We start from the raw sequence: 41,515 nt of genomic DNA on the forward strand, positions 1-41,515 counted from the left end.
GCGATCTTGAGCATCCGGCTCACCGTGGCCTGCCAGAGCGAGCCGTCGGGCGCGATGGTGCCGGTCAGTTCGAGTGGCTCGTCGACGGGTCCGTTGCCGACGTGCAGCGTGCGCACGCGGGCGCCCGTCGCGAAATCGGTGGCGATGTAGTCGATCGGCCCGACCTGCTGGATCGATCCCGGTCGATAGGGCCCGTAGCCGAGGCCGTGGATGAGTCCGTCGGCGCGGGAGAGTCGGGGCAGCGAAGCGAGGCGGTCGCCGTTCTCCCACACCCGGTGGCACTCCCCTGGGGACACGTCGATGCGTGTCGATCCGCCGACGAAGGGCGCGTCGGCAGGCACGCTCGGACCGCTGACCGCCATGGGCGGGTACTGGTAGCCGTAGGTGCTGGGGATGATGAGCGAGTTACCCCAGGCCATCGGCGAGTTCTCGGTGCCCTGTCCGGACCTGCCGAATGCGGGCATGCGGCACACCGTCGAGCCGGTGTTGCTGTCGTAGACGATCAACTGGGGTCGGGAGGCGTTGTCGACGATGGCAACCCATCCATCGCCACCGGGGCCGAAGTAGGTCGGCGTGGTGCCCGACCCCCAGGTCAACTGGCCGGGACGACGTGCGGCACCTCGGTCGTAGGCGCGACGCCACACCACCTCCGGTGTCCCGTCGACGCCTGCGCGCATCTCGTAGAGTGCGTGCGTCGAGATGACCGACACGCCCGACGCTCGCACGGAGAGGCCGTTTCCGAGATCTTCACCCGCGGGCAGATGCGTCGACCGCACACGCCGTGCGGCGTCGACCGTGCCGACGACGCCGTGCGTTGTCACGAACCACACGCGGCCCGCGAAGTCGGGAGCGAGTGCGGTGACAGCGTCGCCTGCGGGGATATGACCTTTCAGGTCAACGCGGTCATCGATGAAGAGTTGCCATCCCTGCGTCGAATGCCGATGTGCCACACGCAGAATCGCTCCGGACCCGTCGGCGACGACCACGCGGTCGCGGTCGTCGAGGTATCCGTACACACCACCGAGCAGTCCGCCCTTGGTCAACTGCTTGCGCGCGATAGGCGCGGCGGTCGTCGGGTCGAAGAGCGTCACCGTCGCCACCGCGACCTGCAGCGGCGCGATCCCGACGAACTGGGTGCACAGCGATACCGGCATGCCGTCGTGCCCCACAAACGTTGCGGCGCACGCGCCACCTGGAATCGACTACGCCGCGAGATGCGCCGTCCGACCCGGTCCTGCGAACGGAGTCGAGTCCGACGACCAGAGGTCGCCGTGCATCAGTGACGTTCCTACCGGGCCGAGTCCGGTCGCGGGAGCCGTCGAACCGTGTGTCGGTGGCGCTGCAGACGCAGATCCCCCGACGATTGCACCCGCGAGTATCGCGAAGACGACTGTCGATGCAGCGAGCAGGCGGATGAGGGCAGCACGAAACCCCGAGCGTAGCGATGGCACCGCGTCACTCTGACAGGTAGGCGACGATTGCGCCTGACATTCCCTCACGAGCGTCATCAAGGTTGCCGTAGGTACCCAATGTGTGCTCGGAGATGAGCCCACGCATCGCCCCCGGAATCAGCGCAGCCATCTGGCGGACCTTCCGCGGGTCGAGGTCGAGGTCGGCGAAGGCACGCAGGAACGCCGCGTCCCAGTTCGGCTTCCACGAAGCCAATTCGGCCGCGGTGAGGGGAAATTCGCGTTCCAATTCGACGTGTTCGCGCGGAAGCGCCGCGCGGAGCGTTTCGATGGCCCGCGCCTCCGGCGTCGTGAGTCCGTAGAACATCGCGTCGATCAGAGCGGACACCCTCTCTCGCAGCGTCCCGTCGGGTTTGACGTTGGCCGGAAGGTCGCCGCGTTGGTCCGCGGTGTGACGCAGGACCGCTGCCCACAGACCGTCGATGTCGCCGAACTGGTACTTGACCACACCCCACGTCGCACCGATCTCCCGCGCGATCCGATTACCCGAGACCGCTGTCGGATCACCCGTCGCCAACGCAGCGATTGCCGCACGGATCATGCTGTCCCGCGTGGCCTGACCACGCTTGTTCGCGCGCCGTGGGATGGTCGTCGCCTCGCTCATGACGATCGAGTCTAGCCACATATCGAGATTTTCACAGAATCCTCTTGCACTCTTTCACAGAGGGTTCTACGGTTCTTTGCATGGCACAGACCCCGCTGTCGATGGAACCGACCGGCTGGTTCCAGGTCGCCTGGTCGCACGAGATCGCGGTCGGCGACGTCCATCGCATGACCTACTTCTCCCGCGACATGGTCGCTTGGCGCTCGGCGTCGGGAAAGATCTCGGTGTTCGACGCCTACTGCGAGCACCTCGGCGCACATCTCGGGTATGGCGGTCGCGTCGAGGGCGAGAACCTGGTCTGCCCATTCCATGGGTGGCAGTGGAACGAGCAGGGTCGCAACGTCTGCATCCCGTACGAGAAGAGACCCAACAGGGGCAGGCGCATTCGCAGTTACCCTGCAGTCGAGCGCAACCATGCGGTGTGGATCTGGTTCGATACGGCCTCTCGCCCACCGTATTTCGAGGTACCCGACATGTTCACCGCATTCGGAGACGACCCATCCGACGCCGACAATTACTACGCACCCATTCCCGGCGGCACGCTGTTCCACGAGCGACTCGAGCTACATCCGCAGTACATCATGGAGAACGGCGTCGACTTCGCGCACTTCAAGTTCGTCCACGAGACGCCGTTCATGCCGGAGTTCACCCGGCACGATTTCGAAGGCCCGGTCTCCTACGTCGACTTCACCATCGCGTTCGAGGAGGGAGCCACCCTCGAATCAGCCTCGAGCGGGGTCTATTCCGTGAACGCGGGGCTCGGATGCTCCGTGACCAAGTCCTGGGGGATGGTCGAGAACCGCACGATGCCTGCGGTCACACCGGTCGACGAATCGACGTGCGACGTGCGGTTCACGGTCTGGATCGGAAAGAAGCCGGGTGAAGAGGACGCCACCGAGTTGACCAAGTACGGCAAGGTGATGAGCGACCTGGTCATCGAGCAGTTCGACCGGGACGTCGAGATCTGGTCACATCAACGCTATTCCGATCCGCCGGCACTGTCTCAGCGAGAGTTCAAGGGCTTCACCGCATTACGCAACTGGGCTATCCAGTTCTACCCCGAGGGCGACTCGACCTACGGACGAGATCCGACCCGCCCGGAAAGCGGCGCCATCGTGCCGCTACACCCGTCGGCCACCGCCGCAACAGCCTGAGCACACCAGCTTCGCGAGCAACGTCCACACGAAAGGTCAGTCCATGAACAGTTCCCGCACGATTCGCGTATTCCAGGTTGCCACAGGCAATCTCGGCACCGAGATGATCGGCCGAATCACCTCCCATCCCGACCTCGAACTCGTCGGTCTGCACTGCTATACGCCCGACAAAATCGGACGCGACGTCGGCGAGATCGTGGGCATCGACGCCATGGGGATCAAGGCCACCGGTTCGGTCGAGGAGATCATCGCAGCACGGCCGGACGTCGTGACATTCCACGGCGTATTCCCCGACGAAGACCTCTAGGAAAAGGTGCTCGAAGCAGGCATCAACGTCGTGACCACCGCCGACTGGATCACCGGATATCACCGAGACACCAACTGGCAGCACCCTTCCGGACGCAAGGTCAGCGAGATCATCGAGGCCGCCTGTCAGCGGGGAGGGGCGTCGTTCTATGGCACTGGCATGAACCCGGGGCTGTGTCAGATCCTCGGCATCGTCCACAGCGCCGACGTCGCCGAGATCGAGAACGTCACCGTCACCGAATCGGTCGACGTCTCATGCCATCACTCCGTCGACACCTGGAAGGCCGTCGGATACGGTCTGCCGGTTGATGATCCGTCGATTCCGGAGTCACTCCACAAGTACACCGCGGTCTTCGCCGACTCCGTCTACCTCATGGCCGACGCATTCGGACTCGAGCTCGACGAGGTCAAGTACTCCTACGAGCTCGGCGCATGCACCAAGGACGTCGACCTCGGCTGGTACTTCCTACCCAAGGGATCATTGGGCGCCAACTACATCAAGTATCAGGGCATGGTCGACGGCGCATCGCGGATCGAAACACATCTCGAGTGGCAGATGACACCACACACCGATCCCGCGTGGGATATCAAGGCCTGCTACATCACCCAGATCACAGGCGATCCGAGTATCTACAGCAAGCACATGATCTTCCCAAAGGCCGGAATGGAACTGTCGAAGCCCGAGAACTTCGCCTCGATCGGTATGACCGTGACCGGCCTGCCCGCACTCAACTCGATCCGCTCGGTCGTCGAGGCGAGGCCTGGCATCATCACGAGCAACGACCTACCGCTGAGGGCATTCGCCGGACGATTCGCCGTGTGACATCACATATCGGCTGCGCCCGCGATATCGAGCGCAGGCCCGAGCCAGCGTCGAAGATAGACACGCAACTGCTCCGGCGTACGCGGCGGGTCCGAGGGGTACTGCAGAAATGACATCAGGACACGCAGCATGAATTCGGCGAGACCCTCGAGCTTTTCGTCGTCGATTCCCGCCTCGGTCCAGTCGATCGGGAAGCGTCGCAAGACAGACGCGCCGAATTCCATTGCACGAGAGGATGTTACACCACGGCTGAAGAGCTCGTTCTCGCCCACCTGAACGAGAAGTCCGATGTACGGTTCGTCGGGCAGCCGCCCCAACGTGTAGACGATGGCCTCGGCAAGGGCATCGCGCGGTTCGGTGATATCGGCGACGTGATCGGTGAGGCGGTCGAGGAACTGCGTGGCACCTGCTTCACCAACCGCGGTCAGCAAATCGGCGGTCGTCGGGAAGACGCGATAGACGGTCTGCCTGGTGACCTGGAGTTCCGCCGCGACGTCGGCGAGAGTCGCCCTACCCGGACCCGAACGATCGATGCAGCGCATCGCGGCTGCCACGATGCGTTCGCGTGCTTCGTCTTCGGTGCGTGGCAGGTCGCCACCCCAACCTCGGGTTCTCATCGATCAATCGTCGCACGCGGGTATCTCGAATTCGGTCATACACAGAATGACTATTTGTATGATCGAGTACGTCGGCCACGCAATCCACCCAGCCTGAGGTGCACCAATGCAGACCTGTACCGCCGAGTACATCCGCCTGTCGGAGACGCTGACGGGCGTTCGATGCGACGGCAATGCGTTCGTCACGTTCACCAATCCGGCGAACCTTGCGAACTGGACCCTGCCCGTGATCGAGGCGACGCTCGTCATCGGACTCGTGGCGTGCCTGGTCCACGCCATCCGGTGGTATCGCACCACGCGCGACGCGTCGAATCTCGTGGTGTGGTGCAGCGGGATACTGGCATTGCTGCTGGTCGAACCGATCGCCTACTTTCCGCAGTGGTTCGGTATCGAGGATGAACTCGGACTGACCTTCGCGCACAACATGTTTACGGTGCAGTTCCTCTACGACCGCCTACCGCTCTACATCATCGCGATGTATCCGGTCTACCTGTACGTGGCGTACACGCTCGTCCAGCGGACGGGAGTCTTCAAGCGCTACAACCTCTTCGTGTCCGCAGCCTGCGTGGCGTTCGTCTTTCACTGTCTGTACCAGGTTGTCGACGGCCTTGGGCCACAGCTGAAGTGGTGGGTGTGGAACCAGGAAGTCTCCACGGCACACCCGTCATTCAGCGGTATCCCGCTGCTGAACATGAGTGCGTTCAGCGTCATGCTGCCGTTCGGTATCGCTTTGGTGACGCGCTGGTTGTGCACGGTCCCACACCGCGGCGGTTGGTACATCGTCCGCGATGTCGTCATGACGAGTGTGCTCGTCTGGCCCGTCCTCTTCGTCGGATCGATACCCCCCACCATCCTCGACCTGCTGGGCGGTTCGCTGCTGGTCGGGCGAGCCGTCTCGGCGTGGACCTACGTGGCACTCTTGGCGATCGTCACCGTCGTGGCGTTCTGGGGCGCCTATCGGGCACGCCGCACCGACCCATCCTCCCTCCCGGAACCGCTTGCGCGGGAATGGTTCCCGGTGATCTGCTCCGCGGTGTACCTGATCGTTGCGGCAGTGCTCTGGATCAGCGCGCTCCCCGACTACTTCGACGCTGTCGACGGCGTGGCGCCCAATGGCGGGCGAATCGGACCGCTTCCGTATGCGATCACCGCCTACGTGGCCTCGGTGTTGCTCACGATCGGTTCGTTCGTCGGCGTCCGACGGCTTCGGACACCGGCGAGCACGGAGCGTGCCCGTAGCGACTCGGAGCTGCCTGCACCCGCCGCCTCATGAATCGACCTGCCACATGAGTCAATCTGCGACACAGACAACTACGGCCCCCGCTTTCTGCGGAGGCCGTAGTCATGTGGAGGTTGATTCCGTTCGACTACTCAGCCGTCGAAGTGCGACAGCAAGAAGTTGGTCGCAGGAAGCAGCGTGAACACCATCGGGAGAGCGTGGTTGACCACGAGGCCCGGGAAGATCGGCGGGATTGTGTTGGTGATCATCCGGACGTCGGCTCCCTGTGCACGCCAGTCGCGGTCGAGAGTGGCCACCTGACCGTACGGAATGACGTCGTCGTTGATGCCACCCTCGAGCAGCACCGGCGCGTTGGGTTTGAGCCTGCCGATGCGCTGCTCGTCGACGATCTTCTTGACGTTCGGGTAGCGATTGATCACCGAGGACAACGACTTTCCGTCGCGTGTCCACGAATTCGTGCGTTGGAAGCCGAAACTCAGCCCGGTGTCGGCGATGCACTGCGTCGACAGTCGCTTGAGCACCTGACGTCCGCGGGGCGTCGTCTCCTTGTCGACGACGGTCTTCAGTTCGGGATAGCGGGCCTCGAGACCGTTGATGGCATAACCGATTCCGCCGACGATGAACGTGCCGTCGATCTGGTCGATCACCTTCGACAGATCAGCGGGCGGTGCACCCGCATACGACGCCTTCACGTTCAGCTCGGGGGCGTAGCTCGACGCCAGTTCGGCCGCCGACGCCGACGCCCCACCGCCCTGTGAGTAGCCGGAGAAGCCGACCGGCGCGTTGGCAGGCGCCTTTTCGACCTTCAGCGCCGCACGCGCGGCGTCGAGCATCGCCTGGCCGGACTCGACTCTGTTGACGTAGGTGTGAATGCCTGGGGTGCCCATGCCGATGTAGTCGGTGATCGCCACTCGCACACCATTGATCAGCAACAGGTTCAGTTCGAGCGCGGTGTAGTTCAGCGCGAGGCTCGGCTTGCTCGGATCGATCGCGACGGGCAGGCTCATCAGCTTCGAGCCCGCGCACTGATCACCCTGACCGATGGTTCCCGGGCCGAGGACGACTGTCGGTCGGGGGCCCTTGCCCCGCCACGGCGCGGTGGGTTCGACGACGGTCCCGGTGACCGCTGCGGGAGTTCCATCCTGGTAGCGAGACGTGTACATGATTCGGGTCGCTGTGCCCGGCCACTGGTTCTTGATGCCGGGAATCTGCAGCAACAGCGGACTGGGCTCACTGCGAATGATCGACCCGGGAGACGCCGAGAACTGCGCCGGCGGGGTGTAGAAATCGGCCGCGTGAGCCGGTCCGACCGCCGCCGTCGCGGCACCAAGCGCCAATGCACCCGTCGTGAGCGCAACCGTGGACCGTCGTGCCACACGACCGATCCGCCTACCTGAGATGAATCCCCGAATTCGTGTCATGGACGTAACCTACCGCACAGTAAGTCACTGGTGTGACCGAGGGCGCAACCGCGTCACCGCAAATCACGCAAAGCGCACATTCATCGTTGCGAGGCCGAAGATCTTGCGACCAGCCGACTTCGCCACGATGATCACGACGCCGCTGCGGGTCTCGGGATCGAGCGACTTGATCTTGCCGCTGAACTCGATGTCGCCGCCCTCCGCAGCAGACACGACCGCCACCTGCGACAGACGCACCGCGTACCGCGTCACGGCGCCCGGATCGCCCGACCACGCCGAGACGAAGCCGGCGCCGAGTCCCATCGTCAGCATTCCGTGAGCGATCACGTCGGGAAGGCCGGCGAGCTTGGCGATCGACTCGTCCCAGTGGATCGGATTGCCGTCTCCGGAGACACCTGCGTAGTTGACCAGATCTCCGCGCGAGAGGCGGGCGTGCCGCACCGGCAGCGCGTCGCCGACCGTCAGCGAGTCGAAGTCGAGGCTGCCCGGAGTTCGCTGGGCACCTGCACTCGAAATGACTTGCGCGCCTTCGGGTCGCACTGTCTTCACGTACGCGGCATCCGAATCGTCGGACGACATGACGTTTACGTCGTGCACCATGATGCTGCGGACCGCGTCGTTGATCCCCGGGTCGACGTCGTCAGACGTCACGCCGACGACCGTGGTGTGCATGGTGTGCACCACCTCGCCCGCGGCGTCGGTGAACGTGTTGGTGACGGTGATCAGGTCGCGACCGGCGATACGTCGAATCGACGACAGCTCGACGTCGGTCGTCAGCTCGTCACCGGCGACGATCGGTCGATGCTGCTCGAAGACCTGCTCGGTCTGCACGTAGGTCTCGTAACCGACCACGACCGACTCGAACAGAGCTCGGTTGGCGCCCATCGCCGGGATGGCCGTGAACGTCAGTGGCGCAACAAGTCCCGAGTAGCCGAGTGCATGCGCAGCCTCTTCGTCGCGGTGTGCGACGTGGTGGTCCTGGACCGCGCGCGCATACTCGCGCACCTTCTCGAGACCGACCAGATAGGGCTCATCGATCTTGTAGTAGTGGCCGAGTCTGTCGGCAACCGCCGGGGCATCTGTGGGAGTTGACATCGTGATTCACCAATCGGCGGTTGTCGGTTCGGATCAGGGGTGATGGTGCGGGACGTAGATGGCCGGGCGGTTACCCGACGAGCAGCTCCGCGATCTGAATCGTGTTGAGAGCCGCACCCTTTCGCAGGTTGTCACCCGACACGAACAGCGCCAGCCCTCGACCGTCCGGCACACCGGGATCTTGTCGGATACGACCGACGAGCGAGTTGTCCTTGCCCGCCGCGGCGAGCGGATTCGGAACGTCGGTCAACTCCACTCCCGCTGCGTCGGAGAGGATCTCGTTGGCCTGGGCGGGAGACAGCGGCTGTGCGAACTCGGCATTGATCGACAGCGAGTGTCCGGTGAAAACCGGCACGCGCACACAGGTTCCGCTGACGAGCAGATCCGGAAGTCCGAGAATCTTGCGAGACTCGTTGCGCAGCTTCTGATCTTCGTCGGTCTCACCCGACCCGTCGTCGACAAGCGATCCGGCAAGCGGAAGCACGTTGAACGCGATGGGTGCGACGTACTTGACCGGCGCAGGGAAGTCGATCGCCGAGCCGTCGTAGACAAGCTTCTCGAGGTCGTCGATCGCCGCCCGAGACTCGGTGGCGAGCTCGTCGACGCCTGCGAGCCCACTGCCCGACACCGCCTGATACGACGACACGATCAGTCGTTGCAGCCCAGCCGCGTCGTGTAGCGGCTTGAGGACCGGCATCGCGGCCATCGTGGTGCAGTTCGGATTGGCGACGATGCCCTTGGGCGGGTTCTGCGCCAGCTCGCCGTTGACCTCCGAAACCACCAGCGGCACATCGGGATCCTTGCGCCACGCCGACGAGTTGTCGATGACGGTCACGCCCGCGGCGGCAAACCGCGGTGCCTGCTCACGCGACATGGTGGCACCTGCCGAGAACAACGCGATGTCGAGGCCGCTCGGGTCTGCGGTCGCCGCATCTTCGACGACGATCTCGCCGTCGCCCCAGGGCAGCTTCTTGCCCGCCGACCGCGGCGAGGCGAAGAATCGCACCTCGTCTGCGGGAAAGTTGCGCTGCGCCAACAGGGTTCGCATGACGCCGCCGACCTGTCCGGTGGCTCCGACAACTCCGATACGTACGCCCATGTCAGCGCCCCGTTCCTGCGTAGACAACGGCTTCTTCTTCTCCGCCGAGGTCGAAGGCCTCGTGCAGTGCGCGCACGGCGTCGTCGAGTTCGGTGTCGCGGCACAGCACCGAGATACGGATCTCCGACGTCGAGATCAACTCGATGTTGATGCCGACGTTGCTCAGTGCCTCACAGAAGGTGGCCGTGACACCGGGATGGCTCTTCATACCGGCTCCCACCAGCGAGACCTTGCCGATGTGGTCGTCGTAGAGCACCTCGGTGAAACCGATCTCCTCCTGCAGCTTGGTGAGCTTCTCGACGCCCAGCGGGCCAAGCTCGCGCGGAAGGGTGAAGGTGATGTCGGTCTTGCCGGTCTCGACCTTGGAGATGTTCTGCAGCACCATGTCGATGTTGATCTCGGCGTCGGCGACAGCACGGAACACCTTGGCGGCGTAGCCGGGCTGATCGTCGAGGCCGACGACGGTGATTTTGGCCTCGCTGCGATCGTGTGCGACACCGGTGAGAATCGCTTCTTCCACGGGAATGTCCTCCATCGAGCCGGCGACCAGCGTGCCGGGTTTGGTCGAGTACGACGAGCGCACGTGTACGGGAACGTTGTATCGGCGGGCGTATTCCACACACCGCAGCATCAGGACCTTCGCGCCACACGCGGCCATCTCGAGCATCTCTTCGAAGGAGACGGTCTCGAGCCGACGGGCGTCGGGCACGATCCGCGGGTCGGCGGTGTAGACGCCATCGACGTCGGTGTAGATCTCGCAGACGTCGGCCTCCAGCGCTGCCGCGAGCGCGACTGCGGTGGTGTCGGAGCCGCCACGTCCGAGCGTGGTGATGTCCTTGGTGTCCTGGGAGACGCCCTGGAATCCGGCGACCAGCACGATCTTGCCGTCGTCGAGCGCGCTGCGAACGCGGCCCGGGGTGACGTCGATGATCTTGGCCTTGCCGTGGCTGCTGGTGGTGATCACACCCGCCTGCGAGCCGGTGAACGACTGCGCCTGCGCGCCGAGCGAGCTGATGGCCATCGCGACGAGAGCGTTGGAGATGCGCTCGCCGGAGGTGAGCAGCATGTCCATCTCACGGGCCGGCGGGGCCGGGTTGACCTGTTGTGCGAGGTCGAGGAGTTCGTCGGTGGTGTCGCCCATCGCGGACACGACCACCACGACGTCGTTCCCCTGCTTCTTGGTCTCCACGATGCGCTCGGCGACCCGGCGGATGCGCTCAGCTGTCGCAACCGATGATCCACCGTATTTCTGCACCACGAGTGCCACGTAGATAACCTCCCGGCAGGGCTCGACGTCGGGTTTTCTTCCTTGACTGCCGAGACAACCTTACCGACGATGCTCGCGGGCTCCACGTCGTGGTGGTGGCGGGACGGCTTCCACGTGCTGCAGACCACACGCGTCCCCTAACATCGCTGTGGTGACCAGCGAGACCGAGGTCGGGAAGGCGAGCCGACAACGCCGCTACCGGAAGACCAGCGCCACTCCCGGCGCGACGTCCGCTGATCGAGCCGACGAATCTGCCGCGGGTCCGGTCGGGGCATCCGAGGCCGGGCGGGCCGAGACATCTGGAGGGCGGCCCGGGGCATCGGCCGCGGGGCGGTCTGGACCGAAGCAGCGTCGAATCCGCCAGGTCGAGCGGCCGGGAGTCGGCGACCGGCGTGAGGAGGTCGTCGCCGCCCCTCGCGCGGCCGTCGAAGATGACTCGCTGCCCTACTGGGTGTCGGCGATCGGGGTGTTCATCGCGATCCGGATCGTCGGATTACTGGTGCTCGGTCGGTTCGCGCAGTTGCGCGACACCAGCGTCGGAAACTCACTGTCGGCGTGGGATGGCAAGTGGATGCTCGCCATTGCAGAGCACGGTTATGGCGACGTGCCGTACTCGCTCACCGATGCCCGCGGCCTGCACACCGCGGACACCGCGTACGCCTTCTTCCCCGGCTATCCGTACCTGGTCGGATGGATCGCCAAGCTCCCGTTCGTCACGCCGTTCGGTGCGGCGATCTCGCTCAACGTCGTCCTCGGTTGCCTTACCGCCGTCGGTGCCGCACGACTCGGCGCCGACTGCGTGCGTGCGATGGGCAACCGCTCGCCACTGACCCGTGGGGGGTCGGTCAACCCCGAACGCGTCGGGCTCTACCTGGTCGCGATCTTGGCCGCGACGCCGATGTCGGTCGTGCTCAACATGGCCTACACCGAGGCATTGTTCTGCGCGCTGACCGTGTGGGCGCTCGTCGGGGTGATCGAACGCAACTGGGTCCTCGCAGGAGTCGCTGCCTGCCTCGCGGGGACAGTGCGACCGACCGCCGTCGTCATCATCGGCGTCGTAATGCTGGCTGCGGCACTGACGCTGGTGCGTGATCAAGAGGCACGATCGTGGCGATCACGACGCGGCAATGGCGCCTACCTGTGGCTCGCGATCGTGCTGAGTCCACTCGGATACCTCGGCTACCTGGCAGTCGTGTGGGCGCACACCGGCTCGCCGACCGGCTGGTTCCGCGTCCAGACCGAGGGTTGGGACACCCGGATCGACGGCGGAGTCGTCACCTTCAACTTCGTCAACGACGCACTGGTGAACTCCGGCGAGGTCGCCTCCGTCGCCACCGCGTGGATCATCCTCGCGACGTTGCTCATGGTCGTCGTCGCGTTCTGGGCTCGCCTGCCGTGGCCGGTGGTCGTCTACGGGACACTCGTCGTGGCGTCGATCGTGCTGTCGAGCGGACTGATGATCAGCCGCCCCCGGCTGCTACTTCCGGCGTTTGTGCTGCTCTTGCCGCTCGCGATCGCGCTTGCCAAGCAGCGGACATCGGTCGGCGTGGCCGTCGTCGTCCCGATGGTCATCGGCAGCGCCTGGTTCGGCGCTCACATGCTGACTGTTTATCCGCACGCGATGTGAGGGCGGGGCTCGGGGTTGTACCTCGGGTTTCGGCCGGGCGCTTGCGGCTCTTCCTCTGGTTTTGCGCGTTTCCGCGCGACACTTCCGGCCGAAAGCGAAGGAAGTCGCGGAAAGGATCTTTCCCCTAGATCCAGCGGGCGAGCGCCACACCGGCCGCGCGATCCTTCCCCGACTTCCATCCCGGCCGCGCAACCCTTCCCCGGGTTCTGCACCCTTCCCCGCGACACTTCTCGCCGAAAGCGAAGGAAGTCGCGGAAAGGATCTTTCCCCTAGATCCAGCGGGCGAGCACCACACCGGCCGCGCAACCCTTCCCCGACTTCCAGCCCGGCCGCGCAACCCTTCCCCGGGTTCTGCACCCTTCCCCGCGACACTTCTCGCCGAAAGCGAAGAAAGTCGCGGAAAGAATCTTTCCCCCAGATCCCGCGGGCGGGGGCCGGCAGCGGCCAAGCCCCGGCAGACGCTCAGCCCCGCGGGCGCAGGCCGTCGAGCACGAGGCCGACCATGCGTCGGCGCGTCGCTGGTGTGTCCTCGGCGACGCACGTCATCGACAGTCCGCCGACCAGGCGTGAGATGTCCGACGGCTCGATGTCATCGCGGAACACGCCCTCACGCTGACCCTTCTCCAGCGTCGCGGCCATCAGTTCGCGCGACTGGTCGCGGGCCTCGCTGAAGACAGGAGCCTCGTCGCCGACGGCCGCGAGGATCGCCTCCTTCATGCCGCGCTTGGTGCTCGCGGTGGACATGTACGCCTCGAAGACCCCCGCCAGTGCGACGTCGGCAGGCCCGGACTCGAGCAGACGCCAACCGTCGGCGATGATCGAGTCCGAGTAACTCCGAAACGTCGCCTCGATGAGCGCCGCGCGATTGGGAAAGTGCCGGTACAGCGTCCCGATGCCCACCCCGGCCTCGGTGGCGACCTTGTCGAGCGCGACGTCGATGCCCTCGGCATGGAAGAGGTCGGCGGCCGCGGCAATCAGCTTGTCGTAGTTGCGGGCGGCATCGGCGCGGGCGGGTCGTCGTGACAGGGTTCGCCGCGGACCGTTCTCGCTCGCGGCCCCATCGACCCCGGCCACTGACTCTGCGGCCCCCGACTCCCCGGCCCCCGACTCCCTGGCCCCCGACTCCCTGGCCCCTGACTCCCCAGCCACGTCGACTCCTACCTTCCGACACGAACAACACCGACGACGCCGCGCACACAGATCGAGCACAGCGGCGCAGCGAACAAAACAGTTGCAAAACGGAGGAACCCTCCGTATATTAATCGGAGGAAGCTTCCGTTTCTCCAGCGAGTGTACTCCACACCGGCGTGGGTGAGCCCGATCAGACTCACGCCGAATCCAGTGCACTGTTCCGCCGATCCAATCTTTCGAAAAGAGCGGCCACATGTCCCTTTCCTCCATTGATCGCACGGCAGATTCGACACCTTCGGGCTCAGGCCTACGCTTGCGCATCAACACCGACGCCCTGGTGCTGGTCACAGTGCTCGGATGCCAGCTGATGGTGGTGGTCGACGCGACCATCGTCAACGTCGCACTACCCGATATTCAACGCTCCCTTGGCTTTTCGACGTCGAATCTCTCCTGGGTGCTCAACGCCTACACTCTCACCTTCGGTGGGCTCCTACTACTCGGCGCTCGCCTCGGCGACATTCTCGGTCGACGCCGCACCTTCCTCGACGGCCTCGGACTGTTCGTCGCGGCATCGGCATTCGGTGGCCTCGCAACCGATTCGACGATGCTCCTCGTCGCCCGCGCCCTGCAGGGCGTCGGTGCCGCAATCGCTGCACCGGCGGCACTGGCACTGCTGATGACCAGATTCTCCGACGGCCAGCAGCGCACTCGCGCACTGGCGCTCTTCACAGCCGTGTCCATCGGCGGATTCTCGCTTGGTCTCGTCTCCGGCGGAGCGCTCGTGCAGTGGCTCGACTGGCGCTGGGTCTTCTTCGTCAATGTGCCGATCGGACTCGTGGTGATCGTCGCGGGTGCGCTGTCGCTGCCTCGCACCACACGCGAGCGCGGCTCCTTTGATCTACCCGGTGCCGTATTGTCCACCGCCGGAATCGGTCTCATCGTGTACGGCCTCGTCAATGCTGCGGAGCACGGATGGAGCAGCACGATCACCGTCATCGCCCTCGTCGCAGGTGCCGCACTTCTCGGCGCGTTTGTCTTCGCCGAAGACCGTGCACACCAACCGATCACACCGCTGCGGCTCTTCGCCTCGACTCCGCGAAGCGCTGCATTCGCCGGTCGACTGGTGATGGTCGCGGGGTTCATGGGCATGATGTTCTTCCTCACCCAGTACATGCAGGAAGTGCTCCACTACGGCCCACTCGAGACCGGATTGGCGTACCTGCCTATGACGGCGGCGACGTTCGGCGCATCACAGTTGAGTGCGCGAGTTCTGGTGCCACGCTTGAGTACTCGCACGCTTCTGCTCATCGCCTTCGGCGCGGCGGCAGCCGGCCTGTACTGGCTGAGCACTCTCGACGCTCATACCCCGTACCTGTCACTGCTCGGGCCGTTCATCCTCGTCGGCGCGGGCGGCGGTATGGCCTTCCTGTCGCTGACCACGGCGTCGCTGCGCGGCGTCGACCCTCAGGATGCCGGCGCGGCGTCGGGCTTGGTCAACACCGCTCAACAGCTCGGCGGCACAGTCGGTTTGGCGATCATGGTCGCCGTCTTCGGTGCAGCAACACGCGGAATGCCCACGTCGACAATCACATTCGCCCACGGCATGACAGTCACCGTATTGTGTGCAGCCATCCTGCTGACAGCGGGCGGGGTGCTGATGGCACTCACCCAGGGCGAGGCACGCCCGCGCCCGGTCGAGACAGCACTCGATTGATCCGACGCGGCGTCGTCGATGTCACCTACGACGTCGACGACGCCGCTTTCGCCTCGAACCCAGCACACAGATAGTCGACGCCGGCGTCGAGCAACGCGCGCGGATCATTCAACCGTGCGGCCTCTGCGGCGTCGGACAGCGTGGACAGGTGCGGCAACCGCGAGGTGACCCGACCGGCGATGAGATCGGCGAGTCCGCTCGGACGTTCACCGGGCGATGCGTCGAGCAACTGTTCACTGACCTGTGCGAGCGCGACGCCGTTGACGTAGTTCCACACCGCGAGTGCCATCTCGGTAGCCGTGGTGATGTCGACGCCGAGGTCGGTGAAACCCGCCGCGAGCCAGTCGAGCCCCTCGAGTGCGTCGACACCGAAGCTGTAGCGCGGCGCCGAGTAGGCCAGCACCACCCATGGGTGCCTGCGATAGAGCTGCCAATCGACGTCGACGGCGATCGCCACGCGTTCACGCCACGACCACGGGCCGGGGTCGTCGACGGGATAGGGAAATCGACGACCGATCTCCTCGGCCATCGCCTCGAGCAGCGCGTCCTTGTCTGCGATGTGCCGGTAGAGCGACATCGCGCCGACGCCGAGTTCATCGGCGATGCGTCGCATCGACAGCGCGGGCAGCCCGTCCCGGTCGGCCACGTCGATCGCGGTGTCGACAATGACCGCGGTGGTGAGCTTGGGCGCACGCTCGTCGGCCACCGACTCTCCTCACATTGCGGGAATAAATTGTTTGCGTACAGCGTACTCATCACCGTACCGTCGATGCGTACGGCGTACGCGCATGCCCGAGGGCACACCGATGACGTCGACGCATCCAGCCCTATCGAAGGAGAGCAGTAGTCATGTCCGTCCGCATCCGTCCGTCCGAGAAGCGCACCCGCGAAAATCCGGGCGCAGATCGACGCGCGTGGTGGGGACTGGCCGTACTGACACTTCCGGTGCTCCTGGTGTCGATGGACTTCTCCGTCCTCTACCTCGCGATCCCGGCTATCACTGACGCGCTCGATCCCAGCGCCGCGCAGCAGCTGTGGATTCTCGACATCTACGGCTTCCTCATCGCAGGGTTGCTCATCACGATGGGCAACGTCGGAGACCGCGTCGGCCGTCGACGCATCTTGCTGTTGGGTGCCGCACTGTTCGGCATCGCCTCGGTCATCGCAGCGTTCGCTCCTACCGCGGGCATCCTGATCGCGGCTCGCGCGTTGATGGGTATCGGTGGTGCGACGCTGATGCCGTCGAGCCTGTCGTTGATCGCCAACATGTTTCCCGACGCGAAGGCACGTGGCAGGGCGATTGGCGTGTGGACCGCCGCATTCGCGGGCGGTTCGGCCATCGGACCCGTCGTCGGGGGCGTTCTGCTGCACCACTATTGGTGGGGTGTCGTCTTCCTGATCAACGTGCCGGTACTCGCCGTGCTGTTCCTGCTCGCACCCAAGCTGATTCCCGAGTATCGCGCGGGTACGGGTGAACCGTTCGACTTCATCGGCGTCGGACTCTCCCTGCTCGCCATCCTGCCGATCGTCTACTCGATCAAGACGATGGCCTCGGAAGGTGCCGCCCTCCCGGTCGCAGCAGTCGGCGTGGTCGGTGTCGTGATGTTCATGTTCTTCCTGATGCACCAGCGTCGGACCCCAGCGCCACTGCTCGACCTGAAACTGTTCCGCAACGTCCAGTTCAGCGCTGCCGTGACGGTCGCACTGTTCGGCATGATGGCGCTCGGTGGAATGTCGTACCTGACGGGCGTCTACCTGCAGTCGGTGCGCGACTTCGACGTCCTCGACGCCGCGCTTGCCGGCCTGCCGATGGCGATCGCCGTCGCGGTGTTCTCCATCGGTGCGACGCGCATCGCCTCACGTGTCGGCATGCGGACCGCGTTCGTCGGGTCGGTCGCACTCGCCGCCGCGGGCAACCTGGGACTGCTGTGGCTCACGACGTCCAGCCCGCTGTGGGTCTACCTCGTGTTCACCTCGATCGCCGGTATCGGCTACGGCATCCAGTTCTCGCTGGTGTCCGACGTCGTCGTCGGCTCGGTGCCCGCGGAGCGATCCGGAGCGGCGTCGGGCATCTCGGAGACCAGCTTCGAGCTGGGAACCGCACTCGGCCTGGCACTGCTCGGCTCGCTCGCGACGCTGATGTTCCGTGAACACGGCGACGGCTGGGCGTTCGGCGACACACTCGGCGAGACGCTGCACCGCTCCCACGACATGGGACCCGCGGGTGTCGAACTCGCCGACGCGGCCAAGGAGGCGTTCGTCAACGGCATCCACGCGGCGTCGCTCGCCTCGGTGATCGCTCTCGGTGTGCTCGGCATGATTCTCGCCATCGTGATGCGCACACCTCACGGCGTCGAGCAGTCGGTTGATGCCGAACTGCCTGCCGCGCAGGACAGTTAGCCCCGTCGCGGAAGCCCGCTCGGTCCCGCACGCTGCTCCAGTCCCGTTGGACTCCAGTACCGTTGGCGCGGTGCATGAACTGATCAGTCAGCGCTGGAGCGCTCGCGGCTACGACGCCGAGGCCACCGTCTCGGTCGACGAGGTCACCGAGATCCTCGACGCCGGGCGGTGGGCGCCCACGTGGGGACGCATGCAACCGGTGAGGTTCGTGGTCGGTCTACGCGGCGACGAGACGTTCGACGCCCTGACCGCCACTCTCAACCGAGGCAACACGACGTGGGCGCCCGCCGCGGGTGCGCTGATCCTGTTGTGCACCACCGACGATCCGTCCGACCCCAAGCCCGACCTCTACGGCGGCGTCGACCTCGGGCTGGCGTTGGCGCAGATGATCCTGCAGTGTGGCGCACTCGGTCTCAACGGACATCCACTCGCCGGATTCGACAAGGATTCCGCCAGAACAGCTTTCGGCATACCCGCCGATAAGAAGCCGCTCGCGATGCTCGCCGTCGGACATCTCGCCGACCCCTCGACACTGTCCGAAAAGATCCGCGACCGCGACGCCGAGCCGCGCGAACGGCTACCCCTCGACGAGGTCGCATTCAGCGGCCACTGGGGCGAGCCGTTCCGCGCCGGCCCTCCCGCCGGTTGAGCCGGCCCTCCCGCCGGTTGAGCCGGCCGCGAGCGAAGCGAGCAGCCGAGACGAAACCACCTCGCCCAAACCCCTACCCGCTACAGGTCTCGAGCGCCTTCTTGATCGCGGCGCGGTGCGCGCTGTGGTCCTTCTTGGCAAGACCGTGGTCGCGCAAGAAGTTCTTGATCTCAGCGCGCTCGGGGTGCTTCTTGTGCATCTCTTCACGCTGCTGCTTGCGCTGAGCAGGCGTCAGCACGATCGTGTTCTCGAAATGCTGCTTGGCGCGCGGATGAGACTGGATCTCTTTCCAGAGCGCGGGATCTTCTTTGGCCAACGCCTTCTCGACTCCGGCCAGCGTGCACTTGGTGCCGGGCACCGGGGTGGTCTGAGCAGGTGCGGGCTTCGCCGGCGAATGAGGGACCGGAGCGGCTTGCGCCACCCCACCCGTCGCGATCGCGCTCGCGACGCCGACACCGGCCAACGCGAGGGTGATGCGGCGCGACGTCGCTCCGGTGAACAAACGTGACATGTCTTTCCCTTTCTCGGCACACACTCACGGTTGAGTGTCGCGACCAGCCTTTCGGCGGCCACTCGAAGCAAACCCGCAAAAGCTAAGTGCCGCCTGAGAATTCGCAGTGCGAACGCCCAGTAATGCTCAGGCAAAGGGACTTTCAGTCAACGCCAAAGTACCCTTATTCGTCGCCAATCCGACAGAACGCCCTCATGCGACAGGCAAAGAACTATGGTAAGCCTTGCCTGTGTACTTCCTCCGTCGTGCGATCGTGACAGCCCTGACCGTCGGCAGCATCGGCGCCGCCATGGCCACAGCCGGACCCACCGCCCATGCGGCAGACACGGCGTTCTCCGACGAGTTCGTCGGTGCGGCCGGATCGGCCCCCAACAGTGCCCTCTGGAACTACGAAACAGGAGGGGGCGGCTGGGGTAACGACGAAAAGCAGACCTACACGTCGAGCCGCGAGAACTCACGCCTCGACGGCAGCGGACACCTCGTCATCGAGGCCAAGAACTCCGGCGGCGGGTGGACGTCGGCCCGACTGAACACCAAGGGCAAGCGCGAATTCACCTACGGCACCATCTCCGCGCGGCTGTCGCTACCCGGTGGCGCAGGCCTGCACAGCGGATTCTGGCTACTCGGAGCCGACATCTGGGAAGTCGGATTCCCCAAGGCAGGCGAGATCGACATCGCCGAACACATCAACAACTCCGACTTCGTGCACATCGGCGTCCACGGTCCGACGGGTTCCGGCGGCTTCGGTTCGGCCGACGCCGGGTCGCTGCGCGACATCCTTCCCGACGCCATCCCCCTTCCCGACGGCGCCAACGGCAAGTACCAGCGCGGCTCCGACATCCTGGGCATCGACCCCACCGACTTCCACACCTACGGCGTCCGAAAGACAGCCACCTCGATCACGTTCCTCTTCGACGGACGCTCGGTGTACACCGTCAATCGCGCCGACCTCAGCGCCGGCCAGCGGTGGGTCTTCGACAAGCCGATGTACCCGATCCTGAACCTTGCCGTCGGCGGTGTGTGGCCTGGTCCGACGAACTCTTCGACGCCCAACCCGGCGACGATGAAAGTCGACTGGCTGCGCTACACCCCCTGACCGAACCGGCCGTAGGGTTGACCGGTGCCCGGCTCTGACTCGCCAACACCATCTGAACCGCTGCGCCCACAGCCTCCCCCTCGCCTGCACGTCAGGCGTGCACTCTTCGCAATACCCGACGTTCGCGGGCGCTGGCCCGCAGCACTCCGAGCGGGCCTCGCGTTCGCGGTACCCGCAGGCATCCTGCTCGCCCTCGGATTCGAGCGCGACTCCTTACTGGCCGCACTCGGCGCCTTCGCAGTGCTCTACGGCGAGAAGCGGCCCTACCGAGTGCGGTGGCGGGTGATCGTGCTCGCAGCCGTGGTGTTGATCGGCGCGGCCGGGCTGTTCGGACTCCTCGGCCACCTCGCCGGTCCCCACCCGAGCACGGTGGTCGCGTTGGGGGTGGTCGTCGCGCTCGTGGCGTGGGCGTCGGCGACGGTGTTCACCGTCAACGCCATGCGCCTCGGTCCGCCCGGGCCATTCTTCTTCGTGCTCACCGCCTGCATCTCCTCGGTGGTGACCCGGCACGGCGTCGACGTTCCCGCGCTGGTCATCGCGACGTGCGCGGGTGGATTGAGTTCACTCGTCGTCGGAATGGCTCCAGCGCTGTGGCGTCCGGAAGGCCCCCAGAGGGCGGCGACGCTCGCCGCAATCGCGACGATCGACGCCTACCTCGCCGACAATCAGTCCACCGATCCCGCGCATCGACACGGCGTGGCGATGTCGACGCTCAACGCGTGGACGGTCCTGCACGACGCCGCTGCCACCGACACTCCGCTCGCACAACGACTCTGGACGTCGTTGCATCAGTTCCACGTGGCACCGCCGGGTCCGCTGTCGCCGCCGCTGCGTCGACCATCGGTGCGACATCGCCTGTCCACAGCACTCCGCAGCTACAGCCATGCACGCGTCACCACTGCCCGCGTCGCACTCACCGCGCTGGTCGCGGGCGTGGCATCGCTCGCGATCGGCCTCTCGCGCCCCGACTGGGCAATCCTCGGCACCGTCTTGGTGTTGCAGTTGGGCCCCGACCGCATCCGGGGCGTCATCCGTGCCACACACCGGCTCGCCGGAACCATCGTCGGCCTGGTGTTCTTCGTCGGACTCCACCAGCTCGGTCTCACCACGCTATGGCTCATCGTGGTGATCGCGCTGCTCAACGTTTTGATCGAGCTGACCATCGTCGGCAACTACGGCGTCGCGGTCTCGTTCATCACTCCACTCGCCATGCTCATGGGCAACCCCGACTCCGACATCACCATCCCCGTGCGAGATCGATTCCTCGAAACGCTGCTCGGCGTCACGTTGGCCGTCGCGGCACTGTTGTGGCTGTTTCCGCACGCGCACCGAGCACGTGGGCACGCGCCGACACCGACGTCCTCGACTACGTCGACCATCTCCTCGACGACGCCGCGCTCTCACCGATCGGTTCACCGCACATGCTCGCGGCCCGGCGTGACCTGCAGTGGGCGCTTCTCGAGGCCGAGATGAGTGCAACCGACAGCGCCAGCGACGAACCGGACTGGGCAACACCGCGGTGGCCGCGCCACATCGCGCTGTGTCGGGTGGGGTACGAAGCACTCGACTGGTGTTACCGCACCGATCCGTCGACCCCGATCGCGCCCGGAATCCGGAGCACCCTGCGCATGCACCGCACCCTCGTCCACGCACCCGAGGACCCCTGACATGCGAGTTCGGACAATGCGGACCCAGAGTCCGATCGACTGACCTCATTTGATCGACGACCAGCCCGGGGAGTACATTTACTCGCATGCAGCGTGCACTCCTTCTCGGTTGCCGCGGCGGGGTCTGACACGACCGGCCCTCCGTCGCGGGGCCTCATCACGCGCCGGTCACTCCCCAATCTGAGACCTACTTCGGAGATTGACCATCATGGCACCAGCAGACACCTTCACCTCGGGCCCGAGCCGCATCGTCGAGCCGTCCGGCCCCATCCCAGCAGGACAGCCCTCCTGGAACCCGCAACGCAGTTCCGCGATGCCCGTTCACCGCTACCGGCAATTCGCCGACGAGGTCGAGCAGATCTCGATCCCCGATCGCACCTGGCCCGACAAGGTCATCACCGCGGCACCGATGTGGTGCGCGGTCGATCTGCGCGACGGCAACCAGGCCCTGATCGACCCGATGAGTCCCGCTCGCAAGCGCCGCATGTTCGAGCTGCTGGTTCGCATGGGCTACAAGGAGATCGAGGTCGGCTTCCCGTCGGCGAGCCAGACCGACTACGACTTCGTTCGCGAAATCATCGAAGACGGGGCCATTCCCGACGACGTCACCATCCAGGTGCTGACGCAGTGCCGCGACGAGCTGATCGAGCGCACCTTCGAAGCGTGCCGCGGAGCGTCGAATGTGATTGTGCACTTTTACAATTCGACGTCGGTGCTGCAGCGTCGGGTCGTGTTCCGTGCCGACAAGTCGAAGATCACCGAGATCGCTACGCACGCCGCACACAAGGTGCTCGAGGAGCAGCAGAAGTACCCGGACACCAACTGGCGCTATGAGTATTCGCCTGAGTCGTACACCGGCACGGAGCTGAGCTACGCCAAGGAAGTATGCGACGCGGTGAGCGAGATCATCGCTCCCACACCCGATAAGCCGCTCATCATCAATCTGCCTGCCACCGTCGAGATGGCAACACCGAACGTCTACGCCGATTCCATCGAGTGGATGAGCCGCAATCTCGCCCGCCGCGACTCGATCATCCTGAGCCTGCACCCGCACAACGATCGCGGAACCGCTGTCGCCGCAGCGGAACTCGGCTATCAGGCGGGCGCCGACCGCATCGAGGGCTGCCTGTTCGGCAACGGTGAGCGCACCGGCAACGTCTGCCTGGTGACGCTGGGCATGAACATGTTCAGCCGCGGCGTCGACCCGCAGATCTCGTTCTCCGACATCGACGAGATCCGACGCACCGTCGAGTACTGCAACCAACTCGGTGTACCCGAACGTCACCCCTACGGAGGCGACTTGGTCTACACCGCGTTCTCCGGCAGCCACCAGGACGCGATCAACAAGGGTCTCGATGCGATGAAGGTCGACGCCGACGCCGCGGATTCCGACGTCGACGACATCCTGTGGCAGGTGCCCTATCTGCCGATCGACCCCAAGGACGTCGGCCGCAATTACGAAGCCGTCATCCGCGTCAACAGCCAGTCCGGTAAGGGCGGCGTCGCCTACATCATGAAGGCCGACCACGGCATGGACCTGCCGCGACGCCTGCAAATCGAGTTCAGCCGCGAGATCCAGAAGATCACCGACGGCGAGGGCGGCGAGGTCTCTCCCAAGGAGATGTGGGACGTCTTCGCCGACGAATACCTGCATCCGATCCGCCCGCTGGAGCGGATGCGCCAGAAGGTCGACGCCTCCGAGGTCGACGGCGGCGACGACCACATCACCGCTGTGGTCAAGGTCGATGGCGTCGAGAAGGAGATCTCGGGCAGCGGCAACGGCCCCCTCGCGGCATTTGTCGACGCGCTGTCGACCGTCGGATTCGACGTCCGCGTACTGGATTACGCCGAGCACGCACTCACCGCGGGCGGCGACGCCAGCGCGGCCGCCTACGTCGAGACCGAGGTCAACGGTGAAACCGTGTGGGGCGTCGGCGTTGCGTCGTCGATCACGACAGCGAGCCTGCGTGCCGTGGTGTCCGCAGTCAATCGCGCCTACCGCGTGACCGCTTCGGCTCCAGTGGAGACCGATGCCGCCCCACGTACCTGGGCGCCGTAGGTCGCCTGACCCGCGTATCCGATACGCGTAGACCTTTCTCTCACCGAAGAACTCACGCCTGCGGCGGGTGATCCCCCGCTGCGGTGTGTCAGGCAATGGGCCGGAACCCTCGACCGCACGGGCGATCCCCGTCGGGGAGGATTCCGGCCCATTCCGTCTGCGCGGCACTCTTACCCGACGTGAGCCTGTGTCCGAAGCCGACCCTCTGGTTCGGTTCCACCCTCTGTGGTTCGGTTTCACCCTGTAGACCCGTCTCACCCTGTAGTTTGTGAGACGGCAGCTGTGGAGAGCGTCGCGAAGGTGGTCGGTGTGATGACAGTTCGACGCCGAACCAAAAACCCTGCTCCATGACCGGCCTCGACACACTCGGAAGGCGTGCACGCGCTGGGCTGACGCAAACCATCGGCGTGCTGTTCGGTGCCGGAGCAGCGATCGGCCTGACGCACATCGGAGCCGCTCCGCAGATCTCGACGTCGTCGGTCGCGACCGTTCTCATCGGCCTCGGCGGCGCGGTGTTCGGTACGCTCGCAGTGATCTTTTCGTTGCTGTTCCTCGTAGTCCAATGGGTGGCAACTACTTTCACACCCCGACTGACACTCTTCCGAGACGCCCCCATCGTCTGGCGAACAGCCGCCGTGGCAATGAGCGTCATCGTTTTCTGCATCACCGCGATCCTCGCGTCGGGCAGCCGGGACACGATCTCGGGGAGTGTTCCGCTCGTGGCTGTCGTAGGCACCTTGGCCGTGCTTGTGCTGTTGCGTGTGGTACTGGCCAATGCCCTTGCCGCAACCCAGATCTCACCGGTCTTGACGACGATCTGCGAACACGGTCAGCAATCGATTGTCGCGACGTACCCCGTGAGCGACGACCTCGACCCGCAGAAAGTCGACTCCCCTGCCGAACCACGCATCATCCTGTGGTCCCGCAATCCGTTGGTACTGCAGCGATTACACGTCGAGAGACTGGTTCACCTCGCCGAATCCGCCGGCTCCGTGATCGTCATGGAGGAGACGGTCGGGTCAACACTGCGCGCAGGCGCGACGCTCGCCCACGTGTACGGTCCTGCCGCACAAAGCCTCGGCAACGGCAACAGTGACGTCGGAGAAATCGATACCGGGGCCTTCTTCGCTGCGCTCGATACCGGGCCAGAACGCACATTCGACGGCGATCCGCTCCTGGCTTTCCGCCTCATCGCCGATATCGCACTCCGTGCCATGTCGCCTGCGATCAACGATCCCGCGACCGCGGTACAGGCGGTCGATCAGATCGAGTTCCTGTTGGTATCCGCGACGTCCATCGACGAGAGCGCGCGGCACTGGCGCGATGCCGGTGGTCATCTCAGGCTTGTGGTCCCCCGACCGTCGTGGACGGACATGCTCGTCGTCGGATTCGACGATGTCATCGCGGCCTCGCTCGAATCCCCGTTGATGCTCGCCCGACTCGACGCGGCACTCACTCGCGTATCGACCGTCGCGGCAACCGTCGAACAACGTACGCAGCTCGAGCGACGACGCACGTGGGTCGCACAGGCGCGGGCCGACCGATTCCCCACCCTCGATCAGTGAACCTCTGCGTTTCGTCGTGTGAACCGACTTCGGATGCGCGACAGTTTAAGTCATGAGTGAGGCGACCACCGGACCCGGGCAGCGGGACTCGAGGCGAGTACCCGTCGGGAAATTACTCGCACTCACGCCCGTCGCCCTACTCGTGGGTGTCGTATGTGCCCTGCTGCTGTGGGGAATCTCGGCCGTCGCCAACATTCTCGAACACTTCCTCTGGCACACCGTGACGTCGTGGCTGGGCATCACCGACAGCACCTGGTGGTGGATTCTGCTCGTGCTGACCATCGCGGGCGTTCTGGTGGGACTGGTGATCCGATTCGCTCCCGGCCACGCCGGAGATGATCCCGCGACGCAGGAGTTGGTGTCCACACCGATCGCCGTCGGTGCAACCCCTGGCCTCGCGATCGTGGCGATCCTGGCGCTGGCAGGCGGCGTCAGCCTCGGTCCGGAGAGCCCGATCATGGTCATCAATGCGGCGATCGTGGTGGCCGTCGGTGTGCGCCTGGTTCCGAAGGTCGACCAGAACCAGTGGATGGGTCTCTCGACTGCTGCGACACTCGGCGCACTGTTCGGAACCCCGGTCGCCGCGGCTCTCATGCTGTCGGAGGCCAATCCCGGCGATCAGCGAATTCCCCTGTGGAATCGCCTGTATTTGCCCCTGGTCGCGGCGGCGACCGGTTCGTTCGTCATCCTTCGCTTCACCGACCTCACGATGTCGATCGACCTACCGGCGGAGAAGGTCGGCAGCATCACCGATACCTTGATCGCCGTCGGGGTAGCCGTGGTCATCGCCGCATGCGGTGTGGTCGCGGCCTTCGTGTTCGACCCGCTGCACCGGGTGCTGCATCGCTCGCTACGAGATCCCGTCATCCGGTTGACAGTGGTGGGAGCGATCCTCGGCGGCCTCGGAATCCTCGGCGGAACGATCACGCTGTTCAAGGGCCTCGATCAGATGAAGGAACTGCCCGACCGGATCGGAACCACGACAGCCATCGGGTTCTTCGCGTTCGCCGGCATCAAGATGTGTGCCATGCTGTTGGCCAGCGCGGGCGGTTTCCGTGGTGGTCGCATCTTTCCGTCTGTCTTTGCCGGTGCCGCAGCGGGATTCGGCATACACGTGCTGTGGCCGTCACTTCCATTGACGATCACGGTGGCCGCGAGCATCGTCGGAATCGTCGTCGCGGCAACGCGGAACGGCTGGATCAGCCTCTTCCTCGGACTTGCTGTTGTGCCGCAACTCGATCTGTTGATACCGCTTCTGTTCGCGACGCTGCCCGCGTGGCTTGTCGTGGCCAATGCACCTGAGTTGCGTGCGAAGCCGGTCGACGGCCCGAGCCCCGACGCGGCAGGGAGCACCTGACACGCACTGCGCATGGCCAGCCACATTCGCCGCAGGCGCCGGCCGAGGCAGACGAGCTGTGTGCACGCATCGGAGTGGAGGTGGACGCGAAGAGTCGGGGCCGCTTGATGGACCGGACGCAAGGCTGGCCTGCCGGAATCCGGTTGGCCTTGCTCAGTGCGACAGTCGAATACGGCGGTGATGTGCATGCGGCACTGATGGGCTTCGGTGGCAGCGGCACGTTGGTGGCGTCGTATTTGCTCGAAGAGGTATTGGCCAGGTGAACGCCAGGACCGCGGCGTCGATCTCTCGGAGCCTTCCCATCACCTGCAGACGGCGCAACGGTATTCGCGGTTCGACGCGGGAGATGAGAACCAGATGCACAGTGGGAACACCACACTCGAGCACCAGGTGGATCGACCTCAGAACGTCGGCCGACGTGAGGCGTTGGAAATCATCGATCACCAGTGTCACCGGCTCGGGCAGGAAAGACAGGGCATCAACCAGACCCGCCACGTCAGAATTCCCGAACGCCGGACCCGGCATGAACTCGGTCACGCGCGCTTCGTCGGCCACCACCGGAAGCATGCGAAGAGCACTGATCACGTCGTGCCAGAATGCCGCCACTCCAGCGCCTTCGCCCGCGGCAAGCCACGCGATCCGATCACGACGGTGTGCCCCCTGCGCCCACGCTGCGACAGCAAGAGTCTTTCCGTAGCCTGCTGCGGCACACACCAAGGTCACGTCGCCGCCGCGCGCAGAGTCGAGAATCTCGTCGATGCGAGGACGCGCTACAAACCCGGGAGGCAACGACGGCGACGAAAACCGCAGACTCAGGATCGGCGGTGCTGCCGCAGTTGTGTCTGCCTCGATCGCGTCGGGATCCCCCTCGCCGCCCTGCCCATGTCGTTGGGAGGGTACCGCGCCTTTCATGCAGAGCATGGTACGACGACCAGCACGAATGCGTCGGAGAAATCTTGGTCGCGAGAGCGCGTACGACCTGCTATCGCTCCGGCGACATGCGGTTCAGTTCGCTCGGGCAGTGTCAGTCGAATCGACTACGACTCCGGCCGCGTCGTCGGCGACAGCGGTCTCGGTCACGACGGTTTCGGTCACACCAGCTTCTGGGACGACGGCTTCTGGGACGACGGCTTCTGGGACGACGGCTTCTGGGACTTCTCCGCGGCGCGCGGGAGCGATGGCAAATTCGAACGCCGCCAGGATGAGGCACGCGACGACCACCACCCAGAAGACGACCATGCCTGTCGGGTAGTGCCAGAACATCAGGACGAACGCGGCGATTATCGGAACCCCGAGACGCACGACGTACCGTAGCCGCCACAGTTGGGCCTCCACCATCGACGCCGAGCGTTGCTTTCGACGACGATCGACCGTTTCGAACCCCCCGCCGATGACACGTCGAGTGGCGGCCGCGGCGCGGGTTCCTCCTGCGAAGAAGCCCACAAGTGCCAGGACGAGTCCGAGCACCGCCACCGCACGAAGCGCAGTTCGCAGCGGACTGATCACTGTGTCGAAGATCGCCTGCGCGGCGGCGGGAGACAAGACGTCTGCAGGCACATTGTTCAGGTAGATCGTGCGACCGACGATGATGCCGATGGCCAACACCAGCATCGCGACAACGACCGCGATCCCGATTGCTGTCAGGGTTCGAATACGGCGACCGACGCCTGCGAGCCCGATCGCAGCGAGTGCGACAAGAATCGCAAGCCACGGCAGCACGGCGGCTACCTTGTCGAGCGACTTCACGAGGTTCTGCGCCCGAGCGAGTTCCTTGGACTGCCAGATGACGAACTGCTTGTTCACCACGGGGATCTTGTCGGCGAAGGCGAACCCCTGTGCACTCAGCCGCTGCTTCACCTGGGTGATGATCGGCCCGAGCTCGATGCTGATCGATCCGTTGGTCGTGTCGACATTGACCGCGCCATGCTGCGTATCACCGGTCACCGCCGCAACAACAGCGTCGTGTGCTTCGCGATTGGCCGTCGTCCACAACGCAGCGAACTGATCAGAGCCGACGAACTGCGCCACCGTGCTGTGGATAAAGCTCTCCGCCTGTGCGCTGATCACCGGAGCGAGTCCGGTGATCGCCTGATCCACCCGCGGACGATCGGCCGGTGTGAGTTGAGTCAGTTCGTTGAGCGCATTCGACGTCACCTCTTCGACGTTCACCTGCTGATTGATCTCGTTCGTGATTGACGTGGTGATCTGTTGCTGCACTGCGGGATTGGATGCCAGTGGCGCGACGGTCGATACGTAGTGATCGGTGTCGAGGATCTGACTCCTGACATACCGCGTAGTGACCGACAGCAGCGTGAGCACCGCACACAGAACGACCAGCACCACGACCCCGACCACTCGCCAATTGATCCGCCGTCGCTTGGACTCCTTGCCGACACCCGACGGTTGCCCCGATCTGATCTCGGCGACCTCGATGCGCAGACGTTCTAGTTCGGCCCGTTCGTCTGCGTCGAGACCACGTCCCGATTCGCCTTCCGCAATCACCATCTTTTCGGGCATTCACGTCACCGCTCGTCGGGGACGGCCGAAACCGCGCCTGCCCGGATCGCGTCGACGAACACACGATGATCCTCGTCATTCCTCTTCGCATAGCGCGATGCGAAACGCCTTATAGCACTGTCGAATTCGACGTCGTCGCCAAGATAGTTCGCTATGGCCACCGCATCTCCCGATCGACCGTGACCGTAAGCGAGGACTCGACCGCACGCCCGCCCGTAGACCTCGAGTCCCTGTGGGTCCAGACCCTCCACGACGATGGAGCCCTTTGCGTCCCGAAGCTGCCTGAGGTACAGATCACGCTGAACACCATCCGGTCCCCGACCGCCTGACCACCCCAGGAACACGTCGCTGACAGCTTGTGTGAGTCGCTGCCCCTCCACCACCCGCCTGCCCTCGTTGTCATACTTCGGGCCGTCGAGATACCTTGCAAGAACCGACTTCTCGGCTTGCTTGGCTTGGAGAAGCAGCACATCGGATTCGTCTCGTCCGACCATCAGCAAGACCCACGCCTGAGTTCCCACGCTGCCGACCCCGACCACTTTGCGCGCCATGCGGACAAAGGTGAATCTGTCGAACAGCACGCGGTAGTGGGGAGCGAGCGTCGCGCGAAGAGCGTCGACACGATCGGCCAGCTGATCGTACAGACGCGCTGTGACCTCAGCGTCCCACAGTTCTTCGATGGGCACGATGAGCGGAGGTTGGCTGACGAACCGCAGTTCGCCGTCGACGGTTGTGGTCAGCTTCTTGAGCGCAGACAGACCGTCGCGCGTCCACGCCTTGTCGATCTGCTTTCGCACGTTCTTCGCGGTCGACGAATCGATGAGATCACGAATATTGACCAGTTTTCGAGAAGGCTCGGCGCGTCGATACCAACCGTCCAACGTGTTGAGTCCCGCGAGCGACGCGATGGACTCCCTGTACTCGCGGGCACATGCACCTGCGATCCGCTTGGCGGTCTTGCTGTCGAATCCGTTGCCGCGTGCCGCAACCACGAGACTCGCGGCCAGTCGCTTCACGTCCCATTCGAACGGCCCAGGATAGGTTTCGTCGAAGTCGTTGACGTCGAACGCCAATTTGCGCTCGGGCGTGGCGTACAACCCGAAATTGGACAGATGCGCGTCGCCACACAGTTGCACTGTCAGACCTGAATTCTCGGTTCGAGCCAGATCATCGGCCATCACAAGTGCCGCACCGCGATAGAAGGTGAAGGGAGACACGGCCATTCGCCCGTACCTGACCGGGACGAGTTCTGGGACTCGGGTACGCGCCTGATCCTGGAGCAGACCGATCGGATCACGGTCGGAGTCATCGCCCAGGTTGCCGATTTCGCTGAGCGGCAATCGCTCCCGCGCCTGCAATCCCAGATACACACTCTCGGCACGAGTCCTGCGGCCAGGGCCACCGTAGGACATCGTCGCCTCCGCGGAATCGATCACGCCGGTCATCGTCGTCTCCTCGTGCCCGGGTCAGATTTCGTCGGTCTCAGGACTCCACGCCGCCAACGCCCAGATTCCGACAATCGCGAGGGCGATCAGCGTGATCGACCACCACGGGTAGTACGGGATCCACAGAAAGTTGGCAATCACGGAGAGCGACAAGACCACGATTGCGAGCACTCGCGCAAAAGTCTTCCCGTAGAACACCGCAATACCCGTCGCCGCGACGACCAGGCCGATGATCAGGTGAATCCAACCCCAGGTCGTGAGATTGAACTTGTAGACGTAGTTGGTTCCTACGACGAACACGTTGTCGGCCGCGACGGCGGAGACACCCTGGAGGAACTCCAGTATCCCGACAACGAGCAGGACGCATCCGGAAACGATGGATAGTCCGCCTGCCCAACGCTGCTTCGTCGAGGGTTGTGAGGTTGTCATGAAATATCCTTATCGATGTAGCTGTTCTCGATGTGGCTGTTGAACGATTCGGTTAGCAATGAACACTGATGGATCGGCCGATTGTCAGAGACCGAGGATACGTCTCTTTTCTGCTTCGAATTCCGTTTCGGTGAGAACCCCTGAGCTTCGGAGTTCACCGAGTTTCGTCAACGCTGCAATTCGGTCATCGGTCGCCGCACCTTGTTCAACGGGAGCCGGCGGTTCGGGGTTCTGGACGGGCGGTGCGGCAGCGTATGCCCGGGGTGCGGTCTGCGCCGACCGTCTGGCCCACCGCTCGCCTTGACGACGCGACACCCTGTTGGACACAGCGGTTGCCGTCCCTGCGACAACGGCTGTTCGGGCGACCCCGCGGAGTAGTCCGGGCATGGTTGGTACCTGCGCTTTCTCATTCGAGTGTTGTGGTGAAACGGTCATGTCGTCCGGACCAGGGCGGAGCCTCGAGATCGGCCAACACGGGTCAGTCGGTTGTGCCGAGGGCCTCGAGAATCGCGTTGACGGGAATTCGCCCGGATGCGACCAGTTGAGCGCCGGCCCGCCGCAGGTCAGTGGCGAACGGAGCCGCCCACACGTTCTCGTAGACGACGAGGACGCCGAGGCACCCGTCTGCCAGTGCCGACGCCGCGTCGGCGAGATCCTGATCGTCCAACAGCCCGCTCGAAGCCTCCGCGAAGATGTCGGCGTCCAGATCAGCACCGACGTCGATATCCGAGATCTCAAGGGCAGCAACGCCATCACCCTCTCGTCGGATCACAGCGAGATCCAACACGCTGATCACACCACGATCGACGAGGTCGAGCAGATGTATCAATGCGGACCCGTCCGGATTGTGATCAGCGGGAAATTCGACGAGTAGGTAATCGATAGGCCCCGTTTCCACATCGACGGGCACATCGGCAGAGATCTCGGTCATATTCCCGATACTGGCATCGATACAGTGCGACTACATCACCCGAAACGGGTGAGACATCCACTTACGATGAGAGCTCAAAAGATCCGAATGACCGAAATCACGAGTCGATCGTCAAGTCTTAGACCATGACGACATCGAAACCCCTCACCGGCGATACCGCAGGCTTGGCAGCGGAGGCCTACGTCTATTCGTATCCGCTCGTCATCATGGAGGTCAGCCGTCGACAACAGACAGCACGAGAATCCTCCGGCAAACCGGGATTCGGAGCCGCGAACGCCTTTCACCACATGCGGGCGTTTCCGGCTGCAGATTTTCGCGCAATCGTCCGTCCGAATTTCGACACGCTGTACTCGTCCGCGTGGCTCGACCTGACGGGCGGACCGGTCCTGATTCACCTTCCCGACAGCGGCGGTCGCTATTACATGCTGCCACTACTGGACATGTGGACCGACGTGTTCGCGGTTCCCGGATCCCGCACCACGGGAGACTCCGAACGACGAATCATGGTGATAGGGCCGGGATTTGACGGCGACGTACCCAACGATGCCCTCATCATCGAGGCCCCGACACCGTACGTCTGGGCCATCGGCCGGTCGCAGACCAACGGCCCGAGCGACTACGACGCCGTCGGCAAGTTCCAGGACGGCTTCACCATCACTCCGTTGGGCGGCCCGACTCGACCCGAGTCGAGTACTCCCATCGACCTTGGCACCGAACCACTGCGCATCGTCGGAGAACTGACTGCTCCCGAGTTCTTCAGGCTCGCAGCAGAGGTACTGACGACTACTCCACCCCACCTCACGGATCAGTCTGTGCTGGCGCGTATCGCAGCAATCGGGATCGTCCCTGGACTGGAGTTCGACACATCGCGATTCGACGAGGCCGGACTCGCGGCACTCGAGTCGGGTATCGCGTCGGCACGGAAGAAGCTGCCCGATCTCGCCGGCCTCGGTGATCGCGTGAACGGCTGGCAGATCATCTCGCGGTCCGTCGGCGTCTACGGCAACGACTACTTTCAGCGAGCGCAGATCGCGCTGGTCGGGTTGGGTGCCAATCCGCCCGAGGATGCGATCTATCCCGTCGCCCTGGTCGACGACGACGGCCAGCCGCTCGACGGGCACAACGATTACACGATCACGTTCCCCGCCGGTCACCTTCCACCCGTGGATGCCTTCTGGTCGGTGACGATGTACGACGCCGAGGGCTATCAGGTCGCCAATGAACTCGACCGGTTCGCGCTGGGCGATCGCGACGAACTGCGGTTCGACGACGACGGTTCGCTCGTCTTGTATCTGCAGCACGAGAATCCCGGTGGCGAGAAGACCAACAACTGGCTTCCCGCGCCACGGGCCGCGCTCGGCGTCACGATGCGGCTGTACGCCCCACGCGCAGAAGTGCTCGACGGGACGTGGGCGCCGCCCGCGGTGCACTGCGTGAAGCGCGCGTCTGCAGACGGTAAGGCTTGATCCGAACGGGATACGACGCCGCGTCTCACCCACGTCGATGGGTTCAGCGTGCCGTCCGACGAGCAAAAATGCGTCACCCGTACCAATTGTGAGGCCTACTACGATTTGCCTGGTCACAGCGACAACTCGCGCAGCCGCGCGGACCATTGAACTATGCAGACTATAGTTCTCCTGGTCTCCGTGCTCGTCGCGCTGCCGCTCGTCGTCGCGGGCATCGGTGTCGTCATCGGCAAGGTCATCAGCGCCGATCTCTGACCTCCTGCACGCTGCGCGTCGTCGAACGCGAGTAGCGTGACGCGGGTGGAACGCATCGTCGTCGTTGGCGCGGACGCCGCCGGCATGAGTGCCGCTCACCAGGCACTTCGGACAGCAGAGGTCACCGGGCGCAGCATCGAGGTGATAGCGCTCGAGCAGACGTCGGATACGTCGTATTCGGCATGCGGCATCCCGTATCTCGTCGGCGGCCTCGTCGACTCCGACGCCGATCTCGTGGCACGCAGCGCCGCGCAGCACCGGGAACTCGGCGTCGACCTCCGCATGGGGATGACGGTCACCGGAATCGATCGCGAGCGCAAGGTCGTCTCGGTGACGTCGGAGTTCGACGAGTCGTCGGAAGTCGCCTACGACCAACTCGTGTTGTGCACCGGCGCCTCGGCGATGCTCCCGGACTGGGCGCACGACGCGAAGGGCACGTTGATCGACGGTGTTCATCCGGCGAAAACCCTTGATGACGCCCGGTACTGGCTCGATCTGATCGCCGGCTCCGGCCGTCGAGGAGTCGTTATAGGCGGCGGCTACATCGGCGTGGAGATGGCGGAGGCGTTGGCGGAGCGCGGATTCCAGACCACGATCGCCACACGCACCAGGGTGATGAGCAAGCTCGACCCAGAGATGAGCGATCGCATCGAAGAGGGTATGCGAGCCGCAGGGGTCACCGTCCTGACCGACACCGTCGTTGCAAGCGCCGACGCCGAGGGCGGCAGAATACATTCCGTCACAACAGTTTCCGGAGACGTGATCGAAGCCGACGTCGTGGTACTCGCGCTGGGCGTTCGGCCGTCGACCTCACTGGGCGCCGCGGCAGGGTTGCCGATCGGAGTTCACGGCGGGTATCTGCCCGACGACCACCAGCGCCTCGCCGACGACATCTGGGCGGCAGGCGACTGCTGCGAGTCGCTCGACCGGATGACCGGGGAGCGAATCTTCGCACCGCTCGGAACACACGCCAACAAGCAGGGTCGGGTCTGCGGTTTCAATCTCGGCGGCGACGAGAGCAAACGGTTCGCCGGCGTGTTGGCGACGGCGATCACCCGATTCTCTTCTGGCCCAACCTATCTGGAGATAGCACGGACGGGCATGAACAGCGAGGTCGCCGCACGATTCGGACACGACGCCCTCACGCTGATAACCCAGAGCGACACCGCGAGCGGCTACATGGCCGAGGCCACCCCGATCACGGTGCTGCTCACCGCCGACAAGACGACCCGCCGCATCCTCGGCGCGCAGATCGTCGGCGGAGCGCAGTCGGGTAAGCGGATCGACACCGTCGCCGCGACGCTGTGGGGCGAGATGACCGTCGACGATCTGGCCGAGATGGACCTCGCATACGCACCACCGTTCGCAACCGTCTGGGAGGCAGTGCAATTGGCGTCCCGACGAGTGTCCGAGCGGCTCTGACCCCTGGGCCTGCTTCCCGCTCACCGTATTCCTTGCGGCTTATTGATTTCAATGAGCGGGAAGGAAATGGGTGAGCGGGAAGGTCGACGTCGAGCTGAATTGGTGCGGAGCGGAACCTCGCGACCCACCGAGGCGTCGAAGCTGCATGACGGACTCCACCATCGGTCTCCCCGGCTACCCGCTCGACGAGTTCGGCCTGATCCGACGCAGCGCCGCGAAGACAGCAGCATTCAGCGACAACGAGCTCTGCGTCGCGGTCAACCGCGGCCGGCTGATCAGACTCGTACCGGGCGTATTCGTGCCTCGCACAACAGAATTCGACGCCATACGGGTGCCCAGGCGCTGCACCGGCTTACCTCGATCGCGGTCGTCACGTCGGAGTTGAGCGCCGACACGCCGCACGTACTCAGCCACGTCTCTGCGGCGACGATGCTCGGGCTACGCATGCTCAAACCGAACCTCTCGCACGTGCACATGACCACCGGCCGCGCATCGGGAGGATCGGTTCGCAGCCTGCGCCACCTGCACGGGGTGCCGCTCAGCGACGACGAGATCACCGAGGTCGACGGCATCCGGGTCACGTCGATCGAACGCACAGCGGTCGACGTCGCGTCGAGCGGCGACTTCGCCCAGGCAATGACCGTCCTCGAGGCTGCTCTGGCAGCAGGTGCCGACCGGGCGAAGATGTCGGAGATCCTGGGCTTCCGACGTCGGCGCGGCGCGCAACACGCTCGACGGGCACTCCCCCTCGCGAGCGGACTCTCCCAGAGCGTCGGCGAATCATGGAGCAGCGCACAGATGTACGAGGCAGACCTGCCCGTGCCGCGTCAGCAGCACCGCTTCATCTGCCCGTCCGGCACGTATGAGACGGACTTCGATTGGGACGGCAAGTTGATCGGCGAGTTCGACGGTCTGGCCAAGTACGGACGTCTACTCCGCGAAGGTGAGTCGCCCAAGGACGCGGTGGTCCGGGAGAAGCTACGCGAGGACGAACTACGGGGACTCGACACAATGGTGCTCCGTTGGGTCTGGGCGACGCTCGAGCGACGCCAGCTCGCCGGCCTGCTGCGCCCATGGCTGGTGACCTTCGAGATCATCCCGGCCGACCACGGCTCGCGCTCACGGGTTTACTTCCCGCTTATTGAATCCAATAAGCGGGAAGGAAACGGGTGAGCGGGAGCGCGGCCGTGGGAAAAGGGTGAGCGGGAGCGCGGTCTCGGCAAGCCTGCGCGCCTCAGCCGTCGGCCGAACTCCCCGCGAGCACGAAGTCTCGAAAGCGCGACGCGACGTCGCTCAGCGGCCGACCGCGAAACCACGTCAGCCCGATCTCGCGCGTTTCACCCGCGAGCGGAATGAGTTCGACGCCGGGATGGCGCGCCGACTCCTCGACCGGCACCACTCCGACGCCGAGGCCCGCGGCGACGAGGCCGGATACGGTCGCGAGCTCCGACGATTCGAAGGCGATCGCGGGCGTGAGATCGTGTGCGGCACAGATCTCGTCGAAGATTCGTCGCATGCCGTAGCCGTGTTGCATCACGATGAACTCCTCGTCGGCGGCCTCGGCGAGGCCTATCGTCTCCCGGCCCGAGAAGCGATGCTCGCGGGGCACCACGAGCGCGAGTTCTTGTTCGGCGACGCGGGCCCACGCCATGTCGGTGCGCATCGGGCGGGGCGCGACGATCGCGAGGTCGGCGTCGCCGTCGACGACATGCCCGACGACGGTCGCCGCCGCATCTTGGGTCAGCGTGAAACGCGCCGATGGGTTCTCCACCCGGAACCGGCTGATGAGGTCGGGCACCAACCCCAGCCCGAACGAGTGTAGGAACGCCAATCGCACTGCCCCGCGCGCCGGAGCGCGCATCTCCTCGATCTCCCGACGCCCGGCTTCCAACTGCGACGCCGCGCGACGCGCCCTGTCGAGGTAGGCGCGTCCGAACCGGTTCAGCACGAGGCGTCGACCATCGCGGTCGAAGAGCGGCACCCCGAGGTCGCGTTCGAGACGGCCGAGGAAGCGCGAGAGCGTCGGCTGCGACGAATGGACCCGGTCGGCGGCCGTGGTGAGGTTCTCTGCCTCGGCGATGGCGATGAACCACCGCAGGTCGTCGTGCATCACGCCATTCTAGCTGGAGTTATTCATTGTTGAATGATGCATCAGCTAAACATTCATTTCCTAATGACGGCGGCGCAGCTCAGGATGGATGGAGTGACAGCAACCGTCCTCCCAGCGACCACCGACCTCGCGCCCGTCAAGCACTCACCCGGCTCGCCCGGGTATCGGCGTGCCACACTCTCGCTGTTCGCGGCCGGGATGACGACGTTCATGGCGCTGTATTACGTGCAGGGTCTGTTACCCCAACTGTCGTCACACTTCGACGTCTCGCCGACGACGTCGGCTCTGGCGGTCTCGCTCACCACTGGCCTGCTCGCTGTCGCGATCATCCCGGCGAGCGCGCTGTCGGAGCGGTATGGCCGGGTGCGCCTCATGGTCGGGTCCGCGGTTGCCGCCTCGCTCATCGGACTACTGCTTCCGTGGGCGCCGTCGATCGAGTTGCTCCTGGCCGGACGCGCCCTGCAGGGACTGCTCTGCGCTGGAGTGCCCGCCGTCGCCATGGCGTATCTGGCCGAGGAAGTCGACGGCATGTCGCTCGGCGGAGCGATGGGCCGCTATGTCGCGGGTACGACGATCGGCGGTCTGGTCGGACGGCTCATTCCTGGCTTTGCTGTCGACTTTGTGTCCTGGCAGTGGGCACTCGAGATCGCCGCGCTGGTGTCCCTGGCGTTCGCGATTGCGTTCTGGCGCATGGTGCCCGGCTCGCAGTTCTTCGAGCCACAGCCTGTCTCGCTACGCACGACCGGACGCAATCTGGTTGCGCACCTTCGTGATCCATGTCTGCTGTCACTCTCCGCCCTGGCCTTCGTGCTGATGGGTGGCTTGGTCACCGTCTACAACTTCATCGGCTATCGGCTTCTGGGGGATCCTTTTGGACTGCCGGCGGGAATTGTCGCAGCAATCTTCTTCATGTACCTGGCGGGCACGGTGTCGTCGGCGTGGGGCGGCAGGCTGGCCGACCGCCTGGGCCGACGCCGGGTTCTCGTGAGTGCGACGTCGATCATGCTCGTGGGATTGTTGATCACGATTCCGGACCATCTGTGGTCCGTGATCATCGGGCTATTCCTCTTCACCGCAGGCTTTTTCGCCGCGCACTCGGTGGCGAGCGGTTGGGTGTCCGCACGGGCGACCGAGCATCGCGCCGAGGCGTCGTCGTTGTATCTCTTCCACTACTATCTCGGCAGTTCCGTGGTGGGTGCGCTCGGCGGTCTGACGTATTCGGCATTCGGCTGGGCGGGGGTCGCGGCGTACGTCGGAACGCTCACTGCCGCAGGGGTTCTGCTCGCGGCGCTTCCGCGGCGTCGACATTCGGCGGGGTAGCCCGCTCAGGCGCCATACCGGGCAGCTGCAGCGGCGAGGGCGTCGACCACCGATGTCACCGCTCGACGCGGCCGCGGTCTGGTCAACGCCTCGTAGACGCGCGCTGCTCGAACACCCTGCAATTCGAGCGGTTTCACCCCCGGATGACGGGACGCGTGACGCGGCATCAGTGCGATTCCGTGACCAGCCGCGACGAGCGCCTCGATCGTCGTGAAGTCGAGCATTCGCTGCGTCACCCTCGGTGCGACACCTGTGATGGCTGAGATCGACAGCAGCACATCGTCGACCGGGAACCCGCCCTCGACGCTGATCCAATCATGGTCGGCCAGCTCGGTGACCGACACCGAATCACGCTCTGCAAGAGTTGAATTGCGTGATACGACGACGTCGAGTGGCTCACGCATCAGTTCGGTGACGCGCAAACGTGGCGAACTGACAGGTGGCGTCCGCTCGTCGCGGTGCGTCACCACGACGTCGAAGTCGGCGAGGGCCGGCGGAGCGTCGGGATAGCCGACGTCGAGGTGCGACGCGTCGATCTCGATCGCTTCGGAGGCAGCGCGATCGAGGACCGTCGGCAGGAGGAGTGTCGCTCCGGATGGGAACATTGCGAGCCGGACCCGTGATCGCCCGGAGCGGTACGCGGCCATCTCTTCCTGCGCCCGCTCGACCGCGGCGATCACCTCGTCGGCGCGCAGCACAAGAGCCTGCCCAGCCGAAGTCAGTCGCACCCGCCGACCGTCGGCCTCCAGCAGTTCGACGCCCGCCTCCTTGGTGAGCACCTTGAACTGCTGCGAGACGGCCGACGGCGTCATGTGCATCGCGTCGGCGACCGCCCCCACGGAGCCCCGGTCGGTGAACTCCCTCAGCAGCCGCAGGCGCTTCACGTCCATGAAGCGATGCTACGACGACGCGTGGTCGTGCGGCCTTGATGCTTAACTATCCCGCGACACGCAGCACCACAGTTCCAACCCTCCACCGCGGAATAAATGGACCACGGTCCGGTTATATCTCACATGACCAAGAAAATCGGCTTCCTGTCCTTTGGACACTGGTCGGCGTCTCCGGGTTCGCAAGCCCAGACGGCGTCAGATGTCTTGCATCAATCCATCGACCTCGCCGTTGCCGCCGAAGAGCTCGGCGCGGACGGCGCCTACTTCCGCGTGCATCACTTTGCCCGTCAGCTCGGCTCGCCATTTCCGCTGCTCGCGGCGGTCGGCGCAAAGACCAACAGCATTGAGATCGGCACCGGCGTGATCGACATGCGCTACGAGAATCCCATGTACATGGCTGAGGACGCGGGTGCGGCCGACCTCATCTCCGACGGTCGACTCCAGCTCGGCATCAGCAGGGGATCCCCCGAGCAGGTGATCGAGGGGTACAAGTACTTCGGGTACGTCCCGGCCGAGGGTGAAACCGACGCCGACATGGCACGCCAGCACACCGAGGTGTTCTTGAAGGTGATCGAGGGCGCGGAGTTCGCGCAGCCAAACCCGCGACCGATGTTCCCGAACCCGCCGGGCATGCTGCGCATCGAGCCCTATTCAGAGGGCCTGCGCGACCGCATCTGGTGGGGTGCCGGCAGTCGGGCAACCGCCGAGTGGACTGCCGAGAAGGGCATGAACCTCATGAGTTCGACGCTGCTGACCGAGGACACGGGCATCCCATTCCACAAGTTGCAGGCCGAGCAGATCGAGCGCTTCCGCGATGCGTGGGAAAAGGCCGGCCACTCTCGCGAGCCGCGAGTCTCGGTGAGCCGCAGCATCTTCCCGCTGACCACCGACATGGACCGCGCCTACTTCGGACGCGATCGCAACGACCAGGATCAGGTCGGCCACCTCGAAGGCGGGCTTGCACGGTTCGGGCGTAGCTACGCCGCAGAGCCCGACAAGCTCATCGAGGAGCTGCGCGAAGACGAGGCCATCGCGGCCGCCGACACGCTGCTGCTGACGATCCCCAACCAGCTCGGCGTCGAATACAACGCCCACGTGATGGAGTCGATTCTCAACGACGTCGCTCCCGCACTCGGCTGGCGGTAACACCTTGTAGTCCAACGCCGACGGCACCGACTTCCGGTGCCGTCGGCGTTGTCGTGTCGGTGGGGGTGTTGGTCGGCGATATGTGGTGCCCTGGGCAATTCGTCTGAACCCGGTGGCCGGCTCGGCGCCGCCCACATGGCTTTGGTGAAGCATTACTACATCTTCTATGCACTTTATTTCGATTGTGCTTCACTCCCAGTGCGCTGACCATGAGTACATGACAATGCGCGACCGCATGCTGGCACTGACCGTCGTCGTGCTGTGGGGGTTGAACTTCATCGCGATTCGTCTGGGCCTCGACCACTTTCCTCCGTTCTTCTTCGCCGCACTGCGGTTCGCGGTCATGGCTGTGCCGGTGGTGTTGTTCGTGCGCTTCCCACGGATGCAGATCAAGTGGTTTCTGTTGTACGCGTTCGGTTTCGGCGTCGGACAGTTCGCCTTCCTCTTCCTCGCGATGAACATCGGGATGCCGACAGGCCTCGCGTCGCTGGTGCTACAGACGTCGGCCCCGTTCACCGTGCTGCTCGGAGTCGTGTTCCTGCGGGAGCGACTCGTGCCGGCTCAGGTCGTCGGAATCGCAGTCGCAGTGGGCGGAATCGTTCTGATCGGAGTCGACCGCGCGGGCCACAGTTCGCTCGGTGTCGGCATCGTCGTTCCGATCCTGCTCACCGTTCTGGCGGGACTGTCCTGGGCATTCGGCAATATCGGCAATC

At 64.7% G+C, this 41,515-nt stretch carries 36 protein-coding genes and 2 pseudogenes; 20 read left to right on the forward strand and 18 right to left on the reverse strand.

What is annotated here, in order from left to right; genetic code table 11:
* Both B3T59_RS15225 and B3T59_RS15230 read right to left on the reverse strand, forming a co-directional pair.
* A pseudogene (locus B3T59_RS15225) lies at nucleotides 1-1,364 on the reverse strand (hypothetical protein); the annotation flags it as partial.
* Between the two features lie 91 nt (nucleotides 1,365-1,455).
* Nucleotides 1,456-2,073 carry a TetR/AcrR family transcriptional regulator gene (locus B3T59_RS15230; protein WP_287004126.1) on the reverse strand — a complete coding sequence of 206 codons (618 nt, stop codon included), beginning with the start codon at nucleotides 2,071-2,073 and terminating at the stop codon, nucleotides 1,456-1,458.
* Nucleotides 2,074-2,153: 80 nt separating this feature from the next.
* On the opposite strand from B3T59_RS15230, the gene B3T59_RS15235 reads away from it, so the two are divergent.
* Both B3T59_RS15235 and B3T59_RS15240 read left to right on the forward strand, forming a co-directional pair.
* Nucleotides 2,154-3,227 carry a Rieske 2Fe-2S domain-containing protein gene (locus B3T59_RS15235; RefSeq protein ID WP_064864404.1) on the forward strand — a complete coding sequence of 358 codons (1,074 nt, stop codon included), beginning with the start codon at nucleotides 2,154-2,156 and terminating at the stop codon, nucleotides 3,225-3,227.
* 43 nt (nucleotides 3,228-3,270) lie between these two features.
* A pseudogene (locus B3T59_RS15240) lies at nucleotides 3,271-4,356 on the forward strand (dihydrodipicolinate reductase).
* A gap of 2 nt (nucleotides 4,357-4,358) precedes the next feature.
* Here the strand turns inward: B3T59_RS15240 and B3T59_RS15245 are convergent.
* Complete coding sequence (locus tag B3T59_RS15245) at nucleotides 4,359-4,973, reverse strand: TetR/AcrR family transcriptional regulator (protein ID WP_064903363.1); 615 nt, start codon at nucleotides 4,971-4,973, stop codon at nucleotides 4,359-4,361.
* Between the two features lie 106 nt (nucleotides 4,974-5,079).
* Between B3T59_RS15245 and B3T59_RS15250 the strand changes: the two genes are divergently transcribed.
* Nucleotides 5,080-6,246, forward strand: coding sequence for a hypothetical protein (locus B3T59_RS15250; RefSeq protein WP_064903365.1), 1,167 nt, complete (start codon nucleotides 5,080-5,082; stop codon nucleotides 6,244-6,246).
* A gap of 98 nt (nucleotides 6,247-6,344) precedes the next feature.
* Here the strand turns inward: B3T59_RS15250 and B3T59_RS15255 are convergent, their stop codons facing one another.
* From B3T59_RS15255 to B3T59_RS15270, 4 genes are all read right to left on the reverse strand, one after another.
* A complete protein-coding gene (locus tag B3T59_RS15255) occupies nucleotides 6,345-7,634 on the reverse strand; it encodes a lipase family protein (RefSeq protein ID WP_231894528.1) in 1,290 nt (429 codons plus the stop codon).
* A 63-nt stretch (nucleotides 7,635-7,697) separates the two neighbouring features.
* Nucleotides 7,698-8,729 carry a fused (3R)-hydroxyacyl-ACP dehydratase subunits HadA/HadB gene (locus B3T59_RS15260; RefSeq protein ID WP_287004131.1) on the reverse strand — a complete coding sequence of 344 codons (1,032 nt, stop codon included), beginning with the start codon at nucleotides 8,727-8,729 and terminating at the stop codon, nucleotides 7,698-7,700.
* A gap of 70 nt (nucleotides 8,730-8,799) precedes the next feature.
* Complete coding sequence (locus B3T59_RS15265) at nucleotides 8,800-9,828, reverse strand: aspartate-semialdehyde dehydrogenase (protein WP_064903398.1); 1,029 nt, start codon at nucleotides 9,826-9,828, stop codon at nucleotides 8,800-8,802.
* Between the two features lies 1 nt (nucleotide 9,829).
* On the reverse strand, nucleotides 9,830-11,095 hold the full coding sequence (locus B3T59_RS15270; RefSeq protein WP_005171455.1) for an aspartate kinase: 1,266 nt from the start codon (nucleotides 11,093-11,095) through the stop codon (nucleotides 9,830-9,832).
* Between the two features lie 151 nt (nucleotides 11,096-11,246).
* On the opposite strand from B3T59_RS15270, the gene B3T59_RS15275 reads away from it, so the two are divergent.
* Complete coding sequence (locus B3T59_RS15275) at nucleotides 11,247-12,722, forward strand: hypothetical protein (RefSeq protein ID WP_287004134.1); 1,476 nt, start codon at nucleotides 11,247-11,249, stop codon at nucleotides 12,720-12,722.
* 462 nt (nucleotides 12,723-13,184) lie between these two features.
* Here B3T59_RS15275 and B3T59_RS15280 read toward each other — a convergent pair whose 3' ends face one another.
* Nucleotides 13,185-13,871: a TetR/AcrR family transcriptional regulator gene (locus B3T59_RS15280; protein WP_287004136.1), complete on the reverse strand. Its 687-nt coding sequence runs from the start codon at nucleotides 13,869-13,871 to the stop codon at nucleotides 13,185-13,187.
* A gap of 235 nt (nucleotides 13,872-14,106) precedes the next feature.
* Here B3T59_RS15280 and B3T59_RS15285 point away from each other — a divergent pair, with 235 nt between their 5' ends.
* The gene (locus B3T59_RS15285; RefSeq protein ID WP_287004137.1) at nucleotides 14,107-15,567 is read left to right on the forward strand and encodes an MFS transporter; all 1,461 of its coding nucleotides are present in this window, start codon (nucleotides 14,107-14,109) and stop codon (nucleotides 15,565-15,567) included.
* A 25-nt stretch (nucleotides 15,568-15,592) separates the two neighbouring features.
* On the opposite strand, the gene B3T59_RS15290 is transcribed toward B3T59_RS15285, so the two are convergent.
* Nucleotides 15,593-16,273: a TetR/AcrR family transcriptional regulator gene (locus tag B3T59_RS15290; protein ID WP_251723833.1), complete on the reverse strand. Its 681-nt coding sequence runs from the start codon at nucleotides 16,271-16,273 to the stop codon at nucleotides 15,593-15,595.
* 143 nt (nucleotides 16,274-16,416) lie between these two features.
* On the opposite strand from B3T59_RS15290, the gene B3T59_RS15295 reads away from it, so the two are divergent.
* Together B3T59_RS15295 and B3T59_RS15300 are read left to right on the forward strand one after the other, a co-directional pair.
* A complete protein-coding gene (locus B3T59_RS15295) occupies nucleotides 16,417-17,967 on the forward strand; it encodes an MFS transporter (protein ID WP_251723832.1) in 1,551 nt (516 codons plus the stop codon).
* A 70-nt stretch (nucleotides 17,968-18,037) separates the two neighbouring features.
* A complete protein-coding gene (locus tag B3T59_RS15300) occupies nucleotides 18,038-18,616 on the forward strand; it encodes a nitroreductase family protein (protein WP_005209510.1) in 579 nt (192 codons plus the stop codon).
* 73 nt (nucleotides 18,617-18,689) lie between these two features.
* Here the strand turns inward: B3T59_RS15300 and B3T59_RS15305 are convergent, their stop codons facing one another.
* Nucleotides 18,690-19,127, reverse strand: coding sequence for a hypothetical protein (locus B3T59_RS15305; RefSeq protein WP_287004141.1), 438 nt, complete (start codon nucleotides 19,125-19,127; stop codon nucleotides 18,690-18,692).
* A 289-nt stretch (nucleotides 19,128-19,416) separates the two neighbouring features.
* Here B3T59_RS15305 and B3T59_RS15310 point away from each other — a divergent pair, with 289 nt between their 5' ends.
* From B3T59_RS15310 to B3T59_RS15335, 6 genes are all read left to right on the forward strand, one after another.
* Nucleotides 19,417-20,223 (forward strand): glycoside hydrolase family 16 protein, encoded by an 807-nt coding sequence (locus B3T59_RS15310; protein ID WP_141630985.1) that lies wholly within the window; start codon nucleotides 19,417-19,419, stop codon nucleotides 20,221-20,223.
* A gap of 24 nt (nucleotides 20,224-20,247) precedes the next feature.
* Nucleotides 20,248-21,696, forward strand: coding sequence for an FUSC family protein (locus tag B3T59_RS15315; protein WP_287004144.1), 1,449 nt, complete (start codon nucleotides 20,248-20,250; stop codon nucleotides 21,694-21,696).
* Nucleotides 21,693-21,890, forward strand: a complete 198-nt coding sequence (locus tag B3T59_RS15320; RefSeq protein ID WP_287004146.1) for a hypothetical protein — start codon at nucleotides 21,693-21,695, stop codon at nucleotides 21,888-21,890. Before B3T59_RS15315 ends, B3T59_RS15320 begins: the two co-directional genes overlap by 4 nt.
* Nucleotides 21,891-22,098: 208 nt before the next feature.
* The gene (gene leuA / locus B3T59_RS15325) at nucleotides 22,099-23,949 is read left to right on the forward strand and encodes a 2-isopropylmalate synthase (RefSeq protein WP_005209502.1); all 1,851 of its coding nucleotides are present in this window, start codon (nucleotides 22,099-22,101) and stop codon (nucleotides 23,947-23,949) included.
* 347 nt (nucleotides 23,950-24,296) lie between these two features.
* Nucleotides 24,297-25,514, forward strand: coding sequence for a DUF2254 family protein (locus B3T59_RS15330; protein ID WP_005209501.1), 1,218 nt, complete (start codon nucleotides 24,297-24,299; stop codon nucleotides 25,512-25,514).
* A 52-nt stretch (nucleotides 25,515-25,566) separates the two neighbouring features.
* Nucleotides 25,567-26,871: an ion channel protein gene (locus tag B3T59_RS15335; protein ID WP_287004149.1), complete on the forward strand. Its 1,305-nt coding sequence runs from the start codon at nucleotides 25,567-25,569 to the stop codon at nucleotides 26,869-26,871.
* Between the two features lie 153 nt (nucleotides 26,872-27,024).
* Here the strand turns inward: B3T59_RS15335 and B3T59_RS15340 are convergent, their stop codons facing one another.
* The 6 genes from B3T59_RS15340 to B3T59_RS15365 all read right to left on the reverse strand — a co-directional run bounded on the left by B3T59_RS15340 (nucleotide 27,025) and on the right by B3T59_RS15365 (nucleotide 32,193).
* A complete protein-coding gene (locus B3T59_RS15340; protein ID WP_287004151.1) occupies nucleotides 27,025-27,783 on the reverse strand; it encodes a hypothetical protein in 759 nt (252 codons plus the stop codon).
* A 93-nt stretch (nucleotides 27,784-27,876) separates the two neighbouring features.
* Nucleotides 27,877-29,388, reverse strand: a complete 1,512-nt coding sequence (locus B3T59_RS15345; RefSeq protein ID WP_287004153.1) for a hypothetical protein — start codon at nucleotides 29,386-29,388, stop codon at nucleotides 27,877-27,879.
* Nucleotides 29,389-29,393: 5 nt separating this feature from the next.
* A complete protein-coding gene (locus tag B3T59_RS15350; protein WP_287004155.1) occupies nucleotides 29,394-30,833 on the reverse strand; it encodes a DUF2252 domain-containing protein in 1,440 nt (479 codons plus the stop codon).
* Between the two features lie 21 nt (nucleotides 30,834-30,854).
* Entirely contained in the window at nucleotides 30,855-31,262 is a 408-nt protein-coding gene (locus B3T59_RS15355) for a DUF7144 family membrane protein (RefSeq protein WP_005209495.1), read from the reverse strand.
* An 84-nt stretch (nucleotides 31,263-31,346) separates the two neighbouring features.
* The gene (locus tag B3T59_RS15360; protein WP_287004157.1) at nucleotides 31,347-31,649 is read right to left on the reverse strand and encodes an SHOCT domain-containing protein; all 303 of its coding nucleotides are present in this window, start codon (nucleotides 31,647-31,649) and stop codon (nucleotides 31,347-31,349) included.
* A 91-nt stretch (nucleotides 31,650-31,740) separates the two neighbouring features.
* The gene (locus tag B3T59_RS15365) at nucleotides 31,741-32,193 is read right to left on the reverse strand and encodes a DUF6325 family protein (protein ID WP_287004159.1); all 453 of its coding nucleotides are present in this window, start codon (nucleotides 32,191-32,193) and stop codon (nucleotides 31,741-31,743) included.
* A 125-nt stretch (nucleotides 32,194-32,318) separates the two neighbouring features.
* Here B3T59_RS15365 and B3T59_RS15370 point away from each other — a divergent pair, with 125 nt between their 5' ends.
* The 4 genes from B3T59_RS15370 to B3T59_RS15380 all read left to right on the forward strand — a co-directional run bounded on the left by B3T59_RS15370 (nucleotide 32,319) and on the right by B3T59_RS15380 (nucleotide 36,509).
* The gene (locus tag B3T59_RS15370; protein ID WP_287004161.1) at nucleotides 32,319-33,659 is read left to right on the forward strand and encodes a DUF1254 domain-containing protein; all 1,341 of its coding nucleotides are present in this window, start codon (nucleotides 32,319-32,321) and stop codon (nucleotides 33,657-33,659) included.
* A gap of 300 nt (nucleotides 33,660-33,959) precedes the next feature.
* Nucleotides 33,960-35,336 (forward strand): FAD-dependent oxidoreductase, encoded by a 1,377-nt coding sequence (locus B3T59_RS15375; protein ID WP_251724064.1) that lies wholly within the window; start codon nucleotides 33,960-33,962, stop codon nucleotides 35,334-35,336.
* A gap of 145 nt (nucleotides 35,337-35,481) precedes the next feature.
* Complete coding sequence (locus B3T59_RS24515) at nucleotides 35,482-35,721, forward strand: hypothetical protein (RefSeq protein WP_349681971.1); 240 nt, start codon at nucleotides 35,482-35,484, stop codon at nucleotides 35,719-35,721.
* The gene (locus B3T59_RS15380; RefSeq protein WP_349681972.1) at nucleotides 35,718-36,509 is read left to right on the forward strand and encodes a hypothetical protein; all 792 of its coding nucleotides are present in this window, start codon (nucleotides 35,718-35,720) and stop codon (nucleotides 36,507-36,509) included. The genes B3T59_RS24515 and B3T59_RS15380 overlap by 4 nt, the downstream gene beginning before the upstream one ends.
* 61 nt (nucleotides 36,510-36,570) lie before the next feature.
* On the opposite strand, the gene B3T59_RS15385 is transcribed toward B3T59_RS15380, so the two are convergent.
* Nucleotides 36,571-37,446, reverse strand: a complete 876-nt coding sequence (locus B3T59_RS15385) for a LysR family transcriptional regulator (RefSeq protein WP_064861604.1) — start codon at nucleotides 37,444-37,446, stop codon at nucleotides 36,571-36,573.
* Between the two features lie 84 nt (nucleotides 37,447-37,530).
* Here B3T59_RS15385 and B3T59_RS15390 point away from each other — a divergent pair, with 84 nt between their 5' ends.
* Nucleotides 37,531-38,766, forward strand: coding sequence for an MFS transporter (locus tag B3T59_RS15390; RefSeq protein ID WP_251724060.1), 1,236 nt, complete (start codon nucleotides 37,531-37,533; stop codon nucleotides 38,764-38,766).
* A gap of 5 nt (nucleotides 38,767-38,771) precedes the next feature.
* Here B3T59_RS15390 and B3T59_RS15395 read toward each other — a convergent pair whose 3' ends face one another.
* On the reverse strand, nucleotides 38,772-39,656 hold the full coding sequence (locus tag B3T59_RS15395; protein ID WP_287004165.1) for a LysR family transcriptional regulator: 885 nt from the start codon (nucleotides 39,654-39,656) through the stop codon (nucleotides 38,772-38,774).
* A 123-nt stretch (nucleotides 39,657-39,779) separates the two neighbouring features.
* Here B3T59_RS15395 and B3T59_RS15400 point away from each other — a divergent pair, with 123 nt between their 5' ends.
* Together B3T59_RS15400 and B3T59_RS15405 are read left to right on the forward strand one after the other, a co-directional pair.
* Complete coding sequence (locus B3T59_RS15400; protein ID WP_005208019.1) at nucleotides 39,780-40,802, forward strand: LLM class flavin-dependent oxidoreductase; 1,023 nt, start codon at nucleotides 39,780-39,782, stop codon at nucleotides 40,800-40,802.
* A 217-nt stretch (nucleotides 40,803-41,019) separates the two neighbouring features.
* Nucleotides 41,020-41,515 (forward strand): EamA family transporter (locus tag B3T59_RS15405; protein WP_287004168.1); only part of this gene is annotated, 496 nt, incomplete at its 3' end.

Source organism: Gordonia sp. UBA7860 (assembly GCF_002500165.1).
GTDB lineage: Bacteria > Actinomycetota > Actinomycetes > Mycobacteriales > Mycobacteriaceae > Gordonia > Gordonia sputi.

Coding starts and splice junctions, on each gene's coding strand:
- B3T59_RS15355 (WP_005209495.1), bottom strand. CDS start 31,262: ATGACAACCTCACAACCCTCGACGAAGCAGCGTTGGGCAGGCGGACTA.
- B3T59_RS15310 (WP_141630985.1), top strand. CDS start 19,417: ATGGCCACAGCCGGACCCACCGCCCATGCGGCAGACACGGCGTTCTCC.
- B3T59_RS15400 (WP_005208019.1), top strand. CDS start 39,780: ATGACCAAGAAAATCGGCTTCCTGTCCTTTGGACACTGGTCGGCGTCT.
- B3T59_RS15245 (WP_064903363.1), bottom strand. CDS start 4,973: ATGAGAACCCGAGGTTGGGGTGGCGACCTGCCACGCACCGAAGACGAA.
- B3T59_RS15265 (WP_064903398.1), bottom strand. CDS start 9,828: ATGGGCGTACGTATCGGAGTTGTCGGAGCCACCGGACAGGTCGGCGGC.
- B3T59_RS15360 (WP_287004157.1), bottom strand. CDS start 31,649: ATGCCCGGACTACTCCGCGGGGTCGCCCGAACAGCCGTTGTCGCAGGG.
- B3T59_RS15335 (WP_287004149.1), top strand. CDS start 25,567: ATGAGTGAGGCGACCACCGGACCCGGGCAGCGGGACTCGAGGCGAGTA.
- B3T59_RS15365 (WP_287004159.1), bottom strand. CDS start 32,193: ATGACCGAGATCTCTGCCGATGTGCCCGTCGATGTGGAAACGGGGCCT.
- B3T59_RS15295 (WP_251723832.1), top strand. CDS start 16,417: ATGTCCGTCCGCATCCGTCCGTCCGAGAAGCGCACCCGCGAAAATCCG.
- B3T59_RS15230 (WP_287004126.1), bottom strand. CDS start 2,073: ATGAGCGAGGCGACGACCATCCCACGGCGCGCGAACAAGCGTGGTCAG.
- B3T59_RS15395 (WP_287004165.1), bottom strand. CDS start 39,656: ATGGACGTGAAGCGCCTGCGGCTGCTGAGGGAGTTCACCGACCGGGGC.
- leuA (WP_005209502.1), top strand. CDS start 22,099: ATGGCACCAGCAGACACCTTCACCTCGGGCCCGAGCCGCATCGTCGAG.
- B3T59_RS15285 (WP_287004137.1), top strand. CDS start 14,107: ATGTCCCTTTCCTCCATTGATCGCACGGCAGATTCGACACCTTCGGGC.
- B3T59_RS15350 (WP_287004155.1), bottom strand. CDS start 30,833: ATGACCGGCGTGATCGATTCCGCGGAGGCGACGATGTCCTACGGTGGC.
- B3T59_RS15385 (WP_064861604.1), bottom strand. CDS start 37,446: ATGCACGACGACCTGCGGTGGTTCATCGCCATCGCCGAGGCAGAGAAC.
- B3T59_RS15345 (WP_287004153.1), bottom strand. CDS start 29,388: ATGCCCGAAAAGATGGTGATTGCGGAAGGCGAATCGGGACGTGGTCTC.
- B3T59_RS15235 (WP_064864404.1), top strand. CDS start 2,154: ATGGCACAGACCCCGCTGTCGATGGAACCGACCGGCTGGTTCCAGGTC.
- B3T59_RS15390 (WP_251724060.1), top strand. CDS start 37,531: ATGGATGGAGTGACAGCAACCGTCCTCCCAGCGACCACCGACCTCGCG.
- B3T59_RS15250 (WP_064903365.1), top strand. CDS start 5,080: ATGCAGACCTGTACCGCCGAGTACATCCGCCTGTCGGAGACGCTGACG.
- B3T59_RS15370 (WP_287004161.1), top strand. CDS start 32,319: ATGACGACATCGAAACCCCTCACCGGCGATACCGCAGGCTTGGCAGCG.
- B3T59_RS15260 (WP_287004131.1), bottom strand. CDS start 8,729: ATGTCAACTCCCACAGATGCCCCGGCGGTTGCCGACAGACTCGGCCAC.
- B3T59_RS15305 (WP_287004141.1), bottom strand. CDS start 19,127: ATGTCACGTTTGTTCACCGGAGCGACGTCGCGCCGCATCACCCTCGCG.
- B3T59_RS15340 (WP_287004151.1), bottom strand. CDS start 27,783: ATGAAAGGCGCGGTACCCTCCCAACGACATGGGCAGGGCGGCGAGGGG.
- B3T59_RS24515 (WP_349681971.1), top strand. CDS start 35,482: ATGACGGACTCCACCATCGGTCTCCCCGGCTACCCGCTCGACGAGTTC.
- B3T59_RS15330 (WP_005209501.1), top strand. CDS start 24,297: ATGACCGGCCTCGACACACTCGGAAGGCGTGCACGCGCTGGGCTGACG.
- B3T59_RS15320 (WP_287004146.1), top strand. CDS start 21,693: ATGAGTGCAACCGACAGCGCCAGCGACGAACCGGACTGGGCAACACCG.
- B3T59_RS15255 (WP_231894528.1), bottom strand. CDS start 7,634: ATGACACGAATTCGGGGATTCATCTCAGGTAGGCGGATCGGTCGTGTG.